The organism is Natronomonas salsuginis (genome assembly GCF_005239135.1).
In the GTDB taxonomy this organism is placed as follows: Archaea; Halobacteriota; Halobacteria; order Halobacteriales; family Haloarculaceae; genus Natronomonas; species Natronomonas salsuginis.
Window position 1 is genome coordinate 169,117 of the sequence record NZ_QKNX01000004.1, and the last position, 55,347, is coordinate 224,463.

The 55,347-nt window shown below is 63.7% G+C and carries 57 protein-coding genes, 1 tRNA gene and 1 pseudogene (2 of these 59 cut by a window edge); 32 read left to right on the forward strand and 27 right to left on the reverse strand.

Features of this window, described 5'->3' with window-relative positions; translation table 11 throughout:
• Positions 1–304: the beginning of a hypothetical protein gene (locus DM868_RS11210; RefSeq protein ID WP_137276965.1), read on the reverse strand. It extends 524 nt beyond the left edge of the window; only the first 304 of its 828 coding nucleotides appear in the window; its start codon is at positions 302–304; the stop codon falls past the left edge of the window.
• Between the two features lie 163 nt (positions 305–467).
• Complete coding sequence (locus DM868_RS11215; RefSeq protein ID WP_137276966.1) at positions 468–908, reverse strand: hypothetical protein; 441 nt, start codon at positions 906–908, stop codon at positions 468–470.
• A gap of 326 nt (positions 909–1,234) precedes the next feature.
• Here DM868_RS11215 and DM868_RS11220 point away from each other — a divergent pair, with 326 nt between their 5' ends.
• Together DM868_RS11220 and DM868_RS11225 are read left to right on the forward strand one after the other, a co-directional pair.
• Positions 1,235–1,891: a hypothetical protein gene (locus DM868_RS11220; RefSeq protein ID WP_137276967.1), complete on the forward strand. Its 657-nt coding sequence runs from the start codon at positions 1,235–1,237 to the stop codon at positions 1,889–1,891.
• A 283-nt stretch (positions 1,892–2,174) separates the two neighbouring features.
• Positions 2,175–3,074, forward strand: a complete 900-nt coding sequence (locus DM868_RS11225; RefSeq protein ID WP_137276968.1) for a HalX domain-containing protein — start codon at positions 2,175–2,177, stop codon at positions 3,072–3,074.
• 9 nt (positions 3,075–3,083) lie between these two features.
• Here DM868_RS11225 and DM868_RS11230 read toward each other — a convergent pair whose 3' ends face one another.
• Positions 3,084–4,253, reverse strand: a complete 1,170-nt coding sequence (locus DM868_RS11230; protein ID WP_137276969.1) for a signal peptidase I — start codon at positions 4,251–4,253, stop codon at positions 3,084–3,086.
• Between the two features lie 203 nt (positions 4,254–4,456).
• Here DM868_RS11230 and DM868_RS11235 point away from each other — a divergent pair, with 203 nt between their 5' ends.
• The 5 genes from DM868_RS11235 to DM868_RS11255 all read left to right on the forward strand — a co-directional run bounded on the left by DM868_RS11235 (position 4,457) and on the right by DM868_RS11255 (position 10,035).
• Positions 4,457–6,478, forward strand: a complete 2,022-nt coding sequence (locus DM868_RS11235; protein ID WP_137276970.1) for a response regulator — start codon at positions 4,457–4,459, stop codon at positions 6,476–6,478.
• Positions 6,478–7,554: a PAS domain-containing sensor histidine kinase gene (locus tag DM868_RS11240; RefSeq protein WP_137276971.1), complete on the forward strand. Its 1,077-nt coding sequence runs from the start codon at positions 6,478–6,480 to the stop codon at positions 7,552–7,554. Before DM868_RS11235 ends, DM868_RS11240 begins: the two co-directional genes overlap by 1 nt.
• A 187-nt stretch (positions 7,555–7,741) precedes the next feature.
• Positions 7,742–8,533 carry an enoyl-CoA hydratase/isomerase family protein gene (locus DM868_RS11245; protein ID WP_137276972.1) on the forward strand — a complete coding sequence of 264 codons (792 nt, stop codon included), beginning with the start codon at positions 7,742–7,744 and terminating at the stop codon, positions 8,531–8,533.
• 125 nt (positions 8,534–8,658) lie between these two features.
• Positions 8,659–9,183, forward strand: a complete 525-nt coding sequence (locus tag DM868_RS11250; RefSeq protein WP_137276973.1) for a winged helix-turn-helix domain-containing protein — start codon at positions 8,659–8,661, stop codon at positions 9,181–9,183.
• A gap of 72 nt (positions 9,184–9,255) precedes the next feature.
• Positions 9,256–10,035 (forward strand): CPBP family intramembrane glutamic endopeptidase, encoded by a 780-nt coding sequence (locus tag DM868_RS11255; protein ID WP_137276974.1) that lies wholly within the window; start codon positions 9,256–9,258, stop codon positions 10,033–10,035.
• A gap of 33 nt (positions 10,036–10,068) precedes the next feature.
• Here the strand turns inward: DM868_RS11255 and DM868_RS11260 are convergent, their stop codons facing one another.
• The 4 genes from DM868_RS11260 to DM868_RS11275 form a co-directional block, all read right to left on the reverse strand.
• Positions 10,069–10,269, reverse strand: a complete 201-nt coding sequence (locus DM868_RS11260) for a hypothetical protein (protein WP_137276975.1) — start codon at positions 10,267–10,269, stop codon at positions 10,069–10,071.
• A 235-nt stretch (positions 10,270–10,504) separates the two neighbouring features.
• Positions 10,505–11,776: an Asp-tRNA(Asn)/Glu-tRNA(Gln) amidotransferase subunit GatA gene (gene gatA, locus DM868_RS11265; protein WP_137276976.1), complete on the reverse strand. Its 1,272-nt coding sequence runs from the start codon at positions 11,774–11,776 to the stop codon at positions 10,505–10,507.
• Positions 11,773–12,042 (reverse strand): Asp-tRNA(Asn)/Glu-tRNA(Gln) amidotransferase subunit GatC, encoded by a 270-nt coding sequence (gene gatC / locus DM868_RS11270; RefSeq protein ID WP_137276977.1) that lies wholly within the window; start codon positions 12,040–12,042, stop codon positions 11,773–11,775. Before gatC ends, gatA begins: the two co-directional genes overlap by 4 nt.
• A gap of 54 nt (positions 12,043–12,096) precedes the next feature.
• Positions 12,097–12,393, reverse strand: coding sequence for an Lrp/AsnC family transcriptional regulator (locus tag DM868_RS11275; RefSeq protein ID WP_137276978.1), 297 nt, complete (start codon positions 12,391–12,393; stop codon positions 12,097–12,099).
• A 93-nt stretch (positions 12,394–12,486) separates the two neighbouring features.
• Here DM868_RS11275 and DM868_RS11280 point away from each other — a divergent pair, with 93 nt between their 5' ends.
• Together DM868_RS11280 and DM868_RS11285 are read left to right on the forward strand one after the other, a co-directional pair.
• Positions 12,487–13,491, forward strand: coding sequence for a transcription initiation factor IIB (locus DM868_RS11280; RefSeq protein ID WP_137276979.1), 1,005 nt, complete (start codon positions 12,487–12,489; stop codon positions 13,489–13,491).
• Positions 13,492–13,559: 68 nt separating this feature from the next.
• Positions 13,560–13,955: a universal stress protein gene (locus DM868_RS11285; RefSeq protein ID WP_137276980.1), complete on the forward strand. Its 396-nt coding sequence runs from the start codon at positions 13,560–13,562 to the stop codon at positions 13,953–13,955.
• Positions 13,956–13,963: 8 nt separating this feature from the next.
• On the opposite strand, the gene DM868_RS11290 is transcribed toward DM868_RS11285, so the two are convergent.
• A complete protein-coding gene (locus DM868_RS11290) occupies positions 13,964–15,046 on the reverse strand; it encodes an asparagine synthase C-terminal domain-containing protein (RefSeq protein WP_137276981.1) in 1,083 nt (360 codons plus the stop codon).
• Entirely contained in the window at positions 15,040–15,717 is a 678-nt protein-coding gene (locus DM868_RS11295; protein WP_137276982.1) for a PHP domain-containing protein, read from the reverse strand. The genes DM868_RS11290 and DM868_RS11295 overlap by 7 nt, the downstream gene beginning before the upstream one ends.
• A 94-nt stretch (positions 15,718–15,811) precedes the next feature.
• Between DM868_RS11295 and purL the strand changes: the two genes are divergently transcribed.
• Positions 15,812–18,028 carry a phosphoribosylformylglycinamidine synthase subunit PurL gene (purL, locus tag DM868_RS11300; protein ID WP_281280707.1) on the forward strand — a complete coding sequence of 739 codons (2,217 nt, stop codon included), beginning with the start codon at positions 15,812–15,814 and terminating at the stop codon, positions 18,026–18,028.
• Here the strand turns inward: purL and DM868_RS11305 are convergent.
• The 3 genes from DM868_RS11305 to DM868_RS11315 form a co-directional block, all read right to left on the reverse strand.
• Entirely contained in the window at positions 18,009–18,896 is an 888-nt protein-coding gene (locus tag DM868_RS11305; RefSeq protein ID WP_137276984.1) for a phosphatase PAP2 family protein, read from the reverse strand. The genes purL and DM868_RS11305 overlap by 20 nt on opposite strands.
• Positions 18,896–20,662, reverse strand: coding sequence for an ABC transporter substrate-binding protein (locus DM868_RS11310; protein ID WP_137276985.1), 1,767 nt, complete (start codon positions 20,660–20,662; stop codon positions 18,896–18,898). Before DM868_RS11310 ends, DM868_RS11305 begins: the two co-directional genes overlap by 1 nt.
• 97 nt (positions 20,663–20,759) lie before the next feature.
• Positions 20,760–22,022, reverse strand: coding sequence for a hypothetical protein (locus tag DM868_RS11315; protein ID WP_137276986.1), 1,263 nt, complete (start codon positions 22,020–22,022; stop codon positions 20,760–20,762).
• 146 nt (positions 22,023–22,168) lie between these two features.
• On the opposite strand from DM868_RS11315, the gene DM868_RS11320 reads away from it, so the two are divergent.
• On the forward strand, positions 22,169–22,753 hold the full coding sequence (locus DM868_RS11320; protein ID WP_137276987.1) for a dolichol kinase: 585 nt from the start codon (positions 22,169–22,171) through the stop codon (positions 22,751–22,753).
• Between the two features lie 11 nt (positions 22,754–22,764).
• Here the strand turns inward: DM868_RS11320 and DM868_RS11325 are convergent, their stop codons facing one another.
• The 3 genes from DM868_RS11325 to DM868_RS11335 form a co-directional block, all read right to left on the reverse strand.
• The gene (locus DM868_RS11325) at positions 22,765–22,947 is read right to left on the reverse strand and encodes a DUF7550 family protein (RefSeq protein ID WP_137276988.1); all 183 of its coding nucleotides are present in this window, start codon (positions 22,945–22,947) and stop codon (positions 22,765–22,767) included.
• Positions 22,948–22,977: 30 nt separating this feature from the next.
• A complete protein-coding gene (locus DM868_RS11330; RefSeq protein ID WP_137276989.1) occupies positions 22,978–23,790 on the reverse strand; it encodes a creatininase family protein in 813 nt (270 codons plus the stop codon).
• Between the two features lie 74 nt (positions 23,791–23,864).
• Positions 23,865–24,215 (reverse strand): cupin domain-containing protein, encoded by a 351-nt coding sequence (locus tag DM868_RS11335; RefSeq protein WP_137276990.1) that lies wholly within the window; start codon positions 24,213–24,215, stop codon positions 23,865–23,867.
• A 144-nt stretch (positions 24,216–24,359) separates the two neighbouring features.
• On the opposite strand from DM868_RS11335, the gene thyA reads away from it, so the two are divergent.
• Together thyA and DM868_RS11345 are read left to right on the forward strand one after the other, a co-directional pair.
• Positions 24,360–25,388, forward strand: coding sequence for a thymidylate synthase (gene thyA / locus DM868_RS11340; RefSeq protein ID WP_137276991.1), 1,029 nt, complete (start codon positions 24,360–24,362; stop codon positions 25,386–25,388).
• On the forward strand, positions 25,385–25,873 hold the full coding sequence (locus DM868_RS11345; RefSeq protein WP_137276992.1) for a dihydrofolate reductase: 489 nt from the start codon (positions 25,385–25,387) through the stop codon (positions 25,871–25,873). Before thyA ends, DM868_RS11345 begins: the two co-directional genes overlap by 4 nt.
• Positions 25,874–25,906: 33 nt before the next feature.
• Here the strand turns inward: DM868_RS11345 and DM868_RS11350 are convergent, their stop codons facing one another.
• The gene (locus DM868_RS11350; protein WP_170964491.1) at positions 25,907–26,362 is read right to left on the reverse strand and encodes a DUF5518 domain-containing protein; all 456 of its coding nucleotides are present in this window, start codon (positions 26,360–26,362) and stop codon (positions 25,907–25,909) included.
• Positions 26,363–26,461: 99 nt separating this feature from the next.
• Between DM868_RS11350 and DM868_RS11355 the strand changes: the two genes are divergently transcribed.
• The 3 genes from DM868_RS11355 (at position 26,462) to DM868_RS11365 (ending at position 28,744) form a co-directional block, all read left to right on the forward strand.
• Positions 26,462–27,742, forward strand: coding sequence for a helix-turn-helix transcriptional regulator (locus DM868_RS11355; RefSeq protein ID WP_246049072.1), 1,281 nt, complete (start codon positions 26,462–26,464; stop codon positions 27,740–27,742).
• Between the two features lie 90 nt (positions 27,743–27,832).
• A tRNA-Glu gene (locus tag DM868_RS11360) sits at positions 27,833–27,907 on the forward strand.
• Between the two features lie 222 nt (positions 27,908–28,129).
• Positions 28,130–28,744, forward strand: a complete 615-nt coding sequence (locus tag DM868_RS11365; protein WP_246049074.1) for a DUF7437 domain-containing protein — start codon at positions 28,130–28,132, stop codon at positions 28,742–28,744.
• A gap of 42 nt (positions 28,745–28,786) precedes the next feature.
• Here the strand turns inward: DM868_RS11365 and DM868_RS11370 are convergent, their stop codons facing one another.
• The 6 genes and pseudogenes from DM868_RS11370 to DM868_RS11395 form a co-directional block, all read right to left on the reverse strand.
• Complete coding sequence (locus DM868_RS11370; RefSeq protein ID WP_137276993.1) at positions 28,787–29,128, reverse strand: DUF5615 family PIN-like protein; 342 nt, start codon at positions 29,126–29,128, stop codon at positions 28,787–28,789.
• Positions 29,128–29,409 carry a DUF433 domain-containing protein gene (locus tag DM868_RS11375; protein ID WP_137276994.1) on the reverse strand — a complete coding sequence of 94 codons (282 nt, stop codon included), beginning with the start codon at positions 29,407–29,409 and terminating at the stop codon, positions 29,128–29,130. Before DM868_RS11375 ends, DM868_RS11370 begins: the two co-directional genes overlap by 1 nt.
• A 461-nt stretch (positions 29,410–29,870) precedes the next feature.
• A complete protein-coding gene (locus DM868_RS11380) occupies positions 29,871–31,253 on the reverse strand; it encodes an ATP-binding protein (protein ID WP_137276995.1) in 1,383 nt (460 codons plus the stop codon).
• Between the two features lie 147 nt (positions 31,254–31,400).
• Positions 31,401–31,625: pseudogene (locus tag DM868_RS11385) on the reverse strand (RNA-guided endonuclease TnpB family protein); the annotation flags it as partial.
• A gap of 246 nt (positions 31,626–31,871) precedes the next feature.
• Positions 31,872–32,474 (reverse strand): LURP-one-related/scramblase family protein, encoded by a 603-nt coding sequence (locus tag DM868_RS11390; protein ID WP_137276996.1) that lies wholly within the window; start codon positions 32,472–32,474, stop codon positions 31,872–31,874.
• Positions 32,475–32,604: 130 nt separating this feature from the next.
• Positions 32,605–33,768 (reverse strand): mechanosensitive ion channel family protein, encoded by a 1,164-nt coding sequence (locus tag DM868_RS11395; RefSeq protein WP_137276997.1) that lies wholly within the window; start codon positions 33,766–33,768, stop codon positions 32,605–32,607.
• 160 nt (positions 33,769–33,928) lie between these two features.
• On the opposite strand from DM868_RS11395, the gene DM868_RS11400 reads away from it, so the two are divergent.
• From DM868_RS11400 to DM868_RS11450, 11 genes are all read left to right on the forward strand, one after another.
• Positions 33,929–35,206, forward strand: a complete 1,278-nt coding sequence (locus DM868_RS11400) for a hypothetical protein (protein WP_137276998.1) — start codon at positions 33,929–33,931, stop codon at positions 35,204–35,206.
• A 143-nt stretch (positions 35,207–35,349) separates the two neighbouring features.
• Complete coding sequence (locus DM868_RS11405; RefSeq protein ID WP_222845530.1) at positions 35,350–36,456, forward strand: hypothetical protein; 1,107 nt, start codon at positions 35,350–35,352, stop codon at positions 36,454–36,456.
• Positions 36,457–36,530: 74 nt separating this feature from the next.
• A complete protein-coding gene (locus tag DM868_RS11410; protein WP_137276999.1) occupies positions 36,531–36,833 on the forward strand; it encodes an NADH-quinone oxidoreductase subunit J in 303 nt (100 codons plus the stop codon).
• Positions 36,830–37,114, forward strand: coding sequence for a proton-conducting membrane transporter (locus tag DM868_RS11415; protein WP_137277000.1), 285 nt, complete (start codon positions 36,830–36,832; stop codon positions 37,112–37,114). Before DM868_RS11410 ends, DM868_RS11415 begins: the two co-directional genes overlap by 4 nt.
• Positions 37,114–37,428: an NADH-quinone oxidoreductase subunit NuoK gene (gene nuoK / locus DM868_RS11420; protein ID WP_137277001.1), complete on the forward strand. Its 315-nt coding sequence runs from the start codon at positions 37,114–37,116 to the stop codon at positions 37,426–37,428. The genes DM868_RS11415 and nuoK overlap by 1 nt, the downstream gene beginning before the upstream one ends.
• Before the next feature lies 1 nt (position 37,429).
• Entirely contained in the window at positions 37,430–39,460 is a 2,031-nt protein-coding gene (gene nuoL, locus DM868_RS11425; protein WP_137277002.1) for an NADH-quinone oxidoreductase subunit L, read from the forward strand.
• Complete coding sequence (locus DM868_RS11430; RefSeq protein ID WP_137277003.1) at positions 39,461–41,008, forward strand: complex I subunit 4 family protein; 1,548 nt, start codon at positions 39,461–39,463, stop codon at positions 41,006–41,008. It begins immediately after the preceding gene.
• The gene (locus DM868_RS11435; protein ID WP_137277004.1) at positions 41,008–42,492 is read left to right on the forward strand and encodes an NADH-quinone oxidoreductase subunit N; all 1,485 of its coding nucleotides are present in this window, start codon (positions 41,008–41,010) and stop codon (positions 42,490–42,492) included. The genes DM868_RS11430 and DM868_RS11435 overlap by 1 nt, the downstream gene beginning before the upstream one ends.
• An 85-nt stretch (positions 42,493–42,577) precedes the next feature.
• The gene (locus tag DM868_RS11440) at positions 42,578–44,041 is read left to right on the forward strand and encodes a DHH family phosphoesterase (RefSeq protein ID WP_137277005.1); all 1,464 of its coding nucleotides are present in this window, start codon (positions 42,578–42,580) and stop codon (positions 44,039–44,041) included.
• Between the two features lie 52 nt (positions 44,042–44,093).
• Positions 44,094–44,900 (forward strand): CBS domain-containing ParB/RepB/Spo0J family partition protein, encoded by an 807-nt coding sequence (locus DM868_RS11445; RefSeq protein WP_137277006.1) that lies wholly within the window; start codon positions 44,094–44,096, stop codon positions 44,898–44,900.
• A 113-nt stretch (positions 44,901–45,013) separates the two neighbouring features.
• Positions 45,014–46,384, forward strand: coding sequence for a heme o synthase (locus DM868_RS11450; RefSeq protein ID WP_137277007.1), 1,371 nt, complete (start codon positions 45,014–45,016; stop codon positions 46,382–46,384).
• 183 nt (positions 46,385–46,567) lie between these two features.
• Here the strand turns inward: DM868_RS11450 and DM868_RS11455 are convergent, their stop codons facing one another.
• The gene (locus DM868_RS11455) at positions 46,568–46,795 is read right to left on the reverse strand and encodes a hypothetical protein (RefSeq protein WP_137277008.1); all 228 of its coding nucleotides are present in this window, start codon (positions 46,793–46,795) and stop codon (positions 46,568–46,570) included.
• Between the two features lie 129 nt (positions 46,796–46,924).
• Here DM868_RS11455 and coxB point away from each other — a divergent pair, with 129 nt between their 5' ends.
• The 4 genes from coxB to DM868_RS11470 all read left to right on the forward strand — a co-directional run bounded on the left by coxB (position 46,925) and on the right by DM868_RS11470 (position 50,846).
• Positions 46,925–47,656: a cytochrome c oxidase subunit II gene (coxB, locus tag DM868_RS11460; protein WP_137277009.1), complete on the forward strand. Its 732-nt coding sequence runs from the start codon at positions 46,925–46,927 to the stop codon at positions 47,654–47,656.
• Positions 47,656–50,130: a cbb3-type cytochrome c oxidase subunit I gene (locus tag DM868_RS11465; protein ID WP_137277010.1), complete on the forward strand. Its 2,475-nt coding sequence runs from the start codon at positions 47,656–47,658 to the stop codon at positions 50,128–50,130. The genes coxB and DM868_RS11465 overlap by 1 nt, the downstream gene beginning before the upstream one ends.
• A 274-nt stretch (positions 50,131–50,404) precedes the next feature.
• Complete coding sequence (locus tag DM868_RS15650; RefSeq protein WP_281280703.1) at positions 50,405–50,539, forward strand: hypothetical protein; 135 nt, start codon at positions 50,405–50,407, stop codon at positions 50,537–50,539.
• Positions 50,540–50,576: 37 nt separating this feature from the next.
• A complete protein-coding gene (locus tag DM868_RS11470) occupies positions 50,577–50,846 on the forward strand; it encodes a cytochrome C oxidase subunit IV family protein (protein WP_137277011.1) in 270 nt (89 codons plus the stop codon).
• A 198-nt stretch (positions 50,847–51,044) separates the two neighbouring features.
• Here DM868_RS11470 and DM868_RS11475 read toward each other — a convergent pair whose 3' ends face one another.
• Complete coding sequence (locus DM868_RS11475; protein WP_137277012.1) at positions 51,045–51,230, reverse strand: hypothetical protein; 186 nt, start codon at positions 51,228–51,230, stop codon at positions 51,045–51,047.
• Between the two features lie 107 nt (positions 51,231–51,337).
• Here DM868_RS11475 and DM868_RS11480 point away from each other — a divergent pair, with 107 nt between their 5' ends.
• On the forward strand, positions 51,338–52,402 hold the full coding sequence (locus tag DM868_RS11480) for a pyridoxal phosphate-dependent aminotransferase (protein WP_137277013.1): 1,065 nt from the start codon (positions 51,338–51,340) through the stop codon (positions 52,400–52,402).
• A gap of 28 nt (positions 52,403–52,430) precedes the next feature.
• Here DM868_RS11480 and DM868_RS11485 read toward each other — a convergent pair whose 3' ends face one another.
• The 3 genes from DM868_RS11485 to DM868_RS11495 all read right to left on the reverse strand — a co-directional run.
• The gene (locus DM868_RS11485) at positions 52,431–52,790 is read right to left on the reverse strand and encodes a M48 family metalloprotease (RefSeq protein WP_137277014.1); all 360 of its coding nucleotides are present in this window, start codon (positions 52,788–52,790) and stop codon (positions 52,431–52,433) included.
• A gap of 162 nt (positions 52,791–52,952) precedes the next feature.
• Entirely contained in the window at positions 52,953–54,575 is a 1,623-nt protein-coding gene (locus DM868_RS11490; protein WP_137277015.1) for a GTPBP1 family GTP-binding protein, read from the reverse strand.
• A 120-nt stretch (positions 54,576–54,695) separates the two neighbouring features.
• A protein-coding gene (locus DM868_RS11495) for a phosphoglycolate phosphatase (protein WP_137277016.1) crosses the window boundary here: on the reverse strand, positions 54,696–55,347 show its 3' portion. The gene runs 32 nt beyond the window's last position; the window shows 652 of its 684 coding nt (coding positions 33–684); the start codon falls outside the window, past its right edge; the stop codon is at positions 54,696–54,698.

A 55,347-nucleotide genomic window follows, 5' to 3' on the forward strand; every position in this document is an offset into this window, starting at 1 on the left:
CACCGCTGACCTCGAACTCTCTCGCTTCCTCGGGGTCGAGCTCGAACGAAACCGGCTCAGCGAAGGTGCCGTCGCCATCGACGTCGAATGCGACGTTCCCGCTTTCCAGTGTCACATCCATCGTGTAGTTGCTGTTGTTGGTGAGTTCGGGCGCGGTGTTCGTGTCGTCGTTACCGGTGATCCCAAGTAGGGCATCCGGGTCCTCCGCCGTGCTGGCCTCGAATCCCCGTTCCCCCACTGTGGAGCTGTAAGCCCCCGTCTGCCGGAGCCCGACCGCCGCCCCACCGCTGAAAAGCAATCCCAACGCGGCCCGACGACTGAGCAGGCCGCGGGCCGTTCGCGCTTGCGTTCGATTTCGGGTCATTGATGATCCCCGACACTTCCGTCATCCCAGACGGCCCGGACACATATCAAGCTTCTCCGAGCTGACGACAATCCGATCGACCGCCTGCTGACGACCACTGAGCTCATGGCTCTTCCTCCTGCTTTGCGGTGAGTAAGAGCCGTATCTCGAGGCCGCTATCCAGCAGTGTCGCTTGATCGCGCAGGTCGACTTCCACCCCGAACACTTCGAACTCGCCGGGGGCAAGCTCCTCGCCCGAATCGTCGAGGATCGTGGCAACACCACCGCCCTCGTGGATATTCGTGCCGTCGTACACGATCCCCAGCGACTCCTCGGCGGCCCTCACCCGCTCGTCGGTGTCTTCATCGGTCACCCGGAACTCGAAATCGAGCTCATCGACGGTGACCTCGAGATCGTTCGTGATCCGAACGAGGTCCTCGAAGCGTGATATCGCCGCCCCGTTTAGCCCATCGAGGGCGATCCCTGTCACTTGGCCCGCCCCATCCACCTCGACGTAGGCCCCGTCGTCTCGCTCAGAGGTGAGAGACAGCTCGGAAACGACCATGAGACGGAAATCGGCACCCGCCGTGGTACTCGTGGAGAACGTGCCCGTGGTAAGGACACCCCCTCCAAACGTCGCGGCCACGAGTCCGAGTACGGTCTGTCTTCGAGTGAGCATTGTGGTGGAATCTGCCGGACCTATTGAGCAGTATATACCCCATTAGGTGTTCTAAAACTTTTGTATTATGCACCTTACCGGTTAGAAAGCACTGGTTGAACGTTTGAATCTGGCTTGATCTCCGTATTGGGACCGTTCAAGCAGTGCTTTACCGGAGGGCTGAGGCGATCAAGCAACGCAATACAAAGTAGGTAGGGTACAATTACCCCAGTATGAACCGACGTAACGTTCTGATCGGCCTCGGTGGCGTAGTTGCAGGCGGCGGCGCGCTTCTCGGTACGGGCGCGTTTACGACTGTGGAAGCGGAGCGAACAGTGACAGTGAACACCGCTGGCGATGCCAGCGCGCTCATCGGCCTGGATGAGGCCGGTGATGGAGAGAATTCGAACGTCGTGGATATCGAGAACGGATTGTTAGTCATCGACTTCGACGCCGCCGGGAACAACAATGAAGGCGTCAACCTCAATGCGTTGACGACTGTCGGTGCCGTGACGATGTCTGGAGGCTCGTTGAGTTCGGTCGACACCGCGGCTCTGACGATCGCGAACAACGGCACCCAAACGGTTGATATCAGCTTCGATATTGGGTTCGACTCGAATCAAGATTTCGGCTCTGTGGCAGAAGTTAGTAATCCGGGAGATATCCTCAAACTCTGGACCGACGCGAGCGGGGCCAACGACGGCCAACTCGGTGGTGCAGACGATTTCGGGAACCTCGTTGCATCCGATCTAGTAGGCCTTGGAATTGGGGAGTCCGTCGACGTGGCACTCCAGATCGACACGACCGGACTCGATACGACCGATGTCGACACGGGTAATCCGCTCTTCGAATCGGAAGCCACCATCACGGCAACGAGTACGACAAATTAACCATATCAGAGCCTTCTGAACTGCGCTTTCGAGTCCCGGGTTGACTTCGGCATCCGGATGTCGACCCGCGATGGCCGTTCGTACCGTTCGACATCGTATCCATGGACAAATGCGGAGTTCACTACGCATACGTCTGCCGGCATGTCACAGTGTTTACACTTTCGCCTGGTAAGAGCCTGTACCCGGTCGGCTGATCGAGTCTATGGGCCGATCCAACGTTCGATACAGGGGAGCTAGTCGTACAAACCTCTTTAATCGATACATCCGTGTGTAGGACATACGAATGCCCGATCCGCCCGTCATCTTGGTAATCACCCCGGACCCGACCCGCTCCGAACGGGTCGCCAGGTGGCTCGGCAACACCCATACCGTTCGGACGGCGGCTGATCGGGACGCGGCCTTGCAGGAGTTTGATACCGCTGTGGACGTCGTTCTTGTCGATGAAGAACTGTCGGACGTGCCACTCGAGGAACTGCTCGGCCAGCTAAAGGCCCTGCAGGTCGGATGTCAGTACGTCCACCTCGTCACCGATCCTCCCGGGCTCGAAGAGATGGGACTCGGCGTCGACGAACGCGTTCGGAAGCCACTCGATCGCGAAGAACTCCGCTCTCTCGTCACTCGTCTCGAGAAGCGCAAGGACGTCCAGGAGGCGGTCGATTCGTATTTTTCGGCCCTTTCGAAGCGGCGAGCCCTCGAAGCGGAGATGGTCTCCGATCCCGAAAACGATCCTCGATACCGGGCGCTGTCGGGCGAACTCTTGGGACGGCGGCGACAGATCGAGTCCCTGCTGACGCAGGTCGAAAAAAAAGACCACGAGTCCACCACCGTCAACGACCGCATCAACACAGAACCAACACCCCTGTATAGAGCCAATCCGTACGAATTCTATGGACTGTGGTTATTTGCCGCGTTGACCTACGGCGTCGGCGACCTCTTTTCGACTGCATATCCCGTGCTCGTCGTACCGGGTATCGAAGAGGCGAATCCGATCGTCGATACGCTGTTGATGAACTTCGGCATCGGTGGCTTTCTGTTTTTCAAACTGTTCGTGTTTTTGATACTGATCACGATCAGCGTTCAGGGAGGTCGTACCGCCGACCGGTTCTCGTACTACTGGCCGCCGCTATTGGCCACCGTGCTCGGTGCTGGGCTCACGGTATGGAACCTTCGATTGATCGGTTGATCTCACCGTCTACAGCCAGCGTCGGATCTTCCGCCGGACCGTCCCCGAAAGCGTGATGTCACGGTTTGCGTCCCTGAAGCGAAGCGGTTCGAACCCGATCGCGAGCGCGAAGATCACCGTCACCGTCGCCGCGATCACGGCGTCGATCACCGCGATGGCGACCCATGGGTGGATCTCGTGGAGCGCGACGATCACCGAGAGCGGGAGGATTCCGATGTACTGTCGCTCCGCGATGGCCCGGTAGTAGACTCCCGTCTCCTCGGGGGCGGATAGCGTCGCCGTCGTGCCGGCACTCTCACCGCGACGGACGACGTGTGTCGTCTCCCCGACGTCCACCCCGGTGCTCGCCGGTTCGATAATCGCAACGAGCGGGATGTATCCGTTGTTCGTGACGTTGTACTCGAGCGTCTGGTTGCCGCCGCGCTCGATGACCGTGGGTGCGCTGCTCGGCGATTGTGAACTCACGATCGTCACCTCGTTCATCCCGGACGGGACCACCATACTCGCAGTTGCTGGTACGAGTATCAAAAGCAGGATCACCGCGAGGACGGTCGATGCCCGCATCGAGCCCCCCCGGGCGCGTGAGCGCTCTCCCCCGGTCCGTCTTTCCCCACGGACCAGATCGGAGACGAAACTGAAGAGCAACAACAACACGCCGGCGCCGATCATGAGCCTGCCGACGTTGCCATCGGCGACCGCGTCGAATCCCGGAATCCCGCTCAGGATGCCGATGAGCGCAGCGGCGACCCCTTGTAGCGCCAGCGCCACCGTCCCCAGATGCGGAACGACGACGAGGTCGCCGCCGAACCGCCACGCGACAGCCGCGATCTGAGATTCCTGTACCGGTGGCTCCGGGCCGTCTTGATCGGTGAACGGGTTGGCGTCGCCGCGGGTTATGTAACCCTCATCGGTCTCCTCGACGACGCGATGCGTCGTGAGCCCGCCGCCCTCGAGTTCGCGCGCGTCGAACGTGATAACGTCTCCTTGCTCGACATCGCCGGCGAGCGCCGGCGGAATCGCGACGAAGCCATCGCCGGCTTCGAGCGTCGGCGACATACTCCCCGTGACGACGAAGCCGAGAAGGATCGGCTGCCCCAGTTGCTGTCCGACGAGCATGGCCACCACGGCAGCGACGAACAGGAGGGTACCCGCCGTGCTGACCGATGAACGGAGCTTCATACGCGAGATCTGTTCCCGGTAAGATTGGCATACATAAATATCGAGTGCCGACAGCCGAACCCTACACTGTGAGGTAATACCGGAAAAGTAATCAAACGATTGGTCTATAGTACCGTCATACGAAGGGTGTGCTTACTCCGACCCGGAGTGCCGTTCGTCCGGGAACCTACCGACGCGAGACGCACACCGACGGAACGAGCCACATGAGTTACCCCAAATCGGAGCCCACGCCGACCGGTCCGTCCGCGATGCCGATCGAAGTGTTGTTGATCGACGACGACGAACGATGGAGTGAGATTCTTGCCTCCGATCTCGAACGCGAGGCGAACCTGAAGGTCACGGTCGCACTGAGTGCCAACGAAGCGCTCATGACGCTACAGGAGCGCAGTTCGATCGAGTGCGTTGTCGCGGACTACGTGATGCCCGAAATCGACGGTCTCCAACTGCTCGAGCGCGTCCGAGAGGAGCGTTCTGAACTCCCATTTATTTTTTTTACCGGACAGGGAAGCGAGGATGTCGCCTCTCGAGCGATCAATGCCGGTATCTCGGATTACTTTACGAAGGATCCAACCGTCGATCAGACGCCACTGTTAGTCAACCGGATCATCCAAGCCGTCGAACAGCGTCGGCTTCACCGTGATCTCGAAGCGAGCGAGGAGCGATATCGGACGATCACGGAACAGATCTGGGACGGAATCGTCATCCTCCGAAACGATCGCGTGCTGTTCTGTAACGAACGGTTCACCGAGGTGACCGGATACGATGCCGAGAACATGGCGGATCGCTCGTTCGTCCGGACTGCGATCCATCCGGACGACAGGGCGGCGGTTAACGATGTGCTGCAAACCGCTCGAAGCGGAAACGCGAACGACGACGTGTTCGAGGCTCGATTGATCACCGACACCGACGAACTCCGTGAGTGCGAGTACACGATTCAGACCGTTCCCTTCGAAAACGACACCGCACAGGTCGTCTCGATCCGCGATGTCACGGAGTCGAAACGACGACAGCGGAGCCTTCGACGCGAACGCGAACTCAACCGATCCGTCAGAACTGCGCTCGTCAAAGCCCGAAACCGCTCGGATCTCGAGCATCGAATAACCGCACTGCTTTCGGAGTCCGGATACGAACTCGCTTGGATCGGTGAAACGACTGACGATTCGATTCAGCTACGCCGCGTCGCCGGAACGGCTCGCTATCTCGACCGAGTTGAGCTTTCGGTCGGCGCCGGAGCCCCCACTGGAGAGCCGAGTATCTGGACCGCCCGGACCGGCGACCCGAAGTTCGTCGCGGATATCTCCGAGATGTTCCCCACTACGTGGCGGGACCTCGCGATGGAGTGTGGATTCGGCTCGACGGCGGCGCTCCCACTGTGTCACGACGGCGTACGCTACGGGATACTCGCTGTCTATCACACGGAGCCGAACGCGATCGACGAGAGCGAGCGCGAACTGCTTACCGAACTCTCGGAAACGCTCGCGTTCGCGATTCACCACGCGGAGGTAAAAAAAGCGTTGAGCGCCCCCACCGTCGTCGAAGCGGAACTCGAACTGACCGGTCCGTCGCATTATCTCACCGATCTCGTCTCCGAATCGGCTCCTGATGTCGCCGCGGCCGAACTCACCGTCCACGGGACCCATCGACACACGGACGCGCTCACGATGCAATATATAACGCTCTCGAACGTTCCGATCGATCGGTTTGTGGCCGCCGCGGAGACCCATCCGGTCGTCGAGAAAACGACCGCGATCGACGAAAACAACCCTCCCCGGATACAGCTCGCTGTCACCGAGGCGCCGCCCGAATTAAAACTCACGACACGTGCCGCAGTCGTCGGTACCTCGACTGTCAGGTCCGACCGGGCCATACTCCGCGTCGAACTCCCGTCCGAGCGAGCGCTCTCCGATGCCGTCGCCGCGCTCGAAGACGAACACGGTGACCTGTCGGTCCGCTCGAAAATAACGTCGACCCGACCCGAAAGCGCTCACGACTGGGGATCACCGGTCGAAGCGGCCGATCTCACGGAAAAGCAATCGGCCGCACTGCAGGCGGCGTATCTCCACGGGTACTACGAACAGCCGCGAAAGCGGTCGGCGACCGAAATCGCCGAGTCACTCGGGATCGCACACTCGACGTACCTCCAACACCTTCGAACGGCCCAACAGAAGGTGTTCAGACATATCTACGAGTCGACACCCGAGCGGCAAGCAAGGACTGCCGAGTAATGTCTGACCAGAACAAAACATCCGCGCTCCAGCGGGTTTGTGCGGCGTTCCCGGGTGTCGTCTGGCTCAGAACCCACGATATGAGCCGAATCAGCTACGTCAACCCGGCTGTCGGGGACGTGTTCGGGATCACTCCTGAGGACATCTATGCGGAGCCAGGGACGTACATCGAAGCGATACACCCGGACGATCGATCGGAGTACCGAACGCTGCTCGAAACGGTTCGCGATCGGGCCTCCGAAGACGACCTCCACCAACGATGGGAGATCGAGTATCGACTGTGCGATGATCGTGCCAACGAGCGGATCCTGGAGACGATATTTCCCGTTGAAGTTCGCGATGAAACCCCGCTCTCGTGGGCGGGTTTTACGCGGGATATTCCCGAACAGCACGCCGACCGGGCGATCCTCGAGCTACAGGTCGACCAACTCGAACTGTTGAACCAGGTCGTCCGCCACGACATACGAAACGAGGTGAACCTCGGGCTCGATATTATTCGGTCGGCGACGCGACGGGGAGAGATCGACGAGGAACACTTCGAACGGGTGCAAAACATACTGCATCATGTATCCGAATTGACCAAAACGGCCCGTGATATGACCGACATGATCACCACACTGTCCGACGAACCGGATCCGATCGGACTCGCTCCAACGCTCAAACGCGAGGTCGCCACCATCTCCGCGGTCTCGGAGGGGACGACCATCACGATCGAAGGCGAGATCCCGGACGTCGACGTCCGGGTCAACGAACTGCTTTCGGCGGTGTTTCGCAACCTGCTGACGAACGCGATTCAACACAGTGACAGCGACGATCCGATGGTTACGGTTTCGTGTACGACGCTCGATGGGCGGATCGCAGTTCACATCGCCGACGATGGCCCGGGGATCCCGGACGACAAGAAGGAACTGATCTTCGAGAGCGGACGGACGCTCGTCGGAAGCTCGGGAACCGGATTCGGCCTGCCGCTCGTAGAAACGCTGCTCGCGCAGTACGGTGGAGATATCTACGTCTCCGATAACGAGCCTCGGGGGTGCGTTTTCACCGTACTACTGCCCCTTGTGCGGGCGACCTGACCGACGACTAAGCGAGTTCCTCGCTGTTCCCGATGTGGCCTGTGGCATGTCTTTTTGTCCATATCTCACAACTGGTACCTCCGCTCACTCGGGAACAATGCTGTGATCGCTACCGTCGTCCGAGCGGTCCGACCGTGGCCGTCCGCCGTAGTGTTCTATCTGGGGCCTGCCCACGTTCGCACATGTCATGAGCGATCCAGTACGCCTCGATATCGAGGACGGTGTCGCGACGATCACGCTGAACCGCCCGGAGAACCGAAACGCCCTGAACGCGGAGATGGCGAACGCGATCGTCGACGCCGTCGACGAGGTCGAAACGACCGACGGTGTTCGCTGTCTCGTCCTCACCGGGACGGAGGGAACCTTCTGTGCCGGCGGCAACATCAAGTCGATGGCCGAGCGACAGGGCAGCTCGACCGATCTCAACGAAGCGGTCGAAACCGTCCAACTCGTCTTGAGTCGCGCGATCCAGCGAATCGCCGAGTTCCACCTGCCGACGATCGCGAAGATCGACGGCGTCGCCTACGGTGCCGGCGGGAACCTCGCCATCGTCCCCGACGTCACGGTCGCGTCGGCGGACTCGAAGATCAGCTTCGGCTTCCGGCAGGTCGGGCTCGCCATCGACACCGGAACCTCGTATCTGCTCCCCCGTCAGGTTGGCTCGAGCAAGGCCAAAGAGCTGGTGTTCACCGGCGAACTGCTCGACGCCAAGGCCGCCGAGGACCTCGGGCTGTTTAAGACGGTGTTCGAGGGTGAGTTCGAGGAACACGCCGCGGCGTTCATCGACCACATCGCGACCGGCCCGACGGTCGCGCTCAAGACCTCCAAACAGCTCATCGAACAGGGCTTTTCGACCTCGCTGAAGGACGCACTCGACAACGAGGCCGTCGCGCAGGCGGTCGTCTTCGACAGTCACGATCACGCAGAGGGCGCGACCGCATTCTTGGAGGGACGGGAACCGAAATTCGAGGGGCGGTGACCGAACGGAGTGTTCGAGTTTGGTTCGGTTCGGATCGTGCAGTTATCGAGGACTGGCATGCCTCCTCCGATCGGCGGGGGGTTGTAACCGAAACTGACACCACCGCGGAGCGTGAGTGGCCCGTCATGGACTCGCGCGACGCGCCGGACTGGAAGTTCAAGGAACGTGACGTGTTGGTGCTGCGTGAACTCTCGCGGGATCCACAGCTCTCCTCGCGGGATCTCGCCCGCCTCCTCGACGAGAAGTACGATATCGACGTCTCGCACGTCACCGTTTCTGAGTCGATCCGCGGCATGCGAGAGGAGGGCGTCTTCCGCGAGGCTATCATCCCCAACGAGGAGTACTTCTACTTCGCGCTGTTCGAGTTCAAGTTCAATCCCGAGCACTTCGAGGCCCGCTGGCGGCCCGCGATGACGTTCATCCGCGACTCGCCCAACACGCTGTTTTATTTTCTCTCGGACGGAGAGTATCAGTGGAAATCCGTGATGATGTTCACGAGCCGCGACGCCCAATCGAAGTGGATCCACGAGTTCTACAAGGATCACGGCGCAGTCGTCGACAACCTCAGAAACTCCGTCGTGACGAACGTGTTGAAGTTTCGAACCGACCCGGAGATCCTCGCGAGCCTCCACAACGGCGACGAGGCGTAGTCCCCGGTCCGGCTCGCGCGGTCGGGTGTCCCGAACAGCAGGACTATTTGTCGTCCGGCACGAAGCCCCCGTATGTCCCTTCGCTCTCGAATCCCCGCACCCCTCCTCGCGGTTCTCATCGCGATCGGGATCGCGATCGTCGCCTACGGCGGCGGTAACGTCCTCGGTTTCTCGCTCGGCCGACTGTTGAACGCGCTCGGCGTCGAGCTCTCCCTGCGGTGGTCGTTCATCCTCTCCGTCGTCACGCTCCAACTGGTCGCCTTCACCGGCGTCTCGATCGCGTACCTCCGGTATCGCGAGTGGTCGCTGCGCGAGATCGGCGTTCGGATGCCGACGCTCGAGGGGTGGATCGTCCTCGGCGTCGGCTTCGTCGGAATGTTGATTCTGTGGCTCGTCGGCTCGATCGGCAGCTTCGTCGTCGGCCAGCGGCTCGGCATCGAGCGCGAACCGCAGGCCATCTTCGATCTCGCCCAGCAGGACCCGCTCATCTTCGTTCTGTTGGGTGTGCTCTCGATTCTCATCGTCGGCCCGACGGAGGAGTTGCTCTTTCGGGGGATCATTCAGACGCGGCTCCGCGAGACGTTCGGCGTCGCCGCCGGGATCACGACCGCGTCGGTGATCTTCGCGTTCATTCACATCACGGGTTTCACCACTCTCGCCGCCGGCCTCCTCGGCGTCTCGGTGCTGTTCTTCGTCGGCCTCGTGTTGGCGCTGTCATACGAGTACACGGGCAATCTCGTCGTGGTCGCGATCATGCACGGGCTGTTCAACGCAACGCAAGCGACGCTCGGATACGTCGGCGTCCGGTTCGGCGATCCCGAAGCGATGGCGCTCTTGACCGCGCTTCTATAGATGTTGATAGCCCCATCGACCCGCTCGGAATCGTTATTCGGCTGTCGGCCCGCGGAGCGAGTCGAGTTCTTCGCTGCGCTCCCGGATCGCCCGTCGGTACGCCTCTTTGTCCTCGAAATTCGCCGACTCGAGTCTGGCCTCGAGGACGAGGAGTTGGAACTGGAGGTCACGGGCCCGATCACGATGTTTGGGTAGGACGCCTTCGGGTGGTGTTTTCGGAAACTCTCCGGACATACACCCGAGTAAGGTTCCCAACGGCTTGGGTTATCGGGCCCTCACATTGATTGCCGATATCACCCGCGCGTCGGCACGTTCATTTTGCAGGAATCGAGAAGACGCAGGGATCACGACCGGTGACGCACTCGCTCTCGGAGGTGGAAACGCCGCGAGGGCCGATGACTACGACCCGCACGAATACGGTGCTACCCACGCCAATCGGATGATAGCCGGTGATCTACGGCTCCAGGCGTCAAGCTAGGGCCGACCCGGCCCGGATAATCGTCGACTCGGCGAAGGCGGGGCCGACGAACTGGAGACCGACCGGCCCCTCGTCGGTTTCACCCGCCGGCACCGAGATCGCGGGGAGGTTCGCGAGGTTGACTGGGACGGTGTTGGCGTCGGCGAGGTACATCTGCAGCGGGTCGCCGAGGCTTTCGCCCGTTTCGAACGGCGGAACGGGCATCGTCGGCGAGGCGAGCACGTCGACGGACTCGAACGCCGCGTCGAAGTCCTGTTTGATCCACGCGCGGGCGTCTTGAGCCTTCCTGTAGTACTTGTCGTGGTAGCCGGCCGAGAGCGCGTAGGTGCCGAGCAGCACGCGCCGTTTGACCTCCTCGCCGAAGCCGACGTCGCGGGCGGCGGCGAAGGCCTCGTTCCAGTTCCCGTCGCTCTCGCCCGCCTGCCCGTATCGGACGCCGTCGAAGCGCGCGAGGTTCGAGGAGGCCTCTGACATCGCGATGACGTAGTACGCCTGCACGGCGGTTTCGACCGATGGGAGCGACACCTCCTCGATCGTCGCGCCCTCGGCTTCGAGGTCGTCGAGCGCGTCGTCGAAGATCGCCCGGACGCCGTCGTCGGCCCCCTCGACCAGTTCGGTCGGCACGCCGATCGTGAGCCCAGACACGTCGCCGTCGGCGGCGGCCGCGTAGTCGGTGTCGGCGTCCTCCAGCTCGCGCGTCGTCGCGTCCTTCGGGTCGGGGCCGGCGATAACTTCGAGTAGCTCCGCGGCGGCCTCGACCGTGGGAGCCAGCGGCCCGATCTGTTCGAGGGAGTTGGCGTACGCGACGAGCCCGTATCGAGAGACGAGTCCGTAGGTCGGTTTGATCCCGACGACACCGCAGAAGGCGGCCGGACAGCGGACCGAGCCGCCCGTGTCGGAGCCGAGCGCGACGTCGGCCTCGCCCGCCGCCACGGCTGCTGCCGAGCCGCCGGAGGAACCCCCCGGAACGCGCCCCGGCGCGGCGGGGTTCTCCGTCGGACCGAACGCCGAGGTCTCGGTCGTCGTTCCCATCCCGAACTCGTCCATGTTCGTCTTGCCGACGATCGTCGCGCCGGCGGCTTTCAAGCGCTCGACGACGGTGGCGTCGTACGGCGGGACGTACTCGACGAGAGCGTTCGACCCGCAGGTCGTTCGGACGTCCTCCGTCGAGATGTTGTCCTTGACGGCGACGGTTCGACCGGCGAGCGGTCCCCGGTCGTCCCCCTCGATTCGCTCCTCGGTGATGAACGCGTTGTGGCTCATGAGACCTTCGGCCCTTTGAACTGCCCGTCCTCCGTCTCGGGCGCGTTCCGGAGCGCTTCCTCTTGGGTCAGCCCCGCCTCTACCTCGTCCGGTCGCATCACGTTCGCCAGTTCAGGCTCCGGTTCGGTCTCCGGCACCGCATCGAGCGCCTCGAAGTACTCGAGGATCTCGCCGAACTGCTCGGTGAACCGTTCGACCTCCGCCTCGTCGAGGTCGACTCTCGCGAGTCGTGCGACGTGGCGGACCTCCTCGTCGTCGACAGTCATGGCTATCTTTCGACCTGCGGCGTCACTAAGGGTTTCGGATGGTTCTCGACGGCCTCACTCGTCGGCCGCGAGCCGTTCGCGCCCCTTCGCAGTCAGCCGATACGTGCCGCCGCTGGTGGCGACCGCGATGTAGCCGTCCGTCTGGAGGTCGTAACACTGTCGGTCGACAGTTACGGGGTGGCGATCGAGCGCGTCGGCGATCCCGGAAACCGAGTGCTGTTCTTCCGCGAGCAGCTCCAGAACAGCCTGTTCGAGCCCTCGATCCATACTGTCTTGGTTCGGTTCTGTCCGCCCATCAGTATCAGGCTTCCGTTCGTCGTGGGGGGCGATCCGGATTCCCGGACGCCCCATGGAATATTGTTGCTTCTAATGCCACAATTTTTAAGTTGCGAGAAAAACAATAGGTATGTTGAAAACAAGTTTTGCGGAACAAAAATATTTACAATGACCGACTCCACTGTCAGACGGTATCGCAACGAACGCGACGACGAGATCGAACCGAGCGGGCGGACGGACGAACGCGAACCAGACAACCAGCGCGAGCACGAACACGAGCGAGAGCTGACCTGTCCCGAGTGCGGGGCGCGTCTGGAAGCTGACTCGGAGCACGGGGAGACGGTGTGCACGGAGTGCGGCCTGGTGGTCGAAGAGGACTCAATCGACCGTGGCCCGGAGTGGCGCGCCTTCGATAGCGCCGAGAAGGATCAAAAATCCCGCGTGGGTGCCCCGACGACCAACATGATGCACGACAAGGGGCTCTCCACCAACATCGGTTGGCAGGACAAAGACGCCTACGGGAACTCGCTGGGGTCGCGTCAGCGCCAGAAGATGCAGCGACTCCGCAAGTGGAACGAGCGTTTTCGCACGCGCGACTCCAAAGAGCGCAATCTCAAGCAGGCACTCGGCGAGATCGACCGGATGGCGAGCGCGCTCGGCCTCCCCGAGAACGTCCGCGAAACAGCCAGCGTCATCTACCGCCGCGCGCTCGACGAAAACCTGCTGCCCGGCCGCTCCATCGAGGGCGTCTCCACCGCCGCGCTCTACGCCGCTGCGAAACAAGCTCGGACGCCGCGCAGCCTCGACGAGATGACGGGCGTTTCGCGGGTCGAAAAGAGCGAGATCGCCCGCACCTACCGCTACGTCGTCCGCGAACTCGGCCTGGAGATCCAGCCGGCCGATCCGAAGAGCTACGTCCCGCGCTTTGCGAGCGAACTCGGCCTCTCAGAGGAGGCCGAGCGACGCGCCCGGCAGTTGCTCGACGGCGCGCGCGAGGTCGGCGTTCACTCGGGGAAGTCGCCGGTCGGGCTGGCGGCGGCGGCCGTCTACGCCGCCTCGCTGCTCACCAACGAGAAGGTCACCCAGTCGGCGGTCTCGGAGGTCGCCGACATCTCCGAGGTCACTATCCGAAACCGCTACCACGAACTCCTCGAAGTGGAACAGAACGCGTAGCGGCCGTCTCACGGGGGTGGAATTGTCCGCAGGAATTAACATATGGGGCGTGTAGGTACACTCGAAGCATGACACATATCCTACTCGCCGTCGACGACGATGAAGACCGCGCCCGAGTGTCCGCAGAGGACCTTGCCGAACTGAAGTGGGGTGACGGAGTGACGGTAACCGTCCTCCACGTATTCACCGACAACGTCGAGGGCGCGAACGTCTCGCAGATCGGATCCGCCCGAGAGGCCCGCGACATACTCGAAGCCAGCGGAATCGAGGTTATCCTCGACGAGACGAGCGGTTCACCGGCCGAAGAGATCATCGATTACGCCGGCGAAGAAGACATCGACATCATCTGTCTCGCCGGCCGCAGCCGCACCCCGGCGGGCAAAGCCGTCTTCGGCAGCGTCTCTCAGTCGGTCATGCTGGACAGTGATATACCGGTGTTGTTCTGTCCGACGTCCGACCTGTAATCGGGCGTTCATCCATCGTCCGAGACGACCGATTCGACGTACCGCTCGAGGTGGTTGTCCATCCGGCGCTTGAACCCGGCCTGTCTCGCGAGCCGGTCGAACTCCCGCGCGAGGAGGCTCCCGTACTGGACGGCCTTTTTATCGCGATGGCGGATCTCTTCCGGCAAGAAATCGCACGCGCGACGGAGGGCGATCTTCCGCTCGTCACCGGTCGCCAGTAACTCACCCGGCAATCGTAGCGCGGCGTCGATCACTCGATCGGAGAGCAGGGGGACGACGGGCTCGACGCCGGCGGCTCGGAGCGCCAACACGTCCCGTTCGAGCTGTCTCGGGAGCGAGTCGATCGTCTCATGGGCCGCTCCCCGAACGGTTTCGGCGGCCACGCGGTGGTCGCCCGGTGCGTTGGCGATCTTCGCGTAGCCGCCGAACAGCTCGTCCGCGCCCTGCCCGAGCGCCAGGCGGTCGTGGCCGTCGGCGACCGCGGCCTCGGCGACGAGATACAGCGGGAGCGCGATCTGGAGGTCCATCGGGTTGGTTCGGCCGGTCGCCTCGACCAACGCGGGGATGCCGCGTTCGATGTCGGCGTGGGTGAACTCAACGACGCGAACGTCGCGGCCGAGTGCGGCCGCCGCTGATCGCGCGGCGTCGACGTCGTGGCTCCCCTCGAAGCCGCCGACGTACAGCGAGCCGTCGAGCCGCGCCGCGAGAATCGAGGAGTCGATGCCGCCGGAGAAGGCGATCGCCGGGTCGCCGTCCGCGGCGTCGACCGACGCGACGACCGCGTCTCGGACGGTGTCGATCGCCCGGTCACCGTCGTCGCACGGCGCAGGGTCGGGGAGGGTCCACAGCGCCTCGTCGCCCCTCACGTCGCGGGCGTGTCCCGCCGGAACCGGATCCGGGTCGGCGAGATCCCGCGGATCGAAGCTCCACGCCGTCGGATCGTCGGCCTCCGAAAACAGCGGATATCGACCCAGCACGTCTCGGACGAGTCGGCCGTCGACTTCGCCCGCGAATCCGTCGATCCCCGAGAGCGCGTCGCCGCGCTCCATCGCCGTCCGAACCGCCTCGGTGGACGCGCCGTCCGTCACCATGGCAGCGCCGACGCGAGGCGGCGTTTGACGCCGCCGCCGAACTGCTGAACGCTGATGAACCACGGCGTTCGCTTCCCGACGACGGTCGTTCGCCCCTCGACGATGGCGTCGAGGATGCTGTCGACGCTCCCGTGGTACGCGTCGACCTCCGTGACCGCCTGCCCGACCATCTCGGCGATGTGGGCGTCGCTGCCGGCGGTCATCGGGATGCCACGCTCCTCGGCGAACCGCTCGGCCTGTCGGTTCGCCCGGCCGGTAAAGAGTCGCGAGTTGTACACCTCGATCGCGTCGGCGTCGGCCAGCTGGTCGAGCGAGATGTGCGCGGCGACGCCGTGACGCGAGGATTGGAACGGGTGCGGCACGACCGCGATTCCGTCCTGCGATCTGATTCGGCCGAGCGTCTCGTCGTAGCTCAACCCCGCCGGAATGAGCGTCTCGACGCCCAGCGCCAGCACGTGGCCGGCGGCGCTGGACACTTCCATCCCGGGGATGCCGACGAGGCCGTACTCGTCGGCCATCGCGGCCGCCTCGAGCGAGGCGTCGATCTCGTCGTGATCGGTGATCGCCAGGGCGTCGAGTCCGACGGCCTCAGCTTGTTCTAACAGCAGTTCGACGGGATCGCGCCCGTCGTAGGACAGATCCGAGTGTGAGTGAAGCTCGACCGACAGCACGGCAGATCGTTCGCCACCGTGCTTAAAAAGCCCCTCGGTTGGACGGACCGACGGCCGCGGAGCGATACACAAACGTGCACATCAAAAGCGATTTATCCGGGAAAAGGGTGCATACAACTGCATGAGTCTCCCGCCGTCGGACCGCGAACTCGTCGTCGAAGCGTTGGGGCGTGATCCGACGCCCGCCGAGGTCGCGCTGTTCGAGAATCTCTGGAGTGAACACTGCGCGTATCGTTCCTCGCGGCCGCTGCTCTCGGCGTTCGAGAGCGAGAGCGACCGGGTCGTGATCGGCCCCGGCGACGACGCCGCCGTCGTCGCGCTTCCCGATCCCGAAACCGGTGAGAACAGCGACACCTACGTCACGATGGGGATCGAGAGCCACAACCACCCCTCCTACGTCGATCCCTTCGACGGTGCGGCGACGGGCGTCGGCGGCATCGTCCGCGACACCCTCTCGATGGGCGCGTATCCGATCGCGCTCGCCGATAGCCTCTATTTCGGCGCGTTCGACCACGAACACTCGAAGTATCTCCTCGACGGCGTCGTCGAGGGGATCTCTCACTACGGAAACTGCATCGGCGTGCCGACGGTGACCGGCAGCGTCGCCTTTCACGACGGTTACGAGGGGAACCCACTCGTCAACGTCGCCTGCATCGGCCTGACAAACGAGGAGCGACTGGTGACCGCGGAGGCGCAGACGCCGGGCAATGAACTCGTCCTCGTCGGGAACGCCACCGGACGCGACGGACTCGGTGGGGCCTCCTTCGCCAGCGAGGATCTGGCCGAGGACGCCGAAACCGAGGACCGGCCCGCGGTGCAGGTTGGCGACCCCTACGCCGAAAAACGACTCATCGAGGCCAACGAGGAGTTGATTGACGCCGATCTCGTCCGATCGGCCCGTGATCTCGGCGCGGCCGGACTCGGCGGCGCGTCCTCCGAACTCGTCGCGAAGGGCGGCCTCGGCGCGCACATCGAACTGGACCGGGTCCACCAGCGCGAGCCGAACATGAACGCGACCGAGATCCTGCTCGCCGAATCCCAAGAGCGGATGTGCTACGAGGTCCGTCCCGAGGACGTCGAGGACGTCGAGGCGATCGCCGAGAAGTACGACCTCGGCTGCTCGGTCATCGGCGAGGTGACCGAGGGGAACTACGTCTGCACCTTCGGGGGAAGCGAGACGCAGGACGTCTCGGACGAACCGAGCGGCGGTGAGCCGCGAGGTCGTGACACGGTCGTCGACTGCGACGCCGAGTACCTCGCCGACGGCGCACCGATGAACGACCTCGACCACACGGAACCCCTCGCGCAGGATCGCGACCTACCGTCGCCCGATCTCACCGACGGCTTCGAGGCAGTCGTCAGCTCGCCCAACACCGCTTCCAAGGAGTGGGTTTACCGGCAGTACGACCACGAGGTCGGAACGCGGACCGCGGTCAAGCCCGGCGACGACGCCGCGCTGTTGGCGATTCGAGAGGTCGGCGTCGGCCTCGCGTTCGCTTCGGGTGCCGATCCGAACTGGACTGCCACCGCCCCCTACGAGGGCGCTCGGGCGGTCGCGCTGGAGAACGCGATCAACCTCGCGACGACGGGGGCGACGCCGCTCGCTGCGGTCGACTGTCTCAACGGCGGGAATCCCGAAAAATCCGACGTGTACGGCGGGTTCCGGGCGATCGTCGACGGACTGGCCGACATGTGTTCTGAGCTTGGCGTCCCCGTCGTCGGCGGGAACGTCTCGCTGTACAACGACTCGGTCGCGGGACCGATTCCCCCGACCCCGACGCTCGCGATGGCCGGCACGAAGGCCGGCTACGACGCCCCCGGGATCGACCTCGACGGCGGCGGCGACCTGTTGCTCGTCGGCGGTCAGGCGTCGTCGCTCGGCGGTTCGGAACTGCTCGCGCAGTTCGGCGGGACGGATCGGTTCCCGGCCGTCCCCGAACGCGCCGCCGATCTCGTCGCCGCCATCGCCGCCATCGCCAACGACGAGCGAACGCTGTCGGTTCACGACGTGAGCCACGGCGGTCTGGCGGTCACGCTCGCGGAGATGATCGGGACGGCCGGTGCGGCGGTCGAACTGCCCGGAGCGTCACCGCTCGAGGCGCTCTTTTCCGAGGCGTCCGGACGCGTCGTCGTCGAGACGACCGACCCCGACGCGGTCCGCGAACTGGCGGGGGACGTGGCCACCGTCGAACGAATCGGCGAGTCGACACAGACCGGTCGACTCGACTGTACCGTCGGCGACGAGACGCTCTCCTACACGGCCGCCGAAATCGAGGCACTCCGCGACGCGCTCACGAGCGGCCTGGAATAGCGCTTCTCGCGTATCTGAGAAGGTGCCTGAATCGCCCGATGGTCGGCGGCGTCTCCTCGAATCGGGTTCCGATCTTCACGCTTACCCACGCCAGCAGGATACCGAATATCACGTCCGTCGCCCAGTGGATCCCGAGGTACATCGTCGAGATGACGACGCTGACGGCGAGCGCGGCGGAGATCGGTACCCAGAGCGGATACTCGTCCCGCGTCGTCCACGCCAACAGCGCGGCGGTGACGGCCATCGACGTGTGCAGTGACGGGAACACGTTCGTCTCGTCGTTGACCGCGTCCGTCACGAACTGATACTGGGCGTACTGGCTGTAGAGCAGCCCCTCGGCCTGATCCGCGATCAGGTTTCGCGGCCCGTAAGCGATGAACAGGATGTAGCAGAACACGCCGATGAGGTAGTTCGCGCCGTAGGCGACCATCGTCCGTCGGAGCGGTTCGGGCCGCGACAGCGCGAAGTACGCCACGAGCGGGAAGATCAAGAGGAAGACGTAGCCGTACACGTAGATGAACGCGAAGTACGCGGTCAGCTCGGGTGTCGCCATCGACTGTATCCAGACGACCACCTGCGGCGTGTCGTTCGGATACAGCGGCCACAGGAGCAACCCGTCCGCTTGATGGAGCCGCCCGGTGATCCGAAAGCCGATGATCCACGACAGATCGGGGCCGATGTCGCGGGCGATCTTGTTCGCGACCAGCACGATCGCGAGGAGGCCGACGTACGGCGCGATCGCGGCGAACCGATCGCGGAACGATCGGCGAGTCTGGACGAGTCGCTCGCGGCCGACGACCACCGCGCTGGTGATCGCGAGCAGCGAGAGGACGACGAGGACCAACTGTCCGACGACGAGCCCCAACATCAGTCCTCCCCACGCCTGACGAGCTGTCCCTCTTCGTACTGATAGCCGGCTTCGCGGAACGCTGCCCGCGTCGCTTCGACGTCCACTTGGCCGTCCTCACCGAGGAACGGGAGGGTCGCTTCGCCGCTCCACGTGAGATCCTGCGGTGTCCACTCTCCTTTCAGCGGGGCTTCCGACGGCAGTCCGTACCCCTCGATCGACTCGGCCACCACGAACGCCCGATCGATGTGCTGTGCGGTGATCCGTCGAAACCGGGGGTCCGTCATCGGCGCTCGCCGGCAGTTGAACCCGACGTGATAGTACGGGTCCGCCTGTCGGATCGTGAGCGAGACGCCCTCCGACCGGGCGATTCGGGGAACAACCGAGGCCTGTAGTCCGTCGGCGGACGCGTCCGCTTCGTCGTTCACGAGCAACTCTACGGCCGCGTCGTGCGAGGGCGTGACGGTAAACTCGATCCGGTCGAACGAGCCGCCACCGACGAACCGCGCCGGAATCCCGTCGACGTCGTCCGTCCGCAGGAAGTGATCCTTGAACGAGGTGAACGAGAGCGACTCGTCGGTCACGGCCTCGTCGAACCGGACCGGCCCGCTCCCGATCGCGGCCCTGTTCGAGTTCACGAGCGCTTCCGTGGTCTGTCCCGCGATGTCGATTCCGGCGACCTCCGTCGATTCGGCTCGATCTCGCCAGATGTGCTCCGGGAGTATCGGAGCGCTCAGGGCTCGGTAGGCGAGCTCTCGGTTCGGCGTCGCAAAGTCGATGCGGAACTGCCCGTCGGAGTGCACGTTCACGGAGTCTACGAGCGAGGCTTGGCCGCGTCGCCACGGCGTCGGGACGGGGCTGTCGAACGTCCCAAGCGAGGTATCGTTTAGAAACTCGTACGTGAACGCCACGTCGTCCGCGGTGACCGGCTCCCCGTCGTGCCACGGGGTCCGCCGAAGCGCTACGGTCGCGGCCGTCGGTTCCGCTCCGTCCCACTCGATACGTCGTGCGAGCCACGGAACCGGGTCAGCTCCATCATCGATCGTCCTGACGAGCGGTTCGTACAGCAGGCCGGTGAGGTCGCCCTGGTCGCGGTATTCGACTGCAAGCGGATTGCGGTTTCGGGTGATCCGTTCGTTTCGGAGCAGCGGTCGGAGTGTCGTCGTCTCGCCCACGCGTTCTAGCTCGAGGTAATTCGTCGGTGCGGAGAGTCCACCGGAGGGCCATCCGCCGAATCGGTCGGTTCTCATGGCCCCGATTCGATCCGGGAACGCGATGGTGGTAAACGGCTGGAGCTGTACGATCTGTCGCTGTAACTCGTGTACCGTGTCGATCCTGTCGTCACCGTCGGTCATTCGTTGCTGCTCAAGCAGCTCGTCAACCTCGATATCGCTGAAGCCGAAGGGGTTCTGCCACCCGGCCTCCTCACCGTACGACGAGTGAAGCATCGAGTGGAGTTCGTCGGGGGCACTCTGGCTCGGATACCTGGCAACGTAGAGGTCGAAGTCGTGGTTGACGAGGATGTCACGAAGCAGTACGTCCGAGCTTATCGGATCGACCATCGTGGCGATCCCCGATTCGGAGAGGTTAGTGGCCAGATGATTCGCGATTCGGACCGCGTACGGATCCTCTCCCGCTGGCGGGGTCTTGATCGTGAGCGACAGCTGGCTGGTCCGCTGTCTCCCGGCGAGATTCCTGATCTCCCCAACGCAGCCGCTCGCGGCGGCGAGCGCTCCCGTCGCGCCCGCGAGAAATGCGCGGCGGCTCGCTGGGTGCGCAGGAGCCATGTTCCCGTATGATCATACGTCGATCGTTATAAACTTCCCCGTCGTCAGCGGTGATGTCGATCGCTTGGTTTCGTCGCCGCCGCTCCGGATTCGCTCCTCACACGTAGCCGAACAGCGATGCGAGGATCGTGAGTGCCCACGCGCCGGCACCGACAGTGAGCGGCGCGGGGATCTCGTCGCTCTCGACGGCTTTCGCCCCACCCAGGGCGATCAGCCCGATCGCCAAGAGGACGGCGATGCGGTGAAGAACCACCCGCAACGGGAGTACGGACGTGCCCATCGCCGCGTAGTCCCCGACGATCGCCGCGCCGAGACCCAACCCCGCGAAGGTGAACGCCCACACGCCGTCGCTCCCTCGTCCGAGCGAGTACGCGATCGCCGGTGTCCCGACGATCAAGAGGAGATACAGCGGTGCCGCCACGACTTTCGGGGAGAGCCCGGAGAAGACGAGTTCGCCCGCGATACCGAGCCATCGAACGACCGTGTACACGCCGAACAGCCCCGCCCCGAGTGCGATCTCGCGTCGCCGCCGTCGCAGGAATCGACTCGTCTCGCGGACGCCTCGTCGGGACCGGCCGATCAGTCCCGTGAGCACGACTGGCAGCGCGAGCCCGGCGAGATGGATGCCGGTCACCCACCCGTCGCTGTCGGCGCTCTCGTTTTCGAACGGCATCCGAACGACGCTCTCGACGTACGGTTCGCCCATGAACTCCTCCTCGAGGTCCCGCTGGGGGTCGCTGATCCCCGTGACTGTGTGTCTGAGACGGAACCAATCCCAGTGCTCTTCGTGGATCTGTACGGCCGTCCACTCGCCAACCGGGTCCTCGTACGCCCGGATGTGCATCCGCTGGCCCAGATACGTCCCGGAGTGGAGTTCGTAGGATCGATCCATCCACTCCCCCTCGCCGTCGACCTCGACGTACGTGTACCGCCTCGATCCTTCGGCCGGACTCCACGAGATCACGTCGCCGATCTCCTCGGCTTCCGGGTCGACTTCGAGCCGCTCGGCCGACACAGTCTCGCTGTCTGCTTCACCCTCCGCTATCGGTTCGTCCTCCCACTCGAGCGCGGAGCGCTCCGTCAGCGCAGTGTGTATCTCCGTCGTCTCACCGTAAAACACCATGTTGATCCCGAGCGTTCGCCCCTCGAAACTTCTGGCGCGCGACGTGTACGGCCACAACTTCGTTCCCCCGTCAGCCGGCTCGACGAACTGTGGCTCGCCGGGATCGTCCGTGGGAACGCCCCAAAGCGGCCACTCGGCAAGCACGACCGCGCCGCTGAGCGACGCGACGAGGATGAGCGCCGCTGCGACCCAGGCGGCGTCCTCGCCGAGTTCCAGCTCCGCATCCGATCCGGCCATCGCCGCTCAATTGTACCCACCCGTTGATATATCCGTGGTCGATCCCGCGCTCCGCCACCCCGAGATCGTTCGCTCCCGCTCGCTTCGAACGCGGCTCGGTACACAATTGCGAACGGATATTACGCACCGCCCAGTAGCCGTCGGACATGGCGTTCGAGATCGGCCGTCGGTTCGTCCACGCGTCCGGAGCGATCGTCCCCGGCGCGTACCTCCTCGACAGATACGTCCTCGAAACCGGCGTCGTCACCTGGAGGGTCGTCCAGACGATCGCTGTGGCCGGACTCGCCGTGACCACCGTTCTCGAAACCGCCCGACTGCGCGGTGGGCTCGAACACGCGGTCTACGATCGGCTCACGCGAGAGTACGAGCAGGATTCGGTTGCCGGCTACGCTCTGTACGTCGTGGGAGCGACGATCACCGTCCTCGCCTTCGAGCCGACCGTCGCGGTCCCGGCGCTCCTCATGTTGTGTCTCGGCGATCCGATAAGCGGGATGCTTTCGAGCGGCGGGCTTCGTACAATCGCTCGCCCCCGCGTTCTCGTCGGCATGTTCATCGCCTGTTTTCTCATCGCCTATCCGTTCGTGCCCCTTGCCGCCGCCGTCGCGGGTGCGCTCGGCGCGATGCTCGCCGATGGTATCAAGCCGATCGTACGCGGGTACGTTATCGACGACAACCTCACGATTCCGATCGTCGCCGCAAGCGCGATGTGGGCGGCGCTGATCGCCGTGTGACGGGGAGGACGTCAAAAAGAAACTGCGAGCGGGACGCCGAACGTCACCGCGAGTCCGACGATCGCGACAAGCGCGCCGATGCCCACATCGCGTCCGGTGTAGGCGCTTTGGGGTGCTGTCGATCGATCCGTCTCGTACGGTCGATCTTCATTCGTCTCGCCTTCCGTACTCCCGGATTCCGTCTCGTCGCTCATACGCCGTCTGGAACCGCCGGCCACTTTGCGCTACCGCTTTCGGTTCGATCGTGAGCGCCCCGATCGCTTTCGCTCCCGAACGTGTGGTTTCGGTCCCAGCGTCTCCCACGGCTGGGCGTCGAGCCACTCGGCCAACGCGACGAGCTGTTCTGTCGCCGCCTCGAAGAGCCGCTCACCCTTTTCTGCGGAGGCGTCCGTCGGATCGCCGAAGCCACCGTTGTGCGTGTTTTCGATCGCGTCGTAGAAGATTCGAGCGCCGTTTCGCGTCGTTTCGATCGCGGTGATGTCCGGACAGCCGTCCTCGCGTGCGGCTTCGAGTTGGTCCGCCCGAACGAGATCTGCGAGGTGCCAGACCATCGACGTCTCCTTCGGGCCGGCGTGGGGGCCGTTCTGTTCGAACAGCGAGCCGACGAGGTCGGGGATCGACTCGTCCCACATCCACTCGATCGCGTACGCGGTCCCGTCGTCGTGGAGTCGGCGGCCGACCTCCCGCAGATGCTGGACGTTGCCGCCGTGGGCGTTGACGTAGACGATGCGGTCGACGCCCTGATAGACGAGACTTCTCGACAGCGATTCGATGTAGTCGCGAAAGACCGGCGCGTCGACCGAGAGCGTCCCGTGAAACTGTCGGTGGTGGGGGCTGACACCGACGTTGACGGTCGGCGTGCAGACGACGCCGGCGGGATCGGCGGCCGCGCGGGCGAGCCCCTCCGCGATGACGTGGTCGGTCGACAGCGGGAGGTGCGGGCCGTGCTGTTCGGTCGAGCCGATCGGAACGAGCGCCGTCGAGGTCTCCGCGAGTTCGACACCGGCTTCGGGCCACGTCGCGTCACCGAGATACATACTGGGGTCGACGACCCCCGCGGTCTTAAACGGTACAGCATCGCACGCGGCTCACCCCCGCCGCTCCACGCCACTCATGACGCGCCGGCGATCGCGACGCTGACCGGTTCGTCGCCCTCGTTCGAGAGCTGCCGCCACGTCTCGCCGTCGACGCGGATCGCCTCGCCGCTCGAAAGCGACAGCTCCGACTCGGGATCGTCCTCGTCGCCGATCAAAACGGTTAGTTCCCCGTCCACGACGAGATACACTTCCTCTTGGCCGTCCTCAGCGTGATCGTGGGGTTTGCCCTTGCTGCCCGGTTCGAGTTCGAGAAGCGTCATCCCGAGATGCTCACAGCCGAGCGGCTCTCTGAAGAACCACATGCCGCCGTACTCCGCCGGAACGACGCTGTCGATCTCGTCAGCACTCGCGGTCTTGTATGCCATACCTGAGTTTACGGGCCAATGCGAGATAAAACCGGTTTCGAGACCGACACCGTGGCCCCTTTCGTTCGCCTCTCCAGTCCTGAGCGGTCGCTGAGGTTGCTCCCGAAACGAACATACCGTCCGCGTCTCAAGAGTAGCCATCGAATGCGCCAGTATCACGACCTCGTCTCCGGGGCGCTCGCCGACGGAACGTACAAACCGAACCGGACCGGCGTCGACACGGTCGCCTCGTTCAGCCACCACTACGAGGTGGATCTCACCCAGGGCTTTCCGCTCCTGACGACGAAGCGGATGGACGGCTACCGGTGGAACTCGCTGATCCACGAACTGCTGTGGTATCTCTCCGGCGAGGAGCACGTCCGGACGCTCCGCGAGGAGACGAAGATCTGGGACGCCTGGGCTGACGACGAGGGCCACCTCGACACTGCGTACGGTCGATTTTGGCGGCGGTATCCGATCCCCGAGAGCGGCGGTCGGCTCCCTGGCGAGAGCTGGCCCGACGCCGATCATCCGCGGGTCGACACGGAGGCGACGCCGGACGGCGGGACGCGGCGGGTGTTCGATCAACTCGGCCACGTCCTCGACACGCTCGAGACCAACCCCAACTCCCGCCGAATGGTGATCAACGCCTGGCATCCGGCCAACGCGGCCGCCTCGACGCTGCCGCCGTGTCACTACACCTACGTGTTCAACGTGCAGGGCGACCGCCTGAACGTCCACCTCACACAACGCTCCGGCGACATCGCACTGGGCGTGCCGTTCAACCTCGCCGCCTACTCGCTTCTGGCCCACGCGGTCGCGAACCGGACGGAGTTCGAGGTCGGCTCGTTCGGCCATACGATCGTCGACGCGCACGTTTACTGCGGGGCGGGCGAGCGCGGCGCGTGGTACGCCGACGCGCTCCCCGACCTGCAAGACCGTCTCCGAGCCGTCGACGAGCCCGAGGAGTACCCTGACGTTCGGGCGTGGATCGACGAGACGGCGCCGCCGGAAGCCGACGGCGAGGACGGTTACGACCACGTTCCGGGACTGTTGACCCAGCTGTCGCGAGCGCCGCGCGACCGTCCGCGGATCGACATCGCGGACAAGCCGCTCGACGAACTCGAATACGGGGATATCCAACTCTCGGGGTACGATCCGGCCCCCGGTATCTCATTCGCGGTCGCCGAATGAAGATCGCGCTCGTCGCCGCGGTCGCGGACAACGGCGTCATCGGTACCGACGGCGAGATGCCGTGGCACTACCCCGAAGATCTTCGGCACTTCAAACGAACGACGATGGGCCACCCAGTCGTGATGGGGCGGACGACGTACGAGTCGATCGAGCGACGACTCGACGGCCCCCTCCCCGGTCGGACGAACGTCGTCCTCTCGCGCCGAGAATCGCTCGAACTACCGGACGGCGCGATACACGCGGCGGATCTCGACGAGGCCTTCGAAGCCGCCGAGGCGGCGCTCGAGGAGGGACAGGAGACCGTCTACGTCATCGGTGGTGCGACGGTGTACGAGGCGACGATCGACCGAGCGGACGAGCTCGTCGTGACCGAGATCCCCGAGTCGCCCGTTGGTGATACGCACTTCCCGGAGATCGGCTCTGAATGGGTCGAGCGCGACCGGGAGGTCGTCGGCGATCTCTCGTTCGTGACGTATCGGCGCTGAGCAAGTTGCTGGCTCGCATCTGAGTTCCGCGCCTTACTCGACGTACTCCCGTTTGATGTAGACGCCCGCGACCCCACCGAGCGCCCCACATCCGATCGTGTAGACGAGCAGGAACGCGGCGATGGCTGCGACGATGGCGAGGACGCCGATCGCGAAGACCGGTTCGAGAAAGACGACGAACAGTAGCAACGGCACGATGACGAGCAGCGGGACGAGCGCGATCGCACCGGAGATCGCGCCGACCTTCGCTCCCGACTCGCCGTGATCCGCGTCGAGGTAGCCGGAGATCGCCCCGCCGAGGACCGGTGCGAACGGGACGATCGGGGTCGTGACGACGGTCACGATCGCGCCGACGAGGGCGTGCAACAGGAGTGACGAGCCGCCATCGTCTCCTGACTTCTTCGCCTCATCGTCGGCGGCTTCGTCGCGGGATTCATCACGATGCTCGATTCCGTCGGTTCGGCTATCGGGGCGTGCGTCGGTGGCCATACGTTTCTCGTCGGGCGTAATCCAGTATAAACTCGTGCCACGGACGATCCACGCAAGACACCGGTTTTTATGTGATGAGCGGTGAGAACTTGGGTACCAATGGAGTCGTTGCGCGGACGAGTAGCTGCGGCGGTTCTGGCAGGACTCCTGCTGTGTTCGCTTTTCGTCGGCATCGCGATCCCCGGTGGTTCCGCAGCGACCGCTCGTGCGTCCGCCGCCCAATCAGGGTTCGGCGATATCGAAGCCGAGGCGTTCGACGCGGACCGAACGCTGTTCCGCATCACCGTCTTCGAGAACGCGAGCGCCGAGTGGACGTTTCGGTACGAACAGCGTCTCGACGACGACGAGGCGGCTACGGACTTCGAGGCCTTCGCCGAGCGATTCAACAACGAAGAAACCGACAGCTACCGGAACTTCCGAACGCGTGCGACCTCGCTGGCGGCCTCGGGCTCCAACACGACCAACCGGGAGATGACCGCGGAATCGTTCGACAGAAGCGCTCGTATTGAGGAACGCTCGCCGGCGGGTGACGAGTTCGCCGTGGTCGAGATGTCGTTCGTCTGGACTGCCTTCGCGGCGGCCGATGGGGACCGACTCGTCGTCGGCGACGTGTTCGTCGGTGGGCTCTACGTCGGGCCGGATCAGCAGCTCCGGTTCGATCCCGGCCCCGACCTCCGGTTCGAATCGGTCTCACCCGAGCCAGACAGTACGGCCCGCGAACGGCTCACGGAGAGCGAAAGCGTCGCTTGGCTCGGCGAACGACAGTTCACCGATCGACAGCCTCGGGTCGTGTACGCTCCCCGTGGAGCCGGTGGGGGCTCGACGCCGACGCCGGCGACGACCGAAGCGCCGGATCGAACACCCGCCGTACCCCCACACGATGCCGGTTCGTTCCTCCCGATCGTCGCGCTTGCCATCGCGTTGGTGGTCGGTTTCGGTGCCGCAGTGGCCTATCGATCCGGTGGGCTCTCGACGGTCGGCCTTCCCGGTGTGGGGTCGAGTGACGATCACGGTGAGACGACTGCCGACGATTCATCGAACGCTGTCGAGTCGGCTCCCGCCCCGACCGACCGTGCGGCTTTGGAACCAGCCGCGTCAGGTACGGACGGTGAGGACGCGATATCGCCCGCCCTCCCGGAGGAACAGCTGCGCTCCGACGAGGAGCGTGTCGTCGCCCTACTGGAGTCACACGGCGGCCGAATGAAACAGGTCGACATCGTAGGGAACATGGAGTGGTCGAAGTCGAAGGTCTCGATGTTGCTCTCGGAGATGGAAGACGACGGCGTGATCTCGAAGCTTCGGGTGGGTCGCGAGAACATCGTCTCGCTGGCTGGCCACGAACCGGACGCCGCCGGATCGCCGTTCGACGAGGAGCGATAACGCGCGTTTCCACGATGCGAACGTGGCCCAATGCGGCGGTGAAACGCAACCGTTATACCTCACTCTCGGATATACTCAGTTGCAATCAGCGCTCCGTTGGTGTAGTCCGGCCAATCATCTTGCCCTCTCACGGCAAGGACCAGGGTTCAAATCCCTGACGGAGCATCCCAATTCGGCTTCCTTCTTGCGGTTTTGGCCTGTACGAACTAGCCATGAACGACTCAACGCCCAGGCCATGTCGATTCCAAGTCAATTGAGTCATCACGCCAACCAGATTGATGAAATTAAGCGCAAAATTCTACTGTCCGTATTCCGATGAAGTTTTGGAACGTGTTCAGATACCCGACCGCCAGATTTTAATCCTCAATCCACGTACTGTGGATTGTTGTGGCACACGCTCCCCCCGATACGTCATCTGAAGCCGAAGAGGAGCGAGAGGCGTTCTTCACCATCCACGAGTTGCTCCACCGGCCAGAGCTGGCCGTCTTCTATACGGATATGCTTCTCAACTCACTGACCACGATCGGAGAAAGCGTGGAGCGCGTGGAGCTCTCCAGTAGCGCAGCCCACAACTACGCGAAGATTCTCCAACAACTCGGCGCGGCGGAGCAACTGGACGAGACACGCGAGCGAGCCCACCTCTGGGAAGCGAAGCCAGTCGCGGGGACGTGGAACGGTGCAGAGCCCATCGGCCCGGTACTGATTGCGGTGTACGGCGCGATCGAGTCCGACGACGACATCGAGCTCTTCGTCGAACGGCACGGCAAGGCGAAACTCAGCTCCGCGATCGCCCAGACCATCGAGTACCTTCGCGGGAACACGAGTCGCCGCGGCGCAGCGGACGCACTCGGTGTGCCCGCGGTCGAAGGAATTGCGATCACGCAAGCGATCGAGAAGATCGTCTACCTGCTGAAGGATCTCGATCCGGCCATCCCGGCGGACGAATTCGAGGTTTCGCTTCCCGACAGAGCCCTCGAAGACGCCCCCTATACCCAGGAGTGAGCGGGGGAGATCTCACGCTACTGAGAGGGGGAGATGTAAAATTTACAGCCAGTTTCGGCTCACGTATTCGAGTGTCACGTCGGACTGCTCGACGTACTGGGAGAGTTCGTGAACGATGTCTCCGACCTCTCGGGCCGAAAGCGTCTGATCCTTCTGAAAGAGCACGCCTACGGTATCGTCGAGGTTGATCTGCGTGAAGAAATCGTCATCTTGCGTGAGTATGAGGCGGTTACGTGCTCGTGCATACGCAGCGATCGAGTTGTCATCGGAGCCGAGTCCGAGTGCCTCAATATCACCGATCCATTCGACATCGTGGTCGAGCTTCCGGAGATAGTTGGTCGTCGCTCGTTCAACGTTTTCGTCGGCGAGAATCCGATACCCCATCAGCCACGTACGTCGTTTGGATCGGTCGTCAGGTGTTCGTGTTCCTCGATCGCGGCCTCGCGCTTCCGTTCGACAGCGCGCATCTCCTCGGGATGGTCATGATAGTAGGTAAGCGCCCGGTAGACATCGGCTACGTCGAGATCGTGACGATCGGCAACCGTTCTGGGAGTGAGTTCACGGTCCTCGATTTGCTCTTTGATGAACCGAACGGTGATCCGTCGACCTTCGAGGTGGGGCTCGTCGTGGAGTTCGCGCACGATCCGTCCCGCCACTTGACTCATACTTACTCTACGTTGCCCCTATACTTGAACGTCTGGCCTTGGTTGCCTAGGTGTACCAACTCTGTATTTTCCCGATCGGTCCTTCGAACCGGATTTGCCAACCGGGCAATCGGCTCGGTGTTTTATATACCTCTGCGCAAAATACTCTCGCTGTAGCAGGCGTAGACCGCGTATAGAGGGTCATCGAATTGGTGATCGAAATCGTGTCGTCTCGGACGCGACCGGCCTCTCACGGCAAGGACCAGGGTTCAAATCCCTGACGGAGCACTCCTTTCTCTTCGCCTTCTGGTGGTTTCCAACCGTGAGTCAGAGGTCTATCCACCAATGTACGGGGGCAAACACACTCAATTGGTCGGTCGAATGTACCGTTGTCTGGCGAGTAGCGATATATCGCCGGCAAGCACCTGTGAAATGTCAGATTATATCTATATTCTCGATCCTGATGTTCGTAATCACCCATTTCACGAGCTACCACTACGACTAATCAGATCAGTCAGCTCGAAGAGTTGGACATCATCACGCGTCCCGGCGACGTTTGTGACATCGTCGGTGTACCCGGAGCGGCTGAATAAGACGTACAGCGTCTCCTCGTCTGCGGGTCCTTCTGGCCATCGTACTTCAGATGTTGTTCGTTCAAGATCGGCGAGAACACCTTCGCTTACGGGTTGGGACGTGAATTTACACTCGCCAGCGACGAGTCCCTCGTTTGTGAGTCCAAGGACATCCAACTCGTGTTCTTTGAACCACCACTGCCCGACATCGCGGAACTGTCGGTCTACGAGGTCGGGGAGTGCTCGCTGGCAGAGGCGTTCGAACAACGGACTCACGTAATCCGCTAGGTCAGGTGCAACGAGTTTGTCATACGAGTCGTTGCCGACTATGCGAAGTTGGTCTTGATTTCCGTACACGAACCGGAACCAAAACCGGAACAACGGAGCTGCGATGCGATACCGGCCGCGTTTTGAAGACGTCGGCGATTCTGTGACGGGGATGTGGCGCTCGACGAGGCGGAGTCGGCGGAGTTTCTGGAGGTACGTGCTGAGCGATCCCGAATCCACGCCTGCCATGCCTGCGATCTCGTTCGGGGTGCGACGGCCGTGAGCGAGCGCGCGAAGGATGCTGAAGTACGTGTTCGGTTGCCGGAGTTCGGTACGCAACAGGAACTCCGGTTCGGAGTACAGGAGCCCCCGCTCTGACAGGATCGCCTGCTGGACGTTCGTTCCTAACGGCTGATCGCGGTCGATGGTCTGGAGGTAGTGCGGCGTGCCGCCGTAGATCGACCACACGGTGATGGCAGTCTCGGGGTCGTACTCCGGGAAGAACTGACGCGCGTCGGCCACGTCGAGCGGTTTGAGGTCGATCGTCGCCGTCCGGCGACCGTACAGCGGCGCGCTTCCGGAGAGCACCTTGTCCTCCATAACGCTGATCGAGGAGCCGACGAGCACGAGCGTCATTCCCGTCTCCCGTAGCTTCGTGTCCCAGACGCGCTGAACTCGGGATGGGATCGAATCGTCCTCCTCGATGAGGAACGGGAACTCGTCGATGACGACGATCGCGTCTTCCTCGCCGAGCGCTTCGAGGAGGGCCTCCCAGTCGCGGCGGACGTTCCGAAGCGCGGGGAACCGCGCGGTGGCGGTGTCGACGAACTGTTCGAGCTGATTCGGTGCGGTCGATTCGACCGCCTGGTAGTAGACGGCGTCATCCCGGTCGTCGATGGACTGACGGACGAGCTCGCTCTTGCCGAGGCGACGGCGTCCGTAGACCACGATGAACTCCGCCGTCCCGGAGTCGTAGCAGTCCGTGAGTTGATCGAGTTCGACGTCCCGATCGACGAATCGCTCCATACACCCGCTAACGTCCCTGTCTATATGGAACTCTCGATTTTAGAAATCCATATTTCCGAAATTTGGATTTCCTTTTGTGGCCAAACACAACAGATCTCGCGTTGTGGTCACGAAAGGGGCGAATTCGATTTGGTGAACTACCCTCCCCTACTCGCTCACGGCTGACGCCGTTCGCTCCTTGAGGGGAGGGCTTCCTGCTTCCACGACGCGCTTTGCAGACACCGAATCGGTGTCCGTAGGGAGCGCAGTCTCCACAGGCGTTCACGAGAGCGAAGCTCTCGTTCGCCCATCAGAACCATTCGGTTCTGAGGACGTTCGTCCGGAGTGTCCCACTCCTACACCTTCGAGCCCGCGAAAAAGGATGTTCCACGCCGTCGCAAACGCTCCACGTTTGCTGCCCGTCAGACACAGTCTGACGACCGCGTTCGCGTCCCTGACATTCTTGTGAGTTCGTCATCGTCGTCCGGTTCTGCAGGACTTTCTGTGAATTCACGCGGTCGTTTCTCCCCCGTCACAGAGCCTCCCCCGGCCGCGCTCCGGTAAGTGGCCGGCACGGTATCGGTACTCCTCAGGGTTTCCGTTTCGGATCGAAATGTGAAACTGGTCCAGCAGCGGGGACTACTCGTTTTCGAGGGCATCGAGGACGCACGCGGCGGCGATGACTGCCTCTTTCGGAACGTCGCTGGCGTCGTCGATACTGACCGTGTAGGTGTCCCGCAGCGAGAACTGTCCCTCGATGTCGCCGACGTGACCACCGTGGGCGTCGGCGATCTCGTACTTGTTCGGAACGAGGTTCGCGACGGAGACGAGGTGTCTGAGCGCCGAGAGAAGCTTGTTCTTCGACCGGATGGTCGCGAGCGCCTCGCCCGTGTCGGGGTCCCGTATCGTCCAATTTTCGACGAACAGCGAGAACTCCTCATCTAGGACGACGACCTCCTCGCGGGTTCCCGCGTCCGTGATCGCGTAGTTGCCCGCCACGTCCATGATGCCGCCCGCCTTCACGGTGAACGCGTCCTCGTCGTCGCCGGTCACGAACGGGAACTCCTCTTTCATTTTGAACAGCTTCTGCTTCCCGCGCAGGACGACGTCGCCGGCGCTGTCGCGGACGACGTACTTGTTTCGGATCGCCGACTGCTTGACCTCGTATCGGTCGTCGTCGAGCTCGATCGTCGAGATGTCGTAGGTGGACGACGCCGAATCGGACGCGGAGGGCTCGGCCATGGGTGACCGGTGGGTCACCTTCGGAAAAAACCTTCTGCCTGTCTCGGACGCGTTCGACGCGTTCTCCACGGTTGAGGCGATGGTTCGGTTCGGGGTCCGCGGCTCACACGGAGACGAACTGGAGGAACGATCACGCCGCATCGCCTGCTTTCGATCGATCTGTGTTCGCGCCATCGTCCGCGGCGCGATCCGAATCAAACACCTCCGGCGCGTTGTCGTCGCCGATCGCGGCCGTCGACACCGTCGCCCGCGTGACCGCCACGTCGCGCTTGGGATACGGAATCTCTATCTCGGCGGCGTTCAACGCGTTGTACAGCGCGCGGTTGAGTTCGTGTTGGACGCGCCGTCGTCGGGTCGGCCCGTTGACCCAACAGAGCAGTTCGTACTGGAGCGCCGAGTCTCCGAAGGATCGGAACCGGCCTCGGGGTTTCGGGGAGTCGAGAACCATCGGTTCCGACAGCGCGACGTCGACGGCGAGTTCCTCGAACGCGTCGATGTCGGTCCCGTAGGCGACGCCGATCGGGATTCGAACGCGTCGCCGTCGCTGCGGTGCGGACTCGTTCGTCACCTTCGCGGCGTTCAGCGTGGCGTTCGGGACCGTGACCAGCACCTCGTCGCGGGTGAGAAGCGTGGTCGATCTGACGCCGACTTTGACGACCGTCCCCGCGGTCCCGTCGTCGAGGACGATGTAATCGCCGATCTTGTAGGTGTCGTCGAAGTACAGGGCGATGCCGCCGAAGAAGTTCGCGACAGTGTCCTTTGCCGCGAACCCGACGGCGATCCCGGCGACGCCCGCAGCGCCGAGCAGCGGCGTGATCTGGATCCCCCACAGCCACAGGAGCGTGCCGACGCTGCCGACCAGAACCGCGAGTGTCCAGACGTTCGAGAACACAGGAGCGAAGTCGAATCGGGCGCCCTCCTCGTTGACGGCTGCGACGACTCGATTGACCACGGTGTTGGCGGCGTACGCCCACACGATGACGATGATCGAAAGCGAGGGTCGTCCGAACAGATCGTCGAGCGCCTGGGGGTCGAGGAGGACCGACGACCGAACGGCCGGTATCTGCGTGAGCACGTAGACGCCCACGAGCGCGGCGGTGACGACGAGCGGCGCTCTGAGCGAGGAGAATACGATGTCGTCGTACTCCGTCTCCGTCCTCGAGACGAACCGGCGGGCGAATCGGAGGACGACGAACTCCATCCCCACAGCGGCGACCACCGAAATAACGAGCACGGCGACCGTCGCTTGGGTCGCTGTGAGCCCCTCGAACAGCGGGAGCAGAGCTGTTACCATATGTGATTCTCGCGATTGCGTGAGATAACCGTTTCTCAGGCGCTTGAGTTCCCGATCCTGCCGTTTAGCACGTTCCAATGCGGCGTCCACCGCTCTTTTTGGAACGCCGCCGTGGAACATCGGTCCAAACCTTCTTGTCGGCGACGGGTGCACTACGGCCATGAGCACGGCGGCGCTTTCGGAACCGCAGGTCCTCGCCCACGCCAAGCGACGGCTCTTTCCGGACCCCGACGAACCAGGGGTGTACGCCGTGTCCGACACGCAGTTCGCGACCGACGAGTGGCTCGCAGGACGACCGATCCCGGACTCGGTTCGCGAACGACTCGCCCCGTTCAACCACGTCCGGTTGGGAACGGGGTATCCGGATCTGGTCGGCGTTCGGGTGCTCGAATCGGACCTGCTCGCCGTCGAGCGACTCGGCTCCACGCCGCCGCTCGTCGCTGTCGAGGCGAAGGGGTACACCGAGACGGGTGGCGTCGACGTCGAACGGGGGGTCATTCAGGCGTACGACCGCCTCGGCGAGGCGAACGCCGCGTACGTCGCCGCGCCGGCGGCGGCCGTCTCGTCGATGGCCCGAACGATGGCGCGCGAACTCAACGTCGGGGTGCTCGGCGTCGACACCGACGGCCAGGTCACGCCGCTGGAGGTGCCTCGCGTGGTCGGTACCCGAGCCGCGAACGGTACGAGCGCGATTCGATCTCCCGACGATGCGGACTCGATCCGGTTTCAGGCGACCGCACAGGGCGTCGCGGACGCGTCGTTCAGTCTCAATCACCCGAAGAACTATATCGCGTATCCGCTGGCGCTGTATCACGCCGACGACACCGACGCCGCCCTGACAGAATACGTCGTCGGGGAGACAGACGGGGCTCGAAACGGGGCCGCCTTTCTCGGTCTCGTCTCCAGGAAGCCCGACGGCGTCGAACTCACGCCTTTGGGACGGGAGATCGTCCGGTTCGCGCTGGATCGCTACGGGTCAGCCGACGCGGCGCTCGACGCGTTTCGGTCGTGGAAGCGCTCACGAAAGCGGTTCTGCGAGATCGCACCGCAGTGGGGGACCGTGACCCGTCGCGTCGTGTACGCGTATCCGGCGACCGAACTCCTCGTCGAGGAGCTACAGACGATGCATGACGACGGCATCGCGGACCCCTCGCTCGTTGATCTCGTGGAGTGGCTCCACGTGCAGCGCCCCGCGTTCACCGTCGAACTGTTCGTTCGCGGGACGGATCGGGTTCGCAGTCACGTCCTCGATACCGAGGGGGAGCTCCGGACGGAGGCGCTCACCGACGGGAACGTGTTCCACTCGCCGACCGTGTTTCAGCTCAAGACCATGCTGTTTCACGCCGGGATCCTCGCCGAGCGCGGGACGGAACCCCACCGACTCGATCCGGAGACCGATTCGTGGCGGTTGCGCCACGCCCTCGCTCCCGTCCGCTGAAGCGTCCGTCGTCTGTGCTCGTCCGACGTTCTCTCCCATCGAGAACCATCTAGGTGGTCTTTGCGCTCCGGCGGCCTCACTCATCGCATGTTCACGTCACGATCCGTCGCGTTCCTCCAGGGACTGACCGTGTTCGCCGATCCGTGGCAGAGTCGCTCTCTTACGATCGAACGGGGGAGATGATGTACGAACTGTTCCGACGGGGCGCGATCGCCCTCCTCACGGTGCTCGTGTTACTCAGTCTGTACTCGGCCCCCGCCGCCGCACAGCGCGGGATCGGCGGGACGATCGTCGTCGAGGAGGGCGAAACCGTCTCGGAAGTCTCGGCCGTCGGCGGTGCCATCGTCGTTCACGGGACCGTGACCGGAGACGTGAGCGGCGCGGCGGGCAACGTCCTCATTACCGGCACCGTCGACGGTGACGTCAGCGTCGCGACCGGGAATATGCGGATTTCGGGCGGCGTCGGCGGCGGCGTCTCCGCGGGAGCCGGGAGCGTCTCTCTCGAGGAGGGGGCGACGGTCGGTGGGTCCTTCGACGTGGGTGCCGGCGAGGTACGGATCGACGGGTCCATCGGTGGCGACGCACGGATCGGCGCGGAGACGATCCAGCTCGGCGAGCGCGCGTCGATCGCCGGATCGCTCACTTACGACGGGCGGCTCGAAGGTAATCGAGACGCCGTCGCTGGCGATATCGTTCGCGATTCGTCTCTCGGCCCGACGACCGCCGACGGGTTCCAATCGACAATCTCGTCGGTCGTCTCGGTCTACGCGTTCGTCGCCAACCTCCTCCTCGGCATCGTCCTGCTCGCGCTATTCCCGCGATTCTCGGAGGGCGTCGCCGATCGCGTCCGAACCGGCCCAGTAAAGACCGGTCTCGCCGGCTTCGGCCTGCTCATCCTCGTCCCACTGTTGCTGGTGGCGCTTTTGATCACGATCATCGGCATCCCGATCGCGCTCGTCGGCCTCCTCGCCTTTGGCTTCGTCGCCTGGATCGGCATCGTCTACGGGCGATTCGCGCTCGGGATGTGGCTTCTCTCGATCGCCAGTTACGAGCGGGCCGCTCACAATTGGATCGGATTACTTCTCGGATTGTTTTTGAGCGCTGTCCTCTCCGCCATTCCGATCCTCGGCGGACTGCTCAACTTCGCCCTTTTTGTGCTTGGAGTGGGTGCGTTGGCTCTCGGCCTCTACCACCGACGCGGCGCTCCCGGAGTGCCCCGCTCAACCACGGTTCGAACCGACGACGGCTGAGGAGACTCGTTTCGGCTCGAATTCCGGCCTCCGAACGGAAATCTTCAAAAGGTGTCCGGATGCAGGCATACGTAATGGCTGTAGTATCGATCGAGACGCTGGCGTTTCTTCTGTTCGCCCTGCTGACGGTCGGGGCGAGCGTTGGGGTCGTGTTGGTCCGCGACGTGTGGCACTCGGCGCTGCTTTTGGGCGTCGCGCTGCTCTCCGTCGCGGTCCACTACGTAATGTTACGCGCCGAGTTCCTCGCGGTGATGCAGGTTCTCGTTTACGTCGGTGGCGTGTTGGTCCTCATCACGTTCGCCGTTATGCTCGTCCGTCGGGACCCGGTTTCCGACGCGGACGCGGACCCCGACGCCGATACGGGGGTCACGCGATGACGACGCGACCGCGACTGCACCGCGGCGAGATGGTCATCGGCGTCATCGCTGTCGCGCTCTTCGCGTTCCTCTCGGCGGTGTTTCTCACCGCCGGCTTCGGCACCGCCGGGGCGTTCCCCGAGGGGTCGGTCACCCGATCGATCGGCTACGCGATGTTCAACCTGCCCGGTGCGGACATCGATAGCGAAGGGTTCCTCGTCGCGTTCATCACGATCGCGATTCTTTTGGACGCCGCCCTCGACGGGGCGGTCATGCTGGCGAGGCGGGAGGACGACTCCTGATGGCGCTCGAAACGGTCCCCGCCGAATACTATCTGGTCCTCTCGGCGGCCGTCTTCTGTGCCGGTCTGTTCGGCATTCTCACCAGACGGAACGCCCTGATGTTTCTGATCAGCGTCGAGTTGCTGTTGAACGCCGCGAACATCAACCTCGTCGTCTTCGCGTTCTACTGGGGGAACGTCACCGGACAGGTGTTCGTCCTCTTCACGATGGCCCTCGCCGCCGCGGAGGTCGCCATCGGGATCGGGATCATCCTCGTACTACATCGAAACTTCGACGACGTCGACGTGACCGACGCGGCAACGCTAAAGTGGTAACATGGCGCTGATTTACGAACTCACTCCGGCAATCGTCCTGCTCCCGTTCGTATCGTTCCTGCTCGCGCTGTTTTTCGGCAAATGGCTGCCGAAGAAGGGTGCCGTGCCGGGCATCTTCGCGACGGTCGCGGCGCTCGGCCTCTCGCTCGCGACCCTGGGTTGGCTGCTCGTGACCGGCGAGCCGCACAACCAGACGTGGTACACGCTCGTTGACGCCGAGGTGACCTTCGATCTCACCTTCGGCATCCTGATCGACCAGCTCTCGGCAGCGATGCTCGTGATCGTCTCGCTCATCGCGTTTCTCGTCCACGTCTTCTCGCTCGGCTACATGAACGACGAGGGCGAACCGGGGCTGCCGCGCTACTACGCCGGGTTGGGGCTGTTCACCGCGAGCATGCTCGCGTTCGTGGTCGCCGACAACCTCCTGATGGCGTTCATCTTCTTCGAGCTGGTCGGGCTGTGCTCGTACCTCCTCATCGGCCACTGGTTCACCGAGGACGCCCCGCCGTCGGCGGCGAAGAAGGCCTTCCTCGTCACCCGGTTCGGGGACTACTTCTTCCTCATCGGCGTCGTCGGCGTCCTCGTCACGTTCGGCACCGCGAACTTTGCCGGTAGCGAGGGGTTCCCCGTGCTTGCCGAGAGTGCCATCGAGGCCGGCGAGACGTTCTATGGGCTCGGAGCCGAGACGTGGCTGTCGATCCTCGGGCTGCTCGTGTTGGGCGGCGCGTTCGGTAAGTCCGCGCAGTTCCCGTTTCACACGTGGCTGCCCGACGCGATGGAGGGTCCGACGCCCGTCTCCGCGCTGATTCACGCGGCGACGATGGTCGCCGCCGGCGTCTACCTCGTCGCCCGGATGTACGGCTTCTACGCGCTGTTGCCGACGGTGCTCGCGATCATCGCCTTCGTCGGCGGCTTCACCGCGCTGTTCGCCGCGACGATGGCCGTCGTGAAAAACGAGATCAAGCAGGTGCTCGCGTACTCGACGATCAGCCAGTACGGCTACATGATGCTCGCGCTGGGATCGGGGAGCTACGTCGCGGCCTTCTTCCACCTGACGACGCATGCGATCTTCAAGGCCCTGCTGTTCCTCGGGGCTGGATCGGTCATCATCGCCATGCACCACAACGAGGACATGTGGGAGATGGGCGGGCTGAAAGACGAGATGCGGACTACGTATCTCACCTTCCTCGCCGGCTCGCTCGCGCTCGCCGGCATCTTTCCGTTCTCGGGCTTCTGGTCGAAAGACGAGGTGCTGTTCGAGACACTCGTCCACGCGCTCGGCGGGAGCCCGCTGCTGTTCGGCGCGTACGCGATGGCGCTCGCGGCGGTGTTTCTCACCGGCTTTTACACGATCCGGATGGTGCTTCTCACCTTCCACGGCGAGCCGAGAAGCGACACCGCCGAGGCTCCCCACGGCGTCGGCTGGAACGTCAAATTGCCCCTGTCGGTACTTGGTGTGCTCGCGGTCCTCGCCGGCGCGCTGAACCTCGTTCCGGTCGAGAAGCTCTCCGAGGGCGCGCTCCACGTGGCCTTCCTCGAACAGTATCTCTATCGGGACGTCGGCTTGCTCACTCACGGCGAGCACTACGGCGAGCTGTTGGAGACGTACGCCGGGTATCAATCGGCGTACATCGGTAGCGAGGCGACGACGGTGCTGCTCGGTGCGGGCCTCGGCCTTGCCCTCGCGCTGCTCGGTGCCAGCTCGGCGTACGGGCTCTATCGCGGCTCGGAGCCGGTCAGACACACGGCGAAACTCGGCGGTCTCAGAACGCTTCTCATGCACAACTACTACCAAGACGAGTATCAGGTGTGGCTCGCCCGCGGGTTCACGGTCCGACTCGCCGCCGCCGCCAACACGTTCGATCAGGGCGTCATCGACGGCGCGGTGAACGCGCTGTCGAGCGTGAGCCTCTTTGCCGGTGACCGTCTGCGTCGGATTCAAACGGGTATCGTGACCAATTACGCGGCGCTGTTGCTGTTGAGCCTGCTCGCGTTACTCGCGGTCTTCGCGGTCCTCGGAGGGTGGTTCTGAATGTTCGTCGAGGCGCTCATACTGCTGTGTTTCCTCGCGGCAGCCGTCGTCTTCGTCGCCCCCGACCGGTACGCGCCCAAACTCGCGTTTTGGCTCTCGGTCCCGCCGCTTCTCGTCTCGCTGTACATGTATCTCGGCTTCGACGGGAGCGGAAACGCCCTGCTCGGCGGCGAAATCGCCTACGAGACGTTCGCCGAGTGGCTGCAGTTCGGCCCCTACGCCGTCAACTACCACGTCGGTCTGGACGGCATTTCGCTCCCGCTCGTCATCCTCTCGACGGTGTTGACGACGCTCGCCATCCTGAGCGCGTGGACGCCGATCGACAGCCGACAGAGCCAGTTCTACGGCCTGATCCTGTTTCTCGAGGGCAGCCTCATCGGCGTCTTCGCCGCGCTCGATTTTATACTCTGGTTCGTCTTCTGGGAAGCCGTCCTGATTCCGATGTACCTGCTCATCGGCGTCTGGGGCGGCCCGCGCCGGAAGTACGCCGCGATCAAGTTCTTCGTCTACACGAACGTCGCCTCGCTCGTCATGTTCATCGCCTACTTCGGGCTGCTGTTCGGCCTCGGGGACGCCATCTCCTCGACCTCGATGCCCGCGGCCGCCCAGGCGCTCCGGGCCGGTCAGTTGGGGTATCTCGGTACGGCGACGGTCGGCATCGGCCCGGAGACGCTCGCGATGGTCGCCTTCGTGGCGATGTTCGTCGGCTTCGCGGTGAAAGTCCCCATCGTCCCGTTTCATACGTGGCTGCCGGACGCCCACGTCGAGGCCCCGACGCCCGTCTCCGTGCTGTTGGCCGGCGTTCTCCTGAAGATGGGGACGTACGCACTGCTTCGGTTCAACTTTACGATGCTGCCCGAGCAGGCGGCGATGCTCGCCGCGCCGATCGCGGCGATCGCCGTGGTCTCGATCATCTACGGCGCGCTCCTCGCGCTCGCCCAGCAGGACCTCAAGCGGGTCGTCGCGTACTCCTCCGTCTCCTCGATGGGATACGTCATATTGGGCCTCGTCGCCTACACCGTCTACGGCGTCGGCGGCGCGACGTTCCAGATGATCGCTCACGGGCTCATCTCCGGACTGCTGTTCATGACCGTCGGTGTCTTCTACAACGCGACGCACACGCGCATGATCGGCGACATGTCCGGGATCGCTGGCAGGATGCCGGTGACGGCGACGGTGTTCGTCGCCGGCGCGTTCGCGTACATGGGTCTGCCGCTCATGGCGGGCTTCATGGGCGAGCTGTTCGTTTTCATCGGCGCGTTCGAGTCGACGGTGCTGCCCGCCGCGCCGCTGTTCACCGCGGCCGCGATGTTCGGCATCGTGATCGTCGCCGGCTACCTGCTGTGGGCGATGCAGCGGTCGCTGTTCGGCCCCTTCAGACTCGAAACCGACTACGACCTCGGCCGCGCCCCGATACACGACCTCGCTCCGCTGCTCACGCTGGTCGTGCTCATCATCGCGCTGGGGATCGCTCCGGACATCTTCTTCGAGATGATCCGCGATGCGACGCTCGACGTCATTGCGTTCGACTTCGGAGGTGACCTCTGATGACCGAGTGGCTCCTGCTCGCGCCGGTCGGCGCGTTCGTTCTCGCGGCGCTGGCGCTGTTCGTGATCGACATGATCTCGCCCGATGCGACCGACAGTGGCCTCCTCGCAGGGGTCGCAACCGCCGGATCGATCGCCGCGCTCGCCGCCTCCGGCGTGCTTCTGTTATCCGATGCGGCCGCCGGTGGCGTCGAACTGTTCGGCGGTCAGCTGGTCGTCGACGGGATGAGTCTCCTCTTTACGTTCATCTTCGGCAGCGTGACCGCGCTCGTCTCGGTCGCATCGCTCGATTACATCCGTGGGATGGCCCACCAGGCCGAGTACTACCTGCTCGTCCTGCTGGCCGCGACGGGGATGTCGATCATGGCGTCGGCGAACAGTCTCGCCGTCGTCTTCATCTCCCTCGAACTGGCGAGTCTTCCATCCTACGCGCTGGTCGCGTATCTGAAAGGCAACCGCGGCTCGGTCGAGGGAGCGCTCAAGTACTTCCTGATCGGGGCGCTCTCGTCGAGCATCCTCGTCTACGGTATCTCGCTCGTTTACGCTGCCACGGGGAGCCTGTTGCTCGCCGATGTCGCCGGATCCATCGGTGGAGCGGCGGCCAACTACACCGGTGTTCTCGGCGTCGGATTGCTCATGATCATCGCCGGCTTCGCGTTCAAGACGGCATCGGTCCCGTTCCACTTCTGGGCACCCGACGCCTACGAGGGCGCGCCCGCGCCGGTCGCGGCGTTCCTCTCATCGGCGTCGAAGGCCGCCGGTTTCGTCGTCGCCTTCCGCGTGTTGCTCGTCGCGTTCCCGATACAGGAAGTCGCGGGCGCCGTCGACTGGGTGTTGGCTTTCCAGATCCTCGCTGTGCTCACCATGACGGTCGGGAACTTCGCGGCGGCGACCCAGGAGAACGTCAAGCGAATGCTGGCGTACTCCTCGATCGGTCACGCTGGATACGTTCTGATCGGACTGGCCGCGCTGACAAACGTTGGCGGACTGAGCGCGGAGGCGACCGTCCTCGGCGCGAGCATGCTTCACCTGCTCGTCTACGGCTTCATGAACACCGGCGCGTTCCTCTTCGTCGCGCTGGTCGAACACTGGGGGGTCGGCCGCACCTTCGAGGACTACAACGGACTCGCGCGCGAGGCCCCGATCGCCTGCGTCGCGATGACGGTCTTCATGTTCTCTTTGGCCGGCCTGCCGGTCGGCGGCGGTTTCGTCTCGAAGTACTACCTGTTCGCGGGCGCGGTCGGCGCGGGCGTCTGGTGGCTCGCGCTGGTCGGCGCGGTCAACAGCGCGCTGAGCCTCTACTACTACAGCCGAGTCGTCAAGGCCGTGTGGATCGAAGAGCCGGCCGAACAGCGAACCATAGAGCGGTATCCGACCGCGCTGTACGTCGCGGTGCTCACCGCCGCCGTCGTGACCGTCCTCCTGTTGCCGGGACTGTTCGTCTTCGACGGCGCAGCGTTCGACGCGGCCGCGGCGTTGCTCTGAGCCGCCTCGAACGCTTTCTGACGGCTCCTCCGAAGCGCATCGGCGGTCCAGCACGCTTTAGACCGTCGAGGGCACATCGGTAGCCATGGACCGGCTGGTGTTGGGATACGATGCGGTCGGCGCGTCGTTCGTCGAGCGATTGGCCGATCAGCCGGGCGAACTCGTCGTTCTCACTCCCGACACGGAGCGAGCCGAGTCGCTGCGTGACGGCGAGATCGCGGCCCGCCACGTCGACATCGGGAACGTCGACGACGTTCGCACCGTCGCTGGGGATATCGATTCAGTCGTCGTCGCCCCGCTCGGTTCGGACGAACTCCGGACGGCCGTCTCGACGGCCCGTTCGGCCTACCCGTCGGCGTTCCTCATGGTCTGTCTCGGCGGTGAGACGACGGCGGACGACCGACGCAACGTCGAGTCAGTTGCTGACCGGATCGTAGACCTCTCGGCCGATGTCGGGGAGGCCGTGCTCGATCGAGCCGGCGACCCCGGCCTTCGACTGCGAAAGCTCCGCGAAGTCTTCGACGAGATGGATGGCCGCCTCGCCGTCGTCGCCCACGACAATCCGGATCCGGACGCGATCGCCTCGGCGATCGGACTCAGACGGCTCGCGATGGAGTTCGGGGTCGACGCGGAGGCGTGTTACCACGGCGAGATCAGCCATCAGGAAAACCGAGCGCTCGTCAACCTCTTCGGGTTCGAACTGACGAATCTGCCGTCCGACGCCGATCTCTCGTCGTTCGACGTTTTCGCTCTCGTCGACCACTCCCGGCCCGGTGTCAACGACGGGCTGCCGGAGGGGACGCCAGTGGATATTGTGATCGACCACCATCCACCGAGAGACCCCGTCTCTGCGAAGTTCGTCGATCTCCGTAGCGACGTCGGTGCGACCTGTACGCTCATCGTGGGCTATCTCGACCGATTCGGCATCGAGCCGACGGAGGAACTGGCGAGCGGGCTCCTGTACGGTATCCGAACCGACACGCTGGAGTTCAGCCGCGGGGTCTCGATAGCGGATTTCGATGCGGCGGCCGGACTCGTCGAACTGGCCGATACTGATCGGCTCAGACAGGTCGAGTCACCGAGCGTCTCGACAGAAACGCTCGGCATACTCGGTAAAGCCATCTCGAACCGAACCGTACAGGACGACGTCTTGACGACCTGCGTCGGGCCCATCTCCGATCGCGATACGCTCGCGCAGGCTGCCGACCGGCTGCTCGCCATGGACTCGATCACGACGACGCTCGTCTTCGGCTACACGGAGGATACGGTGTTCGCCTCCGCACGGGCTCGTGGGGTCGAACGCGACCTCGGCGAGATCCTTCGTGACGCGTTCGGACAGATCGGGAGCGCCGGCGGCCACGCGGATATGGCGGGCGCACAGATCCCCGTCGGCATTCTGACTGACGAAACGGCCGACGACGACGAACGCGGCGACGTGATCACCGACGTGATCACGGATCGATTCTTCGAGGCGCTCGGGATCGTCCCCGACTATCCAGCGACGTTCGTCTACACCGACTCCGGCGACGGCGACGATCGACTCAACTGAGCAGTCGGTCGATGAGGTGACCTTTTTGCCGCTCGGCATCGTTGTTCGGACAATGGACGATACCCCCTACGACGGTAAACCGAGGGTGAAAGATTACATGACGCGCGATGTCGCGACCGTTTCGCCGGACGACACCGTCGGTGACGTGGCCGAGCGCATCGCCGGGAGCGACGACCACAGCGGCTTTCCCGTGTGCGACGGGCGTCGCGTTCAGGGATTCATCAGCGCTCGCGATCTGCTACTCGCCGATGATATGGATCCGATCTTCAAAGTGATGTCCGACGACATAATCGTCGCACACCCGGATATGCGGATCACGGACGCGGCTCGCGTGATCCTCCGATCGGGGATTCAACGACTGCCGGTGGTCGACGACGCCGGAAACCTCGTCGGGATCATCTCGAATGCCGATGTCATTCGATCTCAGATCGAGCGAGCGACACCCGAGAAGGTCGGAAAGCTCCTGCGAACGCTGGAGAGCATCCATGGGGTCGAGGCGGTCGAAGAACGCCGGATGGTCGATCTCTCGGCGCTCGTGCCGACACAGACGAGAGTGTACACCGACGAGTTGGAGGGCCGAAGCTACGAGCTACAGAACGGACTGGCCGAACCGCTCGTCGTCATCGACAATGCGGGGGAACTCCTCCTGGCGGACGGCCACCACCGCGTGAAGGCGGCGGCGCGGCTCGGGATTGAGGAGATGGACGCCTACGTTATCCAGCTCGACCAGCGGGTGGAGTTGGGGATGGCGAAAACCGCGCGCAAGAGCAATCTCGAAACGATCGACGACATCGAGGAGGTCGACTACGGCCATCACCCGCTCGTCGAGACGACGAAGCGGCTGCAGGATCCCGAATAGCGCATCCCCCGTTCGTGACGATTCACGCTCGTTCGAGGGGTGGAGATCGGGCGAGTTGTTCACCCAACCCGTTGGAAGCGGGAGGTCTAAGTGTACGCGCGCGAAGGTACCAGATGATGCGATCGAATGGGTTCGTGTCCCTGCTCGCGGCGACCGTCATCGGCGTATATGTGCTCGTGGTCGTCGGTGCGACTGCCGCCCTCGCGGACGCTGCAACCGCGTGCGGTGGCTGGCCACTCTGTCAGGGCTCGCTGTCAAATCCGGACGTCCTCGTTGTCCTCTTTCACCGTGCGGCCGCGACCGTAGTCGGCCTGTTGGTCGTGGCAGCCGCCGTTGTCGGCTGGCGTCGCGTGACGCGACGGGTTCAAATCGCGCTGGTTATGTCCCTGTCGTTGTACCCGTTTCAGGCGGGGCTCGGCGCGCTCGTGGCCACCGGCGCGGCGCTCGAACAGATTCACCTGTTCGTCGGGATGGTCATCTTCGGCACGCTGGTGCTCGCGCTCGCGTGGCACCTCGAAGCGGAAACCGGCACCGACGACGCCCCCGAGACGCCCCCCGATCTTTCCGGACCGGTCGACGAGCCCGTCGAACCGCCCGCGTCCGTACACACGCTCTCTGGGATGTCGCGGCTCAAAGCCACGGTCGGTGCGTACTTTCAGCTGATGAAACCTCGGCTCATGTGGTTGCTCTGTCTCGTCGCGGGCGCCGGGATGGTGCTGGCCGGTACGCCAACGGTCCGAACCGTCATCGCCACGCTCGGCGGCGGCGTGTTGGCGATCGGCGCGTCGGGGACGTTCAACCACGTCCTCGAACGCGATATCGACAAGCGGATGGAGCGAACCTCGGATCGGCCGCTCGCGACCCACGAGGTCCCGGTTCGGAACGCCTTGGCCTTCGGCGGGCTGTTGACCGTTGCCTCGCTGTGGGCGTTCCTCACCGTGAATCTCCTCACCGCCGCACTCGGGTTGGCCGCGATCGCCTTCTACAGCGTCGTCTACACGCTCATCCTGAAGCCAAACACCGTCCAAAATACGGTGATCGGCGGCGCTGCGGGCGCGCTCCCCGCGCTCATCGGCTACGCCGCCGTGACCGGAACCGTCGGTCTCGGCGGGCTCGTCCTCGCGGGAGTCATCTTCCTGTGGACGCCGGCGCACTTTTACAACCTCGCGCTGGCCTACCGCGACGACTACGAGCGCGGCGGATTCCCAATGATGCCGATCGTGCGCGGCGAAACCGAGACGCGTAAACACATCGTGCTGTATCTCGCCGCAACGCTTCTCGGCGCTGGCGTCCTCGCTGCGGTGGCGAACCTCGGTTGGCTCTACGGACTCACCACGGTCGCACTTGGTGCCGTCTTCCTGTGGATGGTCGTCCGACTCCACTATGAGCAGTCCGAAGGTGCTGCCTTCAGAGCGTTTCACGCGTCGAACGCCTACCTCGGACTCGTGCTCGTCGCGATCGTCGTCGACGCGCTCGCCATCTAAGGGGACCGCATACGAGTCGGCCACAGTCGACTCGTGGGCTGGCGACGATCGGTGTCACTTCTGTATCCATCCGTGGCAGCTGAGTCGGCGACAAGTCTCTCATCCGTCGATTTGGATCTCTTCAGAACCCGGCCGTAGCCGGCGGCCGTTTCGATCGCTTCCGCTCGATCCCAACAGTACCGTCTAGATCGGGCTGTGCAGTATCTGGAGCGCGATCAAGAAGAGGAACACCAAACCGAGTCCAGAGATGCCTGCCCCGACCGCGTGAGCAGTGCCGAGCCCGGACCGGCGAGCTATCTGGTAGGGTCCCCCAAACAGGAGGACCGAGAGCACTATCAAGACCGCGTACAGCGTGATTCCTGACAACGCTCCCAACGCCTCGACGACTGCGAGTACGAAAACCTGTGACATCATTGTTTTGCGGCTACTGTCGAGTGGTTTCTTCAGGCGTGTAAATAACCTTTGCCGTCGGTCGTCGCGCCCCGTACAACAAGAGCTAAGTGGATTACACCGTCACTAGAACTAACGCCACAATATACCATGATTGATCCCTTCGTACTGCAGCAGGTACCGGAAAACTGGCGAGCGCAGGCTGAAGTCTTCTCGGAGATCTTCCTGGTGTTTCTCGCCATCGGAACCGTCGTCGGTGTCGTCGTCGTCGCTTATACGCTGTATAACGCGTATAAATATCGCGGGAGCGAGAGCGACGGCTCGTCATTCGACGCGCCGCAGCTCGGTGAACTTCCCACCGGGCAGAGCGGCGGAAAGAGCAAAAAGCTGTTTCTCTCCTTCGCACTCAGCGCGATCGTCGTCATCAGCGTCGTCGTCTATTCGTACACGCTCCTCCTGTACGTCGAGGCGGGACCGACCTCCGAAGTCGAGACCGAGGGGAGTATGGAGATCGACGTCGTCGGCTTCCAGTTCGGCTGGGAGTTCGAGTACCCCAACGGACAGACGTCGCTGAACGAAATGCGAGTGCCGGCCGGCGAGGATCAGGTGATCCGGTTACATGTCACCTCCGACGACGTCTGGCACGCGTTCGGGATAACGGAACTGCGCGTCAAGGCCGACGCGATCCCCGGAGAGACTGCTACCACCTGGTTCGTCGCCGACGAACCGGGCACCTACGCGATCGAGTGTTTCGAACTTTGCGGAATCGGTCATTCGCAGATGGGCGGTCAAGTCACTGTTATGGAACCGGACGAATTCAACGAGTGGTATGAAGGAACGGACGAGGGAACATCACAGAGCCAAGTGGAGGTGAGTAGCTGATGAGCGAACTCCCCCCAACCTCGTCGATTCGACGCTGGCTCACGACGACGAATCACAAGGACGTCGGTATCCTCTATCTCCTCACCTCGACGTTCTTCCTGCTCTTCGGCGGCGTGTTGGCGCTTCTCATTCGCGTCGAGCTCTGGAACCCCGGAACGATGGTACTCGGCGGGAACGGCATGGGGTACAACGAGGCTGTCACGGCTCACGGCCTGATCATGGTCTTTTGGTTCCTCTCGCCGTTCGCATTCGGCTTTGCGAACTATTTGGTGCCGCTCCAGATCGGGGCTGACGACCTCGCGTTCCCGCGCCTGAACGCCCTGTCGTACTGGATGTACGCGTTCTCGGGCGTGCTGATGGGCGTGTCGTTCTTCCAAGGCGGGACGATGACGGGCGGCTGGACGCTCTACGCGCCGCTCAACCTGCCAGCGTACACGCCGAGCATCGGATCGACAGGCACCGTCCTCGCGATCGCGATGTTCGTCGCCGCTGTCACCGCCTCGACGGTGAACTTCCTCGTCACGATGCATCACTCCCGTGCGGAAGGGATGGGGCTGATGGACATGCCGATGTTCTCGTGGTCCATCCTCGCGACCGTGTGGATGATGCTGTTCGCGTTCGCGACGTATGCTGGCGCGCTGTTGATCCTCTCGGCGGATCGGATCCTCGGCAGCGTCTACTTCTCCGCAACCGAGGGTGGCGCGCTGCTTTGGGGACACCTGTTTTGGTTCTTCGGCCACCCCGAGGTGTACATCGTCTTCTTCCCGGCACTCGGGGTCATGCTCGAGATCTTCCAGACCTTCTCCGGGAACAGACTCGTCGGCAGAAAGTGGGTCATCATCGCACTCGTGTTGATCGCGATTCAGTCGTTCCTCGTGTGGATGCACCACATGTTCCTGTCGACGATCAACCTCGAGATCAAGACGCTGATGATGGCGAGTACGATCGGCATCTCGCTACCGTTCGACCTGCTCGTGTTCGCCCTGATATACACGTTAATAAAGGGGCGGGTCAGTTTCAAGACGCCGTTCCTCTTCGCGTTCGGATCACTCCTGCTGTTCATCCTCGGTGGAATCACCGGCGTCTTCCTCGGTGCGATCGTGCTCGACTACCAGTTCCGCGGCACCTACTGGGTCGTCGCTCACTTCCACTACGTGATGTTCGGCGGCGCGACCGCGCTCATCGGGGGCATCTACTACTGGTTCCCGAAGATAACCGGGAAGATGTACAACGAGCTCCTCGGCAAGGTTCACTTCGTCGCGTTCTTTGTTTCGTTCAACATCGTCTACTTCTCGATGTTCACGGCCTGGGAGACGCCACGCCGGGTGTTCGAGTACCAACAGTCGCTCGTCACCTCACACCAGATCGGGACGATCGGTGCGTTCATGCTCGGATTGTCGTTCTTTATCATGTTCTACAACCTCGGAAAGAGCTACCTCTCGGGCCCGGTCGCGCCGGACAACCCGTGGGAGTACGCACGGACCGCCGAGTGGGCCGTCTCGTCGCCGCCGCCGCTCGAAAACTGGGACGGCCGTCCATCCTATGCGAGCGGCCACCTCGAGTTCATCGAGCGCAGCCACGACGGTCCCGCCGCGACCGACGGCGGTCACGCGACGTCGAACGAGGCGAGCGATTACCTCCTCGGCGACAAACACCCCTCGCACACGAGCATCTGGCCGATCGCTGTGAGCGGTTCGGTGTTGGTGATGTTGCTCGGCTTCTCAGGCATCGCACAATCACTCGCGATCGAACCCGGATCGACCCTCGGTGGCGTCTCGGTCGCGCTCGAGGGTACGATTATGTACCCGTTGTTGACGGTCGCCGGCTTGGTCGCGCTGTTGTACACCAGCGTCAAGTGGGGGCTCGAAGACTTCTACGCCCCGCCCGCGAAGATCGCTAACCGCTGGCCGTTCGACAACATCGAGAAGAACAAGCTCGGTATGTGGTTCTTCCTGGCCTCCGACGTGCTGGTCTTTGGCGCGTTCATCTCGGCGGCTATCTTCATTCGAGTCAACTCCGGCTGGCGGAGTTGGACGTCGCTACTCGACTCGCTGCCGGGGCTCGTCAACACGTTCGTGCTGTTGACCTCGTCGTTCACCGTCATCCTCGCGCTCGTCTTCTCCCGGCGGCGAAACCGGACGGGACTGATCGCGAGCCTCAGTGCGACGATGCTGCTCGGCTTTACCTTCCTCGGAATCAAGGCCTGGGAATGGCATCACGAGATCTACGACGTCGGCATCACGCTGACGCAGAACCCGTACGGCCCGCCGATTCAGGCGACGCTGTACTTCGTGACGACCGGTCTACACGGCATCCACGTCATCATCGGCCTCATCGTGGCGGCGTTCCTCCTCGTCCGCGCCTACCAGGGGTACTACCTCGATGACCACCGCCCGGTGGAGTACTTCGGCCTCTACTGGCACTTCGTCGATATCGTCTGGGTCTTCCTGTTCCCGCTGTTCTACCTCTTCTGACCGCGGCCGATTCCGCTTTTTGCCGTCGAGACAACACTCGGAGCGATGTCTATGGACGGTACGTGCCCGCGGCGAGCGCCGGGACGTTCGCGCGTTTTCGTTCGATACTGAACGTTGGGCGAACACCAGTAGGTGGGTCAACAATCCGTAGTGGCGACCTCTGTTCGTCTCTCCGACTGCGGTGGTCGTCCACCAACTGTTTGTTCGCGTTCTATACGCGGAGACATGGGTGTCGTCCGAGTAGCTTTATACCACTCGGACAAAACGGGGAGATATGATCGATTCACTTCTGGATCCACCCATATGGAGCGGAATCGTTGGGGCGCTCCTCGGTGTCGGGTTCTGGATCGTCGGTCCTGTGATCGCCTACCTCGTCTGGGAGCGCTACCGCGGTAGCGGACAGGAATAATTATATGCACACGTGCCATTGAAATTCGTAGACAAGGATGGCTTCCGACTCCCTCAAGCTGTATACCGGCATTTACATCGCGTTGCTCGCGCTCGCGGCGTCGAAGTATATCTTCTTCAACATTCCCTTTTTCGGCTACTGGGACGCCTTCGCCGCGACGATGATCGCCGCGTCGCTAAAGACTGCACTGATCGTCGGCTACTTCCAGCATCTCCGCTCGGAGAACCGGTCGCTGACATGGCTCATGGCCCTGAGCCTCGCCCTCGTTCTGTTGCTCATGGCGGCGGCGAGCTACTCGGTCACCTAACGGATCGGCACCAATTTGGGATCTTTTTTGCCGCATCTGAGCCATCGGATCTGGCGTCACTCCTACCCTAGCGCGTGCTCCCACTAGTGATCTCTCGTTGTCACAGCACCACTATACTATCGCCGAGCCGCCCGCAAGGGCTCGTTCTGCATACAGCGTGCGTTCCGATGTTCGCCGTTCGTGGATAAAACGACGGTTTCAGGCGTCGTCAGAGGTTTCGCCGCCGCCGAAGTCGCTCCAGACGACGAGGAAGATCGCGCCGATAAAGAGTCCGCCGACGAGTGCGGGACCCGCCGATCCGCCGCCTTCTAGCAGTGCGATAGTCACGTACGGGAGCCCGATGGCGGCACCGAACGCGATGACGAGCGCCGTCTTCATGTTCATACTTGTGTCTGTTCGTCCGCGACCATAGGTCTTTCCCGAGCGGACCGGCATCGCGTTTCGATCACCACCGACGACATTCCTTTTGTGTACCCACCCGATCGGTGCGTATGCAGATCGAACCGTTCCGACTCGAACGCTGGCTCGCGGAGGTCGAAGTCGACGCGGACGTGATGCTTGCCGAGAGCGGCGTTAGACCGCTCTCGGCAGACCGATTCGACACGGATCCCGGGGAACTCGGTTACGTCATTCCGACCGCCGGCGACTCGACGTTTCGAGCCGAGATCGGCGACCATCACGGCCGAAGCGCCGACGAGACGCTCTTTACGTGTGGAACACAGGAAGCGAACTTCCTCGCGTTGCTCGCGCTCGCCGACACTCACGTCGTCGTCGTCACGCCGACATATGGTTCGTTCACCGGCCTCGCGGAGTCGCTTTGCGACGTCACGCGAGTTCCGCTCGAAGAGCCCGACTGGAAACTTGATCCGGACGCGGTCGCGTCGGCACTGCGGCCGGACACCGATCTCGTCGTCGTGGTCAATCCCAACAACCCGACGGGTCGGTACCACGGCGAGGAGACGATGCGCGCGGTGTACGAGCGCTGTGCCGACAACGGGACGTATCTGCTCTGCGATGAGGTGTATCGACTACTCTCGCCCGACCCGATCGCACCGGTTTCGAGCTTCGGGCGGTACGGGATCTCGACTGGCGGCGTCTCGAAATCGTTCGGCCTCGCGGGCCTTCGGTTCGGCTGGCTCTGCGCATCGCGCGGGGTCCTCGCGGCCGCCGAAAACTGGAAGGATTACACGACGATCGCCCCGCCGAAATTCGGTCAGCACGTCGCCGAGCAGGCGTTTGACCGGCGCGCAGAACTGCTCGCGGAGAACCGCGAACACGTCGCGGACAACCGCGCCGCCGTCGAAGCGTCCTTGGACGCCCACGGGCTCGCGTGGTCGGCCCCCGACTGCGGCGTCAACGCCCTCGTGGAGGTCCCACCGGGATTCGCGGGTGGATACTCCTTCTGTCGGAGCCTCGTGACGGAGGAGTCGGTCGTTCTCGCCCCCGGCGAGGCGTTCGACCGGCCCGAGTGGTTTCGGATCGGATTCGGGCTGCATCGCGAGGAACTCGAGGAGGGGCTGTCGCGGATCGAGGCCTTCCTCGCCCGACACAGCTGAACGTGGGCCGCCCCGCCCAACGGTCCCGTTACCGTCGCTGCGATCGTCGGGTTGGATAATCCTCCCGCGGTTCGCTCGCGCGACCGATCAGTCGTTCGATCCGCTCTGCTACCGGCGGGTGCGTCGCGAGCAGTCGACTCAGCATCCCCTCCTCGTCCCCGTGGACGTACAGCGAGGAGCGTATTCCCCGCCCGGGCGTGGCGGCCCGCTGAACCTTCACGAGCGCGCGGGCCAGCGCTCTGAGATCGGCGGTCGCGTCGACGGGTCGATCGTCCGCAGCGCACTCGCGTCGCCGTGAGTGCGCCCGCAACGCGAGCGTCAACGCGAACAGCAGGATGACGACGGCCTGTGCGACCAGCCACCGGACCGTCGCAGCGTGAAGGGCCAGCGGATGCGGGCGCTCGCCGCGGAGTCACGCCGATGCGCGGACGACGCCACCGACGAAGGCGACGAGTGCGTACGCGAAGCGCAGCTCGACCCCGTCGAACGCCACCAGAATGCGAAATAGGAGCCGTCGCATGGGACGCGTGTGGGAGCTCGACGCGCTCCGTCACTCGACGCCCGTGATCTCAGTGACCGTTCCGACGCCCTTCGATCGGCCCTCCCGGAAGACGAACCGCTGGCCCGCCTCGATCGCGTAGGGGCGGAACTTGAACCGGACGCGCGCCACGCCCGTGTCGCCCGGAAGGAGCTGTCCACCCTCGGGGTGGATCGATGCGGTCTCGCTCACGGTTTCGAGGTGGATGACCGGCTCGTACCCATCGTCGATCCGCGTCGGGTGGTTCAACACCATCACCTCGGCCTCGAACTCACGGACTGCGTTGGGTTCCGCCGTCCGGGGGAGGAGTACCATCCCGCGCTCGAGATCTGTCTCCGCGATCCCCTTCAGCGCGAGCCCGACGATCTGGCCCGCGGCGGCCTCGTCGACGCGGTGATAGTGCATCTCGATCGAGCGGACCTCGACGGGGCGGAACGTTCCGTCGGCGAACGGCCCGACCAAGAGTTCGTCGCCAGCCTCGACGCGTCCGGAGCGGATCGTCCCGGATGCGACCGCGCCGACGCCAGTCACGTTGTAGGTCCGATCGACGTACATGGAGAACTCGCCCGCCTCCGCGCCGGTTTTCGGGAGCTGCTCGAACAGTTCGTCGAGCACGTCGAGGCCGGTCTGTGTCACTGCGCTCGTGGACACGATCGGGACGACCCGCTCGCTGATCTCGTCGATCGCCGCCGTAATCCCGTGGCGTTCGACCGGTAGTGGCGTCCGGTCGGCGTCTCTGAGGAGCTGTTCGACCTCGCGTTTGACCTCGTCGGTACGCGTCTCCGACACCATGTCGGCCTTCGTGATCGCCACGATCGTCGGTAGCTCCGTCGCCAGCAGGATGCCGAGGTGTTCGCGTGTCGTCCGGGTCGGGCCGTCGTCAGCCGCGACGACGAGGAGGCCGTAGTCGAGCTTCTGCCCGACGAGTCCTCGGATCGTCGTCCGGAGCCACGGTTCGTGGCCGACCGTGTCGACGAAGGAAACGAGTCGATCCGCCGTCTCGACGATCCTCGCTCGGTCGGATTTCCGGTGTGGATTGTCCATCCGCACCGGGCCGTCGTCGTCGAACCCGTAGACGCCGTAGGAGAGGTCCGCCGAGAGCCCCCGCTCCATCTCGTGTGGGCGAACGTCCAGGAAGCTCCGGGTGCCGCCCTGGCCGTCGTCCGCCGAGCCGGTCACGAGCGAGCCGACGAGCGTCGATTTGCCGTGATCGACGTGGCCGGCCGTCCCGACGACGATGTGGTCGTCGTCGGCTTCGAGAACGGATCCCTCGCGGAGGGTCGCGACGCCGACGAGCCCATCCGCGTCCGTCGCGTCCTCGCCGTCGACGCCCCACGTCTCGACGTCGTCGATGTGTGCGCCCGCCTCGTCGGCCAAAAGCGAGAGGACGTCCATTGACTCGGAAAAGGCGGGCGGTGAGATGCCGGCGATACCGCCGTTGTCGGTGACGCCGACGACGTACGTCGCCTCGCCGTCGCCCGAGAGGATCCGGTGGCGAAGCTGGGCAACGAGCGATTCCAAGCGGCCCTCAGCGAGGTGGGTCGTTCGGGTGAGCCGTTCTTTGAATTCGACGCTGCCGCCCTCCCGCTCGCCCCGGTTGAGGGCGCGTCGGAGTGCGGCCCGGTCGGCGCTCATACGCGAGAGGGTAACAACCACGCCGCTAAAAGCCTTCCCCGGAAAACCGGCGAAAAAGGCCGTCAGTTGGTCCCCGTGTCCGGATTTCACCTCCGTTCGGATCCAGCGGGGTACGGACGGCTACGTATCCGATTCGCGCACCCGATCGAGCGCCTGCAAAAAGCCGTCGGCGAATGCGCCCTCGGTGACGCCGTCCGCCGTCCGTTTCGCCGTCTCGTCGGCGTTTTCGACGGCGAAGGACCGTCCCACGAGCTCGAACAGTTCGGCGTCGTTTTCGGAGTCGCCGACCGCGACGAACGCCTCCGGGTCGTACCCGAGCGCCGCGGCCGCGGTTTCGAGGCCGCTCGCCTTGTCGACATCGGGCGCCTTGACGTGGTAGGCGTACCCCGTGTCCACGACAACCATCCCGTGTTCGTCCGCAATCTCGACGAGCGGTTCGAGCGGTTGGTCGCGGGCGACGGCCAGTTCGGTCTCGCGCCACCTGTTGACCGGATCGACGGCACCCCAGCCGAGCTCGTAGCCGGCGTCGAGATACGCGCGCTCGACGGCCCGCGAACCCTCCGGATCGCCGTTGTAGAGCACTTCATCGACGGATTCGACGTAGACCGCGCCGCCGTTCTCCGCGATGACGTTCAGAGGGATCCCGAAGAACTCACACAGTCCCACGGGATACGGAAACGACTTCCCGGTCGCGATGACGACCGGGGCCTCCCACTTCCGAATCGGGTCGAACACGCGAGGGTCGATCGATTTGTCGGGGCGCGTCAGCGTG

Coding starts and splice junctions, on each gene's coding strand:
- DM868_RS11215 (WP_137276966.1), bottom strand. CDS start 908: ATGGTCGTTTCCGAGCTGTCTCTCACCTCTGAGCGAGACGACGGGGCC.
- DM868_RS11220 (WP_137276967.1), top strand. CDS start 1,235: ATGAACCGACGTAACGTTCTGATCGGCCTCGGTGGCGTAGTTGCAGGC.
- DM868_RS11225 (WP_137276968.1), top strand. CDS start 2,175: ATGCCCGATCCGCCCGTCATCTTGGTAATCACCCCGGACCCGACCCGC.
- DM868_RS11230 (WP_137276969.1), bottom strand. CDS start 4,253: ATGAAGCTCCGTTCATCGGTCAGCACGGCGGGTACCCTCCTGTTCGTC.
- DM868_RS11235 (WP_137276970.1), top strand. CDS start 4,457: ATGAGTTACCCCAAATCGGAGCCCACGCCGACCGGTCCGTCCGCGATG.
- DM868_RS11240 (WP_137276971.1), top strand. CDS start 6,478: ATGTCTGACCAGAACAAAACATCCGCGCTCCAGCGGGTTTGTGCGGCG.
- DM868_RS11245 (WP_137276972.1), top strand. CDS start 7,742: ATGAGCGATCCAGTACGCCTCGATATCGAGGACGGTGTCGCGACGATC.
- DM868_RS11250 (WP_137276973.1), top strand. CDS start 8,659: ATGGACTCGCGCGACGCGCCGGACTGGAAGTTCAAGGAACGTGACGTG.
- DM868_RS11255 (WP_137276974.1), top strand. CDS start 9,256: ATGTCCCTTCGCTCTCGAATCCCCGCACCCCTCCTCGCGGTTCTCATC.
- DM868_RS11260 (WP_137276975.1), bottom strand. CDS start 10,269: ATGTCCGGAGAGTTTCCGAAAACACCACCCGAAGGCGTCCTACCCAAA.
- gatA (WP_137276976.1), bottom strand. CDS start 11,776: ATGAGCCACAACGCGTTCATCACCGAGGAGCGAATCGAGGGGGACGAC.
- gatC (WP_137276977.1), bottom strand. CDS start 12,042: ATGACTGTCGACGACGAGGAGGTCCGCCACGTCGCACGACTCGCGAGA.
- DM868_RS11275 (WP_137276978.1), bottom strand. CDS start 12,393: ATGGGGCGTCCGGGAATCCGGATCGCCCCCCACGACGAACGGAAGCCT.
- DM868_RS11280 (WP_137276979.1), top strand. CDS start 12,487: ATGACCGACTCCACTGTCAGACGGTATCGCAACGAACGCGACGACGAG.
- DM868_RS11285 (WP_137276980.1), top strand. CDS start 13,560: ATGACACATATCCTACTCGCCGTCGACGACGATGAAGACCGCGCCCGA.
- DM868_RS11290 (WP_137276981.1), bottom strand. CDS start 15,046: ATGGTGACGGACGGCGCGTCCACCGAGGCGGTTCGGACGGCGATGGAG.
- DM868_RS11305 (WP_137276984.1), bottom strand. CDS start 18,896: ATGTTGGGGCTCGTCGTCGGACAGTTGGTCCTCGTCGTCCTCTCGCTG.
- DM868_RS11310 (WP_137276985.1), bottom strand. CDS start 20,662: ATGGCTCCTGCGCACCCAGCGAGCCGCCGCGCATTTCTCGCGGGCGCG.
- DM868_RS11315 (WP_137276986.1), bottom strand. CDS start 22,022: ATGGCCGGATCGGATGCGGAGCTGGAACTCGGCGAGGACGCCGCCTGG.
- DM868_RS11320 (WP_137276987.1), top strand. CDS start 22,169: ATGGCGTTCGAGATCGGCCGTCGGTTCGTCCACGCGTCCGGAGCGATC.
- DM868_RS11325 (WP_137276988.1), bottom strand. CDS start 22,947: ATGAGCGACGAGACGGAATCCGGGAGTACGGAAGGCGAGACGAATGAA.
- DM868_RS11330 (WP_137276989.1), bottom strand. CDS start 23,790: ATGTATCTCGGTGACGCGACGTGGCCCGAAGCCGGTGTCGAACTCGCG.
- DM868_RS11335 (WP_137276990.1), bottom strand. CDS start 24,215: ATGGCATACAAGACCGCGAGTGCTGACGAGATCGACAGCGTCGTTCCG.
- thyA (WP_137276991.1), top strand. CDS start 24,360: ATGCGCCAGTATCACGACCTCGTCTCCGGGGCGCTCGCCGACGGAACG.
- DM868_RS11345 (WP_137276992.1), top strand. CDS start 25,385: ATGAAGATCGCGCTCGTCGCCGCGGTCGCGGACAACGGCGTCATCGGT.
- DM868_RS11350 (WP_170964491.1), bottom strand. CDS start 26,362: ATGGCCACCGACGCACGCCCCGATAGCCGAACCGACGGAATCGAGCAT.
- DM868_RS11355 (WP_246049072.1), top strand. CDS start 26,462: ATGGAGTCGTTGCGCGGACGAGTAGCTGCGGCGGTTCTGGCAGGACTC.
- DM868_RS11370 (WP_137276993.1), bottom strand. CDS start 29,128: ATGGGGTATCGGATTCTCGCCGACGAAAACGTTGAACGAGCGACGACC.
- DM868_RS11375 (WP_137276994.1), bottom strand. CDS start 29,409: ATGAGTCAAGTGGCGGGACGGATCGTGCGCGAACTCCACGACGAGCCC.
- DM868_RS11380 (WP_137276995.1), bottom strand. CDS start 31,253: ATGGAGCGATTCGTCGATCGGGACGTCGAACTCGATCAACTCACGGAC.
- DM868_RS11390 (WP_137276996.1), bottom strand. CDS start 32,474: ATGGCCGAGCCCTCCGCGTCCGATTCGGCGTCGTCCACCTACGACATC.
- DM868_RS11395 (WP_137276997.1), bottom strand. CDS start 33,768: ATGGTAACAGCTCTGCTCCCGCTGTTCGAGGGGCTCACAGCGACCCAA.
- DM868_RS11400 (WP_137276998.1), top strand. CDS start 33,929: ATGAGCACGGCGGCGCTTTCGGAACCGCAGGTCCTCGCCCACGCCAAG.
- DM868_RS11410 (WP_137276999.1), top strand. CDS start 36,531: ATGGCTGTAGTATCGATCGAGACGCTGGCGTTTCTTCTGTTCGCCCTG.
- DM868_RS11415 (WP_137277000.1), top strand. CDS start 36,830: ATGACGACGCGACCGCGACTGCACCGCGGCGAGATGGTCATCGGCGTC.
- nuoK (WP_137277001.1), top strand. CDS start 37,114: ATGGCGCTCGAAACGGTCCCCGCCGAATACTATCTGGTCCTCTCGGCG.
- nuoL (WP_137277002.1), top strand. CDS start 37,430: ATGGCGCTGATTTACGAACTCACTCCGGCAATCGTCCTGCTCCCGTTC.
- DM868_RS11430 (WP_137277003.1), top strand. CDS start 39,461: ATGTTCGTCGAGGCGCTCATACTGCTGTGTTTCCTCGCGGCAGCCGTC.
- DM868_RS11435 (WP_137277004.1), top strand. CDS start 41,008: ATGACCGAGTGGCTCCTGCTCGCGCCGGTCGGCGCGTTCGTTCTCGCG.
- DM868_RS11440 (WP_137277005.1), top strand. CDS start 42,578: ATGGACCGGCTGGTGTTGGGATACGATGCGGTCGGCGCGTCGTTCGTC.
- DM868_RS11445 (WP_137277006.1), top strand. CDS start 44,094: ATGGACGATACCCCCTACGACGGTAAACCGAGGGTGAAAGATTACATG.
- DM868_RS11450 (WP_137277007.1), top strand. CDS start 45,014: ATGATGCGATCGAATGGGTTCGTGTCCCTGCTCGCGGCGACCGTCATC.
- DM868_RS11455 (WP_137277008.1), bottom strand. CDS start 46,795: ATGTCACAGGTTTTCGTACTCGCAGTCGTCGAGGCGTTGGGAGCGTTG.
- coxB (WP_137277009.1), top strand. CDS start 46,925: ATGATTGATCCCTTCGTACTGCAGCAGGTACCGGAAAACTGGCGAGCG.
- DM868_RS11465 (WP_137277010.1), top strand. CDS start 47,656: ATGAGCGAACTCCCCCCAACCTCGTCGATTCGACGCTGGCTCACGACG.
- DM868_RS15650 (WP_281280703.1), top strand. CDS start 50,405: ATGATCGATTCACTTCTGGATCCACCCATATGGAGCGGAATCGTTGGG.
- DM868_RS11470 (WP_137277011.1), top strand. CDS start 50,577: ATGGCTTCCGACTCCCTCAAGCTGTATACCGGCATTTACATCGCGTTG.
- DM868_RS11475 (WP_137277012.1), bottom strand. CDS start 51,230: ATGAACATGAAGACGGCGCTCGTCATCGCGTTCGGTGCCGCCATCGGG.
- DM868_RS11480 (WP_137277013.1), top strand. CDS start 51,338: ATGCAGATCGAACCGTTCCGACTCGAACGCTGGCTCGCGGAGGTCGAA.
- DM868_RS11490 (WP_137277015.1), bottom strand. CDS start 54,575: ATGAGCGCCGACCGGGCCGCACTCCGACGCGCCCTCAACCGGGGCGAG.